The following is a 55,352-nucleotide window of genomic DNA, read 5'->3' as shown; positions in this document are numbered from 1 at the left end:
CGTCGAAGAGGCGCCCCGAGCCCGTGTCGGTGCCCCAGGTGCGGACCGTGTTGGCGCCCATCGAGGCGATGTCGGGGAAGTGGGTGGCCGCCTCGGCGACCGGGGCGCCGTAGGTGACCCCCTCGACCGTGAAGGGCCGCCCGTCGACCTCGAGGTGCCACGAGCCGGCACCACCGGCGAGCCGGACGCTCGGGGTGGCGGACGACGACCCGGTCCGGGACCCACGCACCGTCAGCTCGGACAGCGAGTACCCCGTGCCCGTGGCCGAGACCGTCGCGAGCACCCGGACGTGCCTCCCCGTCCCCGCCACGTCGTACGTGTCCGTGCCGCCGTCACCCCGGGTCGTCGACGCCAGCGTGCGCCAGGTCTTGCCGTTCGACGAGATCTGGACCTCGTAGGCCGTCGCCGGGGCGTCACCCCACTGCAGCGAGACCTGCGACACGTCGACCTGCGGCCCGATGCTGACCTGCAACCACTGCGAGCCCGCCCGCGCGCTCCTCCAGCCCGTCCGTCCGTCACCGTCCACCGCGGCCGCTGCCGGGGTGGACCGCGAAGCGACCGACGAGGCCCCCGCACTGCGTCCCTGCGAGAGAACGGCGTCCGAGGCCCGCGCCGCGACGGGGGCCTGGGCCGTCACGAGGGCCGCGACCAGGGCGACCGTCATCATCGTGGCGATCGCCAGACGGCCCGCGCTCGCGCGCCTGACACCGTGCATGACCGCCCCCTCCGTCGCCGTCGGGCCCACGGTACGGAACGGACCCGAACCGGGTCAACGCCTCGAAAGGGGGGAGGCGCGGGTCAGCCGCGTCGCTTGGCGCTGTTGTCGAGACTGGGCTCGTCGGTGAGGACGAGGCCGGACGAGCTGTTCGACGAGGCCGTCAGCTCGGTGAGCCAGTCACGGTTGATCGACGGCACCCGGCCGCCGGAGTACTTGAAGTAGAGCGGGATGCCGGCGTCCAGCCAGATGCTGCTGCGACCGTCACCGACCTTCTGCGTGTCGCGCCACGAGAAGAAGAACGACTCGCGGCGACGCAGCTTGGTGGCGATGACGATCTGGAGGTGTTCGAGCACGCGGTCCTCGAACTCGACCTCGATGCCCGAGGTTCCGTAGATGAGCGATCCCATTGGGGTCCTGTTTCGTGAGTGTGTCCGGCGTCGGAAACCAAGCCGACACAGGTCAATGTAGCAAGCGATGCGGTGTTCCCCGTCAGGCGCAGCCCACCCGGGCGTTGTGGGCGGACGCGCAGGCTGCCCCGCCATACTCGGGGCTGCCGATCCGTTGCGCCCCCGAGCGCCCGACCGACCACCTGGGACCCATGACCTCGACATCCCTCGTCCTCCGCGCCTCCTCGTCCTCGAGCCAGGGCGTCGTCGCCGACCTCGACGGCCTCGTCGGGTTCGCCGCCCGCGTCATCGACGCCCTCGGCGAGTGGGGCGTCGCCCTGCTGACCTTCGTCGAGACCGTGTTCCCGCCGATCCCCAGCGAGGTCATCCTGCCGCTGGCCGGGTTCCTGGCCGGCGCCGGGTCGATGAACATCGTGCTGTTGATCGCGCTGAGCACCCTCGGCGCCTACCTGGGCGCCCTGGTCCTCTACGGGTTCGGGGCCGGTCTCGGCCTCGACCGCAGCATCCGGTGGCTGGCCAAGCTGCCGCTGGTCGACCGCCACGACTTCGAGAAGGCGGCCGGCTGGTTCGAGCGCCACGGGCGGTCCGCGGTGTTCTTCGGCCGGTTCATCCCGGGCGTGCGCAGCCTCATCTCGCTTCCCGCCGGTGCCGAGCGCATGCCCCTGCTGGTCTTCTCGGTCTTCACGATCGTGGGCAGCGGCCTCTGGAACGGGCTGTTGATCGGGATGGGCGCCGCCCTCGGCACCCAGTACGAGCTCATCGACCGGTACGCGAAGTACCTGGACTACGTCGTGTACGCCGCCATCGCGGGCGTCGTGGTGTTCCTCGTCGTCCGGTCGGTGCGCCGCCGTCGAGCCGGCGTCGACGACGCGTCGCGTGACGCCGTCGATCAGGACGTTCGCGGCTGACGTTCCGTCGCCGTCCAGGCGGCGGGCCGGGACGATCCGTACCGTGGTGGGCAGACCGACGTCGCGCCCCGCGTGCGGCACCGAGCACACGATCCGACAGGACACCACCATGGGATTCCTCGACCGCCTCCTCGGCCGCGAGCCGCAGCAGGGCCAGCCGCAGCAGCCCTCCGCTCCGCAGGGTTACCAGTACGGGCAGCAGAGCTACGAGCAGCGCGCCGCCCCGCAGCAGGGGTACGGCCAGCAGCCGCCGGTCCCGGCCTCGTCGGCCGGCACCGGCCCGGCGCGCAGCGACGACGAGATCGCCGTCGAGCGGTACCGCTACCTGCTGAAGACCGCCCCGCCCGAGACCATCGAGCAGGTGCACGCCGAGGCGTTCGCGAAGCTCAGCCCCGAACAACGCCGTCTCGTCTTCGACCAGCTGACGGCCGAGTCGAGCCCCGGCGAGGCACCGCGCGGCGACGACGCCGGCTCGCTCGCCCAGGCCGCCACCCGGTCCGAGCTGCGTCGACCCGGGACCCTCGAGCGCACCCTCGGCGGCGGCCCGGACGGACGGCAGCAGGTCGGGCCGAACGGCCAGCCCCTCCGTCAGGGCCCCGGCATGGGTTCGATCATCGGCGGGTCGATCCTGGGCACGGTGGCCGGTTACGTCATCGGGTCGACCCTGATGAGCGCGTTCCTGCCCGACGCCGGGGCGACGGCGGACGGCGGCGCGGGTGACGACGCCGGCGGCGACCAGGGCTCCGAGGGCGAGGGCGGTGCGGACGGCGGTGCCGACGCCGGCACCGAGACGGCCAGCGACGGCGGCGGCGACTTCGGTGCCGACGGGGCCGGCGACTCCGGCGGGGGTTTCGGGGACTTCGGGGGAGGCGACTTCGGGGGAGGGGACTTCGGCGGAGGCTTCGACATCTGACACCTGGGCATCACCCCCGGGACGGACCTCCGGTCGCGGACTAGCGTCGGGGGTCCGTCCACGATCCGCCGAGAGGCCCGAGGGAGCACCATGACCAGCACGAGAACCGCCGTCGTCACCGGAGGGTCCGCGGGACTCGGCCGGGCCACCGTCCGAGAGCTCGCCGCGCGCGGATGGGACGTCGCGATCCTCGCTCGGGGACAGGACGGCCTCGACGGGGCCGTCCGGGACGTCGAGGCCGCCGGTCGCCGCGCGCTGGGCATCTCGACCGACGTGGCCGATCGCGCCCAGGTCGAGTCGGCCGCCGATCGCGTCGAGGCCGAGCTCGGGCCGATCGACCTCTGGGTCAACGACGCCATGGTCGGTGTGTTCGGCGAGTTCCTCGAGACGGACCCCGACGACTTCGAGCGGGCCACGGCCGTCAACTACTTCGGCTTCGTCAACGGCACTCGTGCGGCCCTGTCGCGCATGGTGCCCCGCGACCGCGGGCAGGTCATCCAGGTGGGATCGGCGCTCGCCCACCGAGGCATCCCGCTCCAGGCCTCGTACTGCGGCGCGAAGCACGCCGTCCAGGGCTTCACCGAGTCGGTGACGACCGAGTTGATCCACAACAAGAGCTCGGTGCGGATCAGCACGGTCGACATGCCGGCCCTCAACACCATCCAGTTCAACTGGGTGCGCTCGACCCTGCCCGAGCACCCCCAGCCCGTGCCGCCCATCTTCGAACCCGAGGTCGGGGCCCGGGCGATCGCCGACGTCGCCGACAAGCCGCGTCGCCGGACCTGGCTCGGCGAGCCCACCGTCATGACGGTGCTCGGCAACCGGTTCGTCGCGAACTTCCTCGACGTCTACCTCGCCAAGAGCGGGTACTCCGGCCAGCAGGCTCCCGACAAGAGCGAGCCCATGCTGCCCGACAACCTCTACGAGCCCACGGCCGGTGACCACGGGGCTCGCGGCATCTTCAGCGACCGCGCGCGCACCACGAGTCCGCAGGTCTGGTACACCCGCAACCGCGCCCTGACCGTGGGGGCCGTGGTGGGGGCGTCCGCGGCCGCCACCGCCGCCGTGGTGGGTCGGGTGACCCGCGGGCGTCGGGCATGAGCGCCGCGCCCGAGGTGGACGCGGTCGTCGTCGGTGCGGGGCCCAACGGTCTCGCGGCGGCCGTGGTGCTCGCTCGGGCCGGTCTCCGCGTCGAGGTCGTCGAACGGGCCGACACGATCGGTGGGGGAGCGCGCACCCAGGAGGCGACCCTGCCGGGCTTCCGCCACGACATCTGTTCGGCCGTGCACCCCATGGCCCTCGCATCGGGGTTCTTCCAGCGGTTCCAACTCGACCGCCGGATCGAGCTGACGGTCCCCGACATCTCGTACGCCCACCCGCTCGACGGCGGACGTGCCGGCATCGCCTACCGGGACCTCGACCGGACGGCGGACGGGCTCGGTGTCGACGGGGCCGCCTGGGCGCGCCTCCTGCGGGGTCTGGTCGAGACCGAGCCCCGCATGGCGAAGTTCACGATGCGCGAGCTCGTCCGGGTGCCGGACGACCCGGTGACCCTCGCACGCTTCGGTCTGGCCGCCCTGTCACAGAGCGGCCCCTGGTGGAACGCCGGGTTCTCGGGTGACGAGGCCCCGGCCATGCTCGCCGGGGTGATGGCCCACGCGATCCGCCCGATGCCGAGCCTGTCGACCTCGGCTGCCGGACTCGTCCTGGCCGTCCACGCGCACGCCCGGGGCTGGCCGGTGCCGACCGGTGGCAGCCAGTCGATCGTCGACGCCATGGCCGACGACGTCCTGGCCCACGGAGGCACCATCACGACGGGCGTGGACGTCACGTCGATCGACGAGCTGCCAAGGGCGAAGGCCACGATCTTCGACACGAGCGCCCGTGCCCTGGCCGACATCGCGGGCAGTCGTCTGCCCGACCGGTACGAGCGCGCCCTGCGGCGCTTCCGGTACGGGAACGCGGCGGCCAAGGTCGACTTCGCGCTGTCAGGGCCGGTGCCCTGGGCGAACGACGAGGCCCGGCGCAGCCCCACGCTGCACCTCGGGGGGACGCGGGCCGAGATCGCCTCGGGCGAGCACGACGTCGCCTCGGGTCGACACGCCCGCACGCCGTACGTCCTGGTGGCCCAGGCGGGCGTGGTCGACGGCACGCGCGCCCCCGACGGTCAGCAGGCCCTGTGGGCGTACACGCACGTGCCGCGCGGGTCCACGGTCGACCAGACCGAGACCGTCATCGCCGGCATCGAGCGCTTCGCGCCGGGGTTCCGTGACACGATCCTGGCCACGAACAGCCGCACGGCGGTCGACCTCGAAGCGCACGACCCCAACTACATCGGCGGCGACATCGCCGCCGGGGCCCCGAGCGTCTGGCAGCTGGCCGCACGGCCGACGCTGTCGACCGAACCGTGGCGCACGCCGACGCCGGGCCTCTACCTGTGTTCGTCCTCGACCCCGCCGGGCCCCTCGGTGCACGGGCTGGGTGGCGCCTACGCCGCGCGCAGCGCCCTGAAGCACGAGTTCGGCATCGACCGGCTGCCGTACCTCGGCGTCGACTCCTGATCGCGTCGACTCCCGACGGGGGAGGCGCCCGACGCCCGATCTGATCCACGGCGGCAGGGGCGCGTCAACGGGGTGCGCGGCGCGCGGGGACCGTGCCAGGATCGACGGATGAGCACCACGCACCGCTTCATCGAGGCCTCACCCCACGACGTCTTCGACGTGCTGAGCGACGGGTGGCTCTTCACGAGCTGGGTCGTCGGGTCGGCGCGCATCCGCGAGGTCGAATTGACCTGGCCGAGCGTCGAGGCCAGGGTCCACCACTCGTTCGGGGTCTGGCCGTTGGTCATCGACGACGTGACGACCATCCTCGAGTGGGACCCTCCGGTCCGGGCCGTGTTCCACGCCAGGGGCTGGCCGATGGGCGAGGCCCGGGTCGAGATCGACGTGCGCAACCGCATGGGCGGCTGCTTCGTCACGATGACCGAGTACGCCGTCGCGGGCCCCGGTCGGCTGGTGCCGAAGGCCCTGATGGACCCGCCGCTGCACTGGCGCAACAGAGAAGCGCTGCAGCGACTGGCCTGGTTGGCCGAGGGTCGCATGACGGATCGCGTCTCGCCCAGCTGAGCCGCGGCCGCGGGTGGACCGACCCGCACCTGCCGACCGTCGTCCGGTCGAGGAGGCGCGGGTCCGGTCTCAGCGCTCGGCCAGCGAGTCGCGTACCTTGCGGCGCAACACCTTGCCGATGAGCGACCGGGGGAGGTCGTCGACGACGACGATGCGCCGCGGCACCTTGTACGGCGTGAGGTGCTTGCGCGCGAACGAGCGCAGGGCCGCGACGTCGACGTGGGCGCCCGGCTTCACGACGATCGCGGCGGCCACCTGTTCGCCGCCGGGGGTGGGCAGACCCACGACCGCTGCTTCGGCGACGCCCTCGAACCGGGTCAGGACCTCTTCGACCTCGGACGGCGAGACGTTGAAGCCGCCGGTGATGATGAGCTCCTTGATGCGGTCGACGATGCGGACGAACCCGTCGTCGTCGATGGTGACGATGTCGCCGGTGCGGAACCAGTCGCCGTCGACGAAGACCTCGCCCGATTCTTTCGGCTTGCGGTAGTACCCGCTGAAGACCTGCGGGCCACGGACGATCAGCTCGCCGCGTTCACCGGCCGCCACGTCGACCGTGGGGTTCTCGGGGTCGACGACGCGCACCTCGGTGCCCGGCAGGGGCAGACCGACCGTGCCGGCGCGGCGTGTCGGACCGACGGGGTTGGCCATGAGGACGGGCGAGCACTCGGAGAGCCCGTAGCCCTCGACCAACCAGCCGCCGGACTCGGCCTCCCACGGCTCGACGACGTCGGCCGAGAGCGGCATGGCCCCCGAGATCGCGACGTCGACGCCCTTCAGCGAGACGCCGGCGTCGTCGGCGGCCTTCTGCAGACGGGCGTAGATCGGGGGGACCGCGGGCAGGAAGGTCGGCGGGTGCTTCTTCATGACCTTGAGCACCAGCGCCGGGTCGAAGGCCGGGAAGAGCACGAGTCGGGCGCCCATGCTCATCGCGAAGGTGAGGCAGAGCGTCAGGCCGTACGCGTGGAACATCGGCAGCACCGCGTAGACGACGCAGGTGCCGCGCTCGATCGTGGGCACCCAGGCCTGGGCCTGCGCGGCGTTCGACAGGAGGTTGTGGTGCGTCAGCTGGGCACCCTTGGGCGCGCCCGTGGTGCCGCTCGTGTACTGGATGACCGCCAGGTCGTCGGTGGTCGGTCGCGGGTGCCTCGCCTTGATGCGCGACGAGCCGACGACCTTCTCCCACGGCGTGGTGCCCGTCACGGTCGTCGTGAGGCGCTCACGGGACTGGCGGGCCTTCTTGATCGGCAGGGCCAGGGCCGCCCGCGTGGTGAACGGCATCGCCCGGGTGACGTCGACCGAGACGAGGTGATCGACGGCCACGTCGTCGGGGAATGCCTGGATGGTCTCGACCACCTTGTTCCAGGCGATGGCCACCTTGGCGCCGTGGTCCTCGAACTGGTGACGCAGCTCGCGCGGCGTGTAGAGCGGGTTGTGCTCGACGACGATCGCGCCGAGGCGCAGCACCGCGTAGAACGCGACGACGTGCTGCGGACCGTTCGGCAACACGATCGCGACGGTGTCGCCGTGGCCGACCCCGAGCTTGCGCAGCCCCTCGGCCGCCCGCGCGATCTGGTCGACGAGCTCGGAATAGGTGGTCGTCGCCCCGAAGAACTCGAGCGCCACCGCCCTGGGGTACCGCGCCGCGGAGGCCTCGACCAGGTCGAGCAGCGAGCCGTCGACCGGTTCGAGGTCGTGCGGCACGCCGGGTGCGTAGGAGTCGAGCCAGGGACGAGCGCTGTCGGTGGTCACCGGGCCACTCTATCGACCGCCGGGCGTACCCCGTGGGCTCGGTGCCGGCTGGCAACCTGACCGCGGACGAGGAGGCGCGGCGCAGCATGGTCCTCGACATCACGAAGAGAGGAACGACACATCGTGAGCAAGGTCTGGTTCATCACCGGTGCATCCAAGGGCTTCGGCCGCGAATGGGCCGAGGCGGCCCTCGAACGCGGCGACAGGGTCGCGGGCACCGCACGGAAGATCGACGACGTCACGCCCCTCGTGGACGCGTACGGCGACTCCTTCCTGCCCCTCCAGCTCGACGTCAACGACCGTGCGGCCGACGTCGCCGCGGTGCAGAAGGCCGCCGAGCACTTCGGACGGCTGGACGTCGTCGTGAACAACGCCGGCTTCGGCCACTTCGGCATGATCGAGGAGATCACCGAGGACGAGGCCCGTGCCCAGCTCGAGACGAACCTCTTCGGCGCCCTCTGGGTGTCACAGGCGGCGCTCCCGATCATGCGCGAGCAGGGCTCGGGTCACATCGTCCAGGTGTCGAGCATCGGCGGCATCAGCGCCTTCCCGACGGTCGGCATCTACCACGCCTCGAAATGGGGGCTCGAGGGCTTCAGCCAGTCGCTGGCCCAGGAGATCGCGGGCTTCGGCATCAAGGTGACCCTCGTCGAGCCCGGCGGCTACTCGACCGACTGGTCGGGCCCCTCCGCCTCGCGCAGCGACGAACTCGAGGCCTACGCCGACGTCCGTGAGGCCGCGTCGAAGCGTCCCTCGGCCGCCGACCCCGGCGACCCCACGGCCACCCGTTCCGCGATCCTCACGGTCGTCGACGCCGACGAGCCGCCGCTGCGCGTCTTCTTCGGCAAGGCGCCGCTCGAGATCGCCACGAAGGACTACGAGTCGCGTCTGGCGACCTGGAACGAGTGGCAGCCCGTCTCGATCGAGGCCCACGGGAACTGAGACCCACCCCGAGTCGCACGCCGCGCCTCCTGCCCCTCCCCGGGACGCAGGAGGCGCGGCGTGCGTCCGCTGCGAGCGTCCAGCCACCGCGGCGCATGATCGAGGCATGCCCGCACTGACCGAACCCCTCCGCGCCCGCCTGCAGTACACCTTCAACGGGCAGTACACGGGCACGCCCGAGTGGGTCACCGACCTCGAGAAGGGCGACGACGAGGGGTTCTTCCTGCCGGGCTCGGCGGTGTGGGCCGTGCACGGCGCCATGTCGACCATCCCCGCCGGCGTGCGGGCATTGCTCGTCCAGGCGCAGCACCCGGGGGCGCTCGCCGGCGTCCACGACCACTCGCGTTTCCGCGAGGACCCGCTCGGCCGTCTCGCCGGCACCATCCGCTGGATCTACACCGTCTCGTACGGCAGCCGCGAGGCCGCCACCCACGCGTCGAACTGGGTGTCACGCCTGCACACGAAGGTCGTCGGCACGTACGACGACCGGAACGGCGTGACCCACGACTACGCCGCCAACGACCCGGAGCTGCTCAGCTGGGTGCACATGGCCTTCGCCGACTCGTTCCTCGCCGCCTACCTCGAGTGGGGCCGGGAGCCGATCCCCGGGGGGCCCGACGCCTACGTCCGCGAGTGGGCGACGGCCGGCGAGCTGATGGGCGTGCCTAACCCGCCGCGCAGCGTCGCCGAGATGCAGTCACAGCTCATGGACTTCGACCGCCGGGGCGTGCTCGAGCGCACCGCGCGCACCGACGACGTCGTCAAATTCATCAAGCGACCGCCGCTCTTCCCCGCTCTCAAGGTCGGTTATCCCGTGCTCTTCAACGGCGCGGTGGGCACGCTGCAGCCGCGCTTCCGCGAGTTGCTCGGGCTGCGCTCGCCGCACGTCGGCCCGATCGGCATCCCGACCCGGGCGCCGGCGCAGGCCATGCTCGCGGGCGTCGGGGGAGTCCTCGGCAAGCGACCCGTCGCCGAGGAGCACGCCCTCGCCCGGCTCGACCGCATCGGGTGGACGGCCGCCTGACGGACGACCCGGGGCAGCGGGACCGTGGCCCCACGGCCCCCTGACCGGGGAGGGCGGGCGCGGGCACGCGCTGACAGGATGAGCCGGTGACCGACAGCAGCCCCCTCGCGGACGCGACCGACGAGGGCGAGGGGACCCGCGCCTCCGGGGTCCGCCGGAACCCCACGGGCCGGTGGCTGCTCGAGTTGCTCGCGATCGTCCTGGTGGGGCTGTTGCTGTCCTGGGGCGTGCGGACCTTCCTCGTGCGCAGCTTCTCCATCCCGTCGGGATCGATGGAACGGACGCTGATGATCGGCGACCGGATCATCGTCAACGAGCTGGCACCCGGACTCCTGCCGTTGCACCGCGGCGACATCGTCGTCTTCGAGGACCCGGGCGGGTGGCTCGGCTACGGCGACGACGCCGGTCAGGACCTCGTCAAGCGCGTCATCGGCCTGCCGGGCGACCACGTCAGCTGCTGCGACGCGGACGGCCACGTGCTCGTCAACGGCCTGGCCCTCGACGAGCCGTACCTCACGCTCGCCGACGGCGGACCCCGCGCCTCGGCGACCGACTTCGACGTGACCGTGCCCGAGGGGGCGCTCTGGGTGCTCGGCGACAACCGCGACCGGTCGGCGGACTCGCGTGCACACCAGACCGGGCCCTACGCGGGCTTCGTGCCCGTCGACGACGTGATCGGGCGGGCGTTCGTGGTCAGCTGGCCGATCGACCGGTGGCAAGGTCTCTGACCACGCCGACCGGACCCGCCGACGGGGCACCGTCGGCAGGACCCGCGGGGAGGGTCAGCCCGCGGCGATGAGCCGGTCGCGCACCTCGCGCCGCAGCACCTTGCCGATCAGCGACTTGGGCAACTCGTCGAGCCGGACGACCCGCCGCGGCACCTTGTAGGCCGCCAGCTGGCCGCGTGAGGCGTCGCGGATGGCCTCGGCGTCGAACTCGGCACCCGGCTCGAGCACGACGGCCGCCACCACGTCCTCGCCGCCGCCCGTCCGGGGCAGGCCGACCACGGCCACCTCGGCCACGCCGGGGGCGTTGCGGACCGCCTCCTCGACCTCGGAGGGGGCGACGTTGAAGCCACCCGTGACGATGAGCTCCTTGATGCGGTCGACGATCGTGACGTACCCGTCGGTGCTCATCGTGACGATGTCGCCGGTACGGAACCAGCCGCCCTCGAGGAAGGCCTCGGCGGTCTCGTCGGGTCGGTTCCAGTAGCCGCGGAACACCTGGGGGCCCCGCAGCAGCAGTTCTCCGGCGGCCCCGGCGACGACCGGGCGGCTCGGATCGGGGTCGTCGCGGTCGACGACCAGGGCCTCGGTCGACGGGAACGGCACGCCCACGGTGCCGACGCGACGGGTCGGGCCGATCGGGTTGCCGAGGGCGACGGGCGAGGTCTCGGTCAGTCCGAACCCCTCGACCAGCATGCCGCCCGTGACGCCCTCCCAGGCCTGGACGACGGCGCTCGGCAGGTTCATCGCGCCCGAGATCGCGAATCGTGCCGACGACAGGTCGACGCCGCGCTCGCGGGCCGCGTCGGCGAGGCGCTGGTAGATCGGCGGCACGGCCGGCAGGAAGGTCGGCGGGTGCTTCTTCGCGGCCTTCAGCACGAGGTCGACGTCGAACTTGGGGAAGAGGACGAGGCGCGCCCCGATGCTCATCGCGAACGTCAGGCAGAGCGTGAGGCCGTAGGCGTGGAAGAAGGGCAGCACGCCGTAGACCGTCTCGTCGCCGTCGACGAGGCCCGGCACCCAGGCGCGACCCTGCGCAGCGTTGCTGCGGAGGTTGCGGTGGGTGAGGATCGCGCCCTTGGGTGAGCCCGTGGTGCCACTGGTGTACTGCAGCAGGGCGATGTCGTCGACGTCGGGTCGGGGGTGCTTCTTGCGCAGCGGACGGTTCGCGAGCAGCCCCTGCCAGGTGACGTCGCCCTCGGCTCCGTCGGTGAGGGCCGCGCGGCTCTTCTTCGCGGCGGGCACCGGCAGCTTGAGGGCGAGGCGCGTGCCGAGGGGCATGCCCTTCGTCACGTCGACCGAGACCACGGTCGAGAAGCCGATGTCGGCGGGCAGGGAGCGCAGTCGGTCGACCAACTTGTCCCAGGCGATGGCGATCGTGGCGCCGTGGTCCTCGAAGAGGTGGCGCAGCTCACGGTCGGTGTAGAGCGGGTTGTGCTCGACCACGACCGCGCCCAGGCGCAGCACCGCGTAGAACGCCACCACGTGCTGCGGGCTGTTCGGCAGGATCAGGGCGACCCGGTCGCCGCGACCCACGCCGAGCCTCCTGAGGCCCTCGGCCGCGCGGGCGACCTGGTCGCCCAGGTCGCGGTAGCTCGTCTCGCGGCCGAAGAACTCGAGGGCCGGCTTCTGCCGGTACGTCGACACGGCGTCGTCGATGAGGTCGACGAGGCTGCCCGTCACGGGCTCGATGTCGGCGGGGACGTCGGGGGCGTAGCTGTGCAGCCACGGGCGATCGATCGGGGCGGTCATGCCACCACCTTGGCAGGGCCGGGTGATGAACCCCCGGGAGGCGCAGGTCGGGTCGCCGAGGACGTTCACCGGGTGGGCGGACGGCTCAGCGGGCGTCGCGACCGGTGAGGGCGAGCAGGCGGATGCGCAGCGGCGCGTCGTCGTCTACCGGGACGGGGGACGCGAAGAGGCCCGAGGCCTCGAGAGCGTCCTTCTGCGGCGCGAACACGCCCCAGACGGCCTCGACGAGCGCGTCGTCCAGCTCTTCGTCGGTCCCCACGGCACGGGCGAGGTCCCAGGTGTGGATCGTCACGTCGGCGACCTGCTCGGCGAGGTACTCGTGGACGGGCACGACGTCGGCGCTCAACCGCACCTCGGCGTGGGGGTCGGCCGCGCTCCAGGCGGCGGTGGCGGCACCGGACCACCGGTGCCAGGCCTCGACGAGGTCGTCGCCGAGCGGCTCGATGGAGTTCTCCGCCTCGGAGGGGTCGCCGCCCTCGAGCAGCAGCGGCACCCACTGCTGCTCGCGCGTGACGTGACGCACGAGGTCGCGCACCTTCCACTCGGTGTCCGGCGTCGGGGCGTCCCAGTCGGCCACGGCCTCGACGCGACGGGCGAACTCGTCGTGGGCGGTCTTCTGCAGGGTGATCCAGTCGACGGTCATCGGGAGTCCTCTCGGGGCGGGGCGGTGGCTCTCGGCGTCAACCGCGTGGGACGGCACGGTGTTCCCGAGGGCACTGCCCCGATGGTAGGACCGTCGGCTAGGGTCGTCGGCATGACCCTCGGCCTCTCGATGCTGGCGCCCCTCGCGGCGTTCGTCGAGGCCGTGCTCTCGTCCGGCGGAGCGCCGCTGTCCGCGGTCGTGCTCGTCGGCCTGCTCGGTGCGGCCACCGCGGTGGTCGCGCTCGGCGTGGCCCGGGTCGTGCTCACGCTCTGTGGGCTGGCCGGGGCGGTGCCCGAGGTGACGCTCCGTGAAGAAGCCGGCACGCGCCTCCTCGTCTGGCGACGCGACCCCGACGCCCGCGGGCACGTGCGGTCCCGGGCTCCCGGGCGGGCCGTCCCGGCCGCCTGAGCGCACCCGCGCCCGCGTCGACCCGACGCCCCTCGGCGGCCAGAAGACACCCACCGTCTCTCTGACCGAGGAGTCCGCATGGACCTGTCCACCTTCCCCCCGATCGCCGTCGTCCTCGGCGGTCTGCAGTCGCTCGTCACCACCCTCGGCGTGCTCGTCGAACCGGTGGCCGGGTCGTCCGCCGCCGCCCTCGGCGTCGTGCTGCTCACCCTGCTCGTCCGGCTCGTGCTCGTGCCCGTGGGCGTCTCGCAGGTGCGCGCCGAGGTCGCCCGCCGCCGCCTGGCCCCCGCGATCGCCGACCTGAACCACCGGATCACCGACCCCGCGGCCCGCAGCAAGGCGCTGATGGGGCTGTACGCCTCCGAGAAGGCGTCCCCGCTGGCCGGCTGCCTGCCGACCCTCGCGCAGGCACCCGTGCTCACGGCGGTCTACTCGCTGTTCGCGCACTCCGAGATCGCCGGGCACGCCAACGCCCTGCTGACGCACACCCTCGGCGGGGCCGCCCTCGGCGCCAACCTGTTCGCCTCTCTCGCGGTGGGGCTCCCGGCGGTCTGGCCGTACCTGGTGCTGCTCGCGCTGCTCGCCGTCGTGGTCGAGACGAGCCGGCGCGCCACGCTGCGCTTCACCGGCACGGTCACCGTCCCGACGGCCGGGCCGGGGCAGGAGGCGCTCCCGGGCATGGCGGGCCTGGTGCGCTGGCTGCCGTTCGTCAGCGTGTTGTTCGCGGCGTTCGCCCCGCTCGCGGCCGCTCTCTACCTCGTGACGAGCGCGGCCTGGACGCTGGGGGAGCGCGCCGTGCTGCGGCGCGTCCTCGCGGGATGACGCGGAAGGGCCCGCCCTCGCCGAGCGAGAGCGGGCCCTTCGTGGTGCCGGTGCCTACGCGGCGAGCGTGAACTGGATCTCGAGCGTGACGGTGACGTCGTTGCCCAGCGTGAAGCCGCCGGCCTCGAGGGCCGCGTTCCAGGTGACGCCGAACTCGGTGCGGTCGATCTTGGTGGTCGCCGAGAAGCCGAGCTTGGTCTGGCCGTAGCCGTCGACGACGAGGCCGCCGAACTCGCTCTTCAGGGTGACGGGCTTGGTGACGCCGCGGAGGGTGAGGTCGCCGTGCACGAGGAACGCGTCGTCGCCCTTCTCCTCGATGCTGGTCGACACGAAGGTCATCTTGGGGTGCTCTTCGGCGAGGAAGAAGTCACCGGTCTGCAGGTGGCCGTCGCGGTCCTTCTGGTTGGTGTTGACCGAGGCCACGTCGATCGAGGCGGTGACCTTCGAGGCGGTGTGGTCCTCGGCCGTGACCAGCGAGGCGTCGAAGGACTCGAACGAGCCCTTGACCTTGCTGATGGCCAGGTGGCGGACGCTGAACGAGACCTCGCTGTGGGTGGGGTCGAGGTTCCAGGTGCCGGCGGGGATCTTCTCTGCGGTGATGGTCATGGTGTTCTCCTGAATCTGTGAGGTCAAGGTCGATGACGTGTCATCGAAGCTGGTACGAGTATATGCAAGCGCATCCAGCGGGACAACATTCCCGGGGTGTCCGGACGATGTCGAGGGGATGTCCTGCGGACCGGCCCGGGTCGGGCCGGACGGGCGTCAGGCCGGGCGGCGCTCGGGGGAGACCGTCTTGCCGGGGTCCTTCTCGGCGAGGTCGCCGAGCGCCTCGTCGATGCGGGCCATGACGTCGGCGGGCACCGTGACGCCCGCCGCCTTGACGTTGTCGGCCACCTGCTCGGGGCGCGAGGCCCCGATGATCGCGGAGGCGACGTTGTCGTTCTGCAGCACCCACGCGATGGCCAGCTGGGCCATCGAGAGGCCGAGGTCGGCGGCGATCGGCTCGAGCTTCGCGACGCCGGTGAGCACCTCGTCGGTGAGGAAGCGCTTGATCGTGTCCGCGCCTCCCTTGTCGTCCGTCGCGCGGCTGCCCGCGGGCAGCTCGGCTCCGGGCTTGTACTTGCCGGTCAGGACGCCCTGGGCGACGGGCGACCAGACGATCTGGCCGAGGCCGTGCTGCTTGCTCGCCGGCACGACGTCGGACTCGATGACGCGCCAGAGCATCGAGTACTGGGGCTGGTTCGAGATCAGCTGCACGCCGTGCTTCACGGCGAGCTCGTGGCCCGCCCGGATCTGCTCGGCGGTCCACTCGCTGACGCCGATGTAGAGCGCCTTGCCGGCGCGGACCACGTCGGCGAACGCCTGCATGGTCTCTTCGAGCGGGGTCTCGTGGTCGTAGCGGTGGGCCTGGTAGAGGTCGACGTAGTCCGTGCCGAGGCGGCGGAGCGACCCGTCGATCGACTCGAGCACGTGCTTGCGGCTGAGGCCGACGTCGTTGTGTCCGCGGGGGCCGGTGGGCCAGTAGACCTTCGTGAAGATCTCGAGTCCCTCGCGACGCTCACCCTTGAGGGCGTCGCCGAGGACCTGCTCTGCCGCGGTGTTCGCGTAGGCGTCGGCGGTGTCGAAGGTCGAGATGCCGGCGTCGAGGGCCGCACGGACGCACTGCGTCGCCACGTCGTTCTCGACCTGGGACGCGTGCGTCAGCCAGTTGCCGTAGGTGATCTCCGAGATCTTGAGTCCGCTGTCGCCGAGGTGTCTGAATTCCATGACCCCACGCTACGCGTCGCAGGGGACGCGGCGAAGGCCCGTGCGGTCGACTGAGGAGGCGTACAGTGACGATTCATCAGATCATGTCCCCCGGCTGGGGGACACGATCCGTCGGACGTCGCGGTCCCCTGCGGGACCGGACGTCCGAGGCTCCCGCTGCCCCGACCCGACTGGATCACCACCGTGACCTCCGCACCCGCCTTCGCGGCGCCCGGCCCCGTCCTGACGCCGACGCTGCCCGCGACGCCGACACCGTTCGTGCCGAACCGGGGCGGCCCGCCCTCCGTCCCGGGGGAGGACGTCTCGGCCGCCCTGCCGTGGGCGGACTGGTCGAGCCTGCAGTGGGCCGGCACGGCGCTGCTGGCCGTGCTCGTCGCGCTGGTCCTGACCGTCACCATCGGTCGCATCGTGCGCAGGCTCTACCTCGTCCGCGAGCTGGAGGAGCTCGGCCACGGCGACCTCGACGGCCCGGTGCTGCCCCCGGCGCACGCGTTCACGGCCCTGGTTCCCGCGCACGGGCCGGCCGGCCTGGCCGTGACGCTCGACCTGCTGGCCCGGCAGCGGCACCCCGACGTGCGCGTCCTCGTGGTCGTCGACGTGGACGACGCCCTGACCCTCGACGTCGCCGCCTCCGCCGTCCGGCGTCATCCGGAACGGGTCCGGATCGTCAGGACCGGCCCGCTCGCCGGGCGGACGCCCGTGGCCGCCTCCTCCCTCGCGGACGAACTCGCCCCCGACGGTGACGGCATCGTCGGCGTCTTCTCCGCGGGCGACCGGCCGCACCCCCGCCTCTTCGCCCTGGTCGACTCGGTCCTGACCCGCACGGACGCCGACGCGGTCCAGCACGCCAGCCGCCCGGCGCTCGCGGCGACCCCCTGGTGGACGCCCCGGTCGACCGTCGACCGCTGGTGGTGGTCCCGGTCGGTGGTCCGCTCCCACGGTCGCGCCGGCTTCGTGCCGCTGTCGGACAGCACGCTCTTCGTGCGTCACGCGTGGCTCGCCTGGGCGGGGGGCTGGGACGCCTCCCGCGTCGAGGCGGGCCTGGCCCTCGGCGTGCGCATGACGGCGGCCGGTGCCCGGATCGTCATCGCGACCTCGGCCGAGGCGACCACGGTCGAGCGGTCGCCGGGTGGGCTCCGCGACCTGGCCCGTGCCCGGGCGACGTGGGTCCGCGGCTGCCTGCAGGTTCTGGGGCAGGGCGACTGGCGTCGGCTCCGGCCGGGCGCGCGGCGCCGCGCCCTCGGCGTCCTCACCGAGCCGCTGGTCGACGCCGCCGTGACGGTCCTCACGGCCACGACGGTCGCCTCGACGGTCCTGGTCGGTGCACCCGTCCTCGTCGTCGCGCTCGCGGCGCTCCCGGTGCTGCCCTGGATGCTCTCGCAGCTCCTCGACGTCGGGGCCACGACGGAGGCGGCTGCGGAACAGGGGCGGCGCGCGACGAGCCGGGAGCGCCTCCTGGTCGTCGTCGGTTCGGTGCCGGACCGGCTGGTCACCCTCTGCGCGGTCGTCACGGCGGTCGCGGCGGAACTCGCGATCGTCCGCCCGCGGGTCGTCGGCCCCTCGACGAGCGCCCCGGTCCTCGCCGGGCGACCCGTCGGGCTCGACGAATCCGCCGTCGGATGACCGGCAGATGTCGCCTGTCTGGCAGTTGGCCCAGATCTGCGTACCCCGACCAAACCGATCCGGCGACGTCCCCCGAACCGGTGTCATGCCCGAACCAGAGTCCCCCGTCCAGGGGGCACGTCCCGACCGTGCCGCCACGACGAACCCGACGCCACCCCTGCGCCTCGTCGCACGGGTGAAGGAACTCGCGACGTTCGGCGCCGTGGGCGGGATCGCCTTCGTCGTCGACGTCGGCGTGTACAACCTGCTGCGCGCCACCCTGCTCGACGACAAGCCCATCGGGGCCAAGGTCGTCTCGGTGATCGTCGCGACGGCCGTCGCCTGGCTCGGCAACCGGTACCTGACCTTCCGGGAAGGACGCAACCAGGCCGTCGTCCGCGAGGCCGTCACCTTCGGCCTCGTCAACGTGGGCGGCCTGTTGATCGCCTCGGCCTGCCTGTTCGTCTCGCACTACCTGCTGGGCTTCACGAGCCAGCTCGCCGACAACGTCGCGGCCAACGGGGTCGGTCTCGTCCTCGGGACCGCCTTCCGCTACCTGGCTTACCGCCACCTCGTCTTCCGCGGCTCGCCCGCGGTCACCACCACGGCCGACACCCCCGATCCGTCGGCCGCGCTCGCCACCGTCATCGGCCCCCGGCCGACCGACGACCCCATCCCGCAGACCACCTCGCAGGCCCACCTGCACCCGACCCCCTGACTGGAGAGTGATCCTGTGTCGACTGACCCGACCCAGATCCCGACATCACATCTCGCAGCGGGCGAACCCGCCCCGTTGCTCACCCCGCAAGCCCCCGCCGACCCGTCGCAGTTCGTCCCGAACCGTGGCTCGACCGGTGCCGCCGACTCGATGATCGGCTTCCAGCTGCCCGACTGGTCGCCCCTCGAGTGGATCGGCTACTCGTCGCTGATCGTCGTGACGATCCTGCTGACCGCGGTCGCCGTGTCGACCCTCTGGTGGATGCTGCACGCCTGGCGGTCGAAGGACAACCTCGACGACAGCCAGTTCAGCGAGAACCCCCTCGACGCCGCCCACTCGTTCACCCTGCTCGTGCCCGGCCGGCACGAGGAGGAGGTCATGGGCCAGACCCTCGACCGCCTCGCCCAGCAGGACCACCCCGACTTCGAGATCATCGCGATCGTCGGCCACGACGACCCCGGCACCGAGCGGGTCGCCCGTGAGGCGGCCGCCCGTCACCCCGAGCTGATCCGCGTGGTGGTCGACTCGAGCGTGCCGAAGAACAAGCCCAAGGCGCTGAACCTGGCCCTTCAGTCGTCGCGTGGCGAGATCGTCGGCGTGTTCGACGCCGAGGACGAGGTGCACCCCCGCCTCCTGACGCTCGTCGACTCCCGGTTCACCGAGACCGACGCCGACGTGGTGCAGGGCGGCGTCCAGCTGATGAACTTCCAGAGCAGCTGGTGGAGCCTGCGGAACGTGCTCGAGTACTACTTCTGGTTCCGGTCGCGCCTGCACTTCCACGCCAAGGAGAAGTTCATCCCGCTCGGCGGCAACACCGTCTTCGTGCGCAAGGACTGGCTCGACTGGTCCGAGGGCTGGGACGCCGAGTGCCTCGCCGAGGACTGCGAGCTCGGCGTCCGCCTCTCGAGCGCCGGGGCCAAGGTCGTCGTGGCCTACAGCCCCGAGGTCGTCACCCGCGAGGAGACCCCCGGCACCTTCGTGTCGCTGCTCAAGCAGCGCACCCGCTGGAACCAGGGCTTCATGCAGGTCTACGGCAAGGGCGAGTGGAAGAAGCTACCCCGCCTGCGCCAGCGCCTCATGGCCCGCTACCTGCTGACCATGCCGTTCATCCAGGCCGCCACCGGTCTGCTCATCCCCGTCTCGATCGTCCTGATCCTGACCACGAAGGTGCCGACCGCCATCGCACTCGTGTCGTTCGTGCCCCTGGCGCCGACGCTCGTGCTGTTGGCCGTCGAGTTCACCGGCCTGCGCGAGTTCGGGCGGGTCTACGGCCAGAAGGTCCGGGCCCGCGACTACTTCCGCCTCGTCTGGGGACTGCTGCCGTACCAGATCTTCCTCGCGCTCGCCGCGGTCCGGGCGGTCTTCCGCCAGCTGCGCGGCCTCAACGCCTGGGAGAAGACCGAGCACACCGGCGCGCACCGCGACGAGGTCGCGACCGAACCGCAGGAGGCGCCCCGCGCCTCCTCGACGGAGCCCGCCCTGGCCATGACCGGAGGTGACCGATGACCAGCACGCTGAACCGCCCCCGCGCGGCCGACACCACGGTGTCGAACGGACCGGGAACACGCGTGGTCCCCACGAAGGACCCGCGGGGCGCCCGGCCCGCGTCGTGGTTGCGTCGACACGGCGCGAGCCTCGCCTGGCTGCTGCCCGTCCTCGCGATCGCCGCGGTCGTCATGGCCTTCAACATGGACGGCTCGCCGCAACGCATCGACGACGAGGGCACCTACGCCGCCCAGGCCTGGGCCATCCAGAACCTCGGCGAGATCACCCACTACACCTACTGGTACGACCACCCGCCGGTCGGTTGGCTGCAGATCTCGGCCTACACGGCCCTGACCGGCGCCTTCTCGCGGTACGACGTCGCCGTGCTCGCCGCTCGCGAGGCGATGCTGTTCTTCACGGTCGTCTCGGTGGCCCTCGTCTGGCTGCTCGGCCGCAAGCTCGGCCTCAGCCGTCCCGCGGCCGCCGTGGCCGGTCTCGTGTTCGCCGTGTCGCCGCTGGCCCTGCAGTTCCACCGCACGGTCTACCTCGACAACGTCGCCACCCCGTGGCTGCTGGCCGCGTTCGTCTTCGCCCTGAGCAAGCGCTACCAGCTCGCCGGCTTCGCGGCGGCGTCCCTCTCGTTCGGCATCGCGGTGCTCTCGAAGGAGACGTACCTGCTGGCGCTGCCCTTCCTGGCCTGGATCATGTGGCGCGGGGCCGACAAGTCGACCCGTCGGTACACGTTGTCGATCGCGGGCAGCCTGCTCGTGCTCGTCGGCCTCGGCTACGTCGCGCTCGCCGCGGTGAAGGGCGAGCTGCTGCCCGGTGCCGGCAGGGTGAGCCTGCTCGAGGGCATCCAGTTCCAGCTCGCGACCCGTGAGGCGAGCGGCTCGGTGTTCGACACCGGCAGCCTCTTCTTCGCGACCGTGTCGCAGTGGTGGCAGCTCGACCAGGTGCTCATCGTGCTCGGTACGCTGGCCTCGGTCGTCGCGGTCTTCGTCAAGAGGCTGCGCCCGCTCGGTGTGATGATGGTGTTCCTGATCGCCTTCATGTTCCGTCCCGGCGGCTACCTGCCGGTGCCCTACGTGATCATGCTGCTGCCGTTCGCGGCGCTCCTCGTCGCGGCCGTCACCGACCACGCGGTCCGGGCGTTCCGTGCCCGTCGGGCCGGCGCGCTCTCGACCGCGGCGTCCCGCACCGGTTCGGTGGCCTGGCTCGCCCTGACCCTCGCGGCCGTCGTGGCGATCGTCCCGCTCTGGGCCGTGCAGTTGCGCGGCTTCCTGGACAGCGACCTCGACGCGCCCATGCGCAACGCCGAGAGCTGGGTCGAGACGAACGTGCCGAAGGACAGCCGCCTGCTGGTCGACGACGCGGTCTGGGTCGACCTGGTCAAGGCCGGCTTCGCCCGCGACAACGTGATCTGGTTCTACAAGATCGACACCGACGGTGCCGTCCAGGCGCAGTCGCCGAACGGCTGGCGCGACTCGGACTACCTCTTCGAGACCGAGTCGGTCCGCACCTCGGGGCCGACCTCGCCCGAGATCCGCGAGGCCCTCGCGAACTCGACCGTGATCGCCTCGTTCGGCGACGGCGACCAGCAGGTCAACGTCCGGCAGATCGACAGCCAGGGGGCCGCGCAGGCGCAGACCGAGGCGGACGACGCCGCGTCGGCCCGTTCGCAGGCCGGTGCCGAACTCGCCCAGAACCCGAACCTGCAGATCTCGTCGACCCTGTCGACGGCGCTCTCGGACGGTCGCCTCGACCCGCGCGCGATCATCGTGCTCGGTCAGCTCGCCGCCCTCGGGCCGATCTCGGTCGCCGACCCCGCGGCCCTGCCGGGTGAACAGGACGCCCTGTTCCGGCAGTTCGACGTCACCCCGCAGGGTGGTCAGTCGGTCGACGAGGTACAGACCACGCTCGAGGGCCTGGGCAGCGTCTACGTCCCCGAGTCGGTCGTCCCCTCGGGTGACGGACTGCGCGTGACCTTCTCGGCCGTCGCACCGACGGGCGTCCTCTCGAACTGATCGCCACGCCGGCGTCCGTCCTCCCACGGGCGCCGGCACCTCCTCACCGCGTCCCACCCGTCCCGGGTGGGACACCCGACCGGAAAGGACCAGCCATCGTGGCTTCCCTCTCACGCACCACCACCGCACCCGCCGCCGTCACCGGCGTCCCGTCCCGACGCCGCCGCCTCGCGACGGTGCTCGCCCTCACCGCCGCCACCGGGGTCGCCCTCGCCGGCGCCCTCGTGGGCACGTCGCCCGCGCACGCCGCCGACGGGGACGGCTGGGTCCGCGTCGGCCACCTCTCGCCCGACACGAAGGCCGTCGACGTCACGCTGACCTCGCTCAAGGGCGGGCAGGTCGTCATGGACCTCGACGACGTCACCTACGGCCAGGTCAGCCCCTACCAGGCGCTGGCCGCGGGCACCTACGTGGTCTCGATGACGGCCGCGGACGCACCCACCAGTGCCAAGCCGGTCATCACGTCGAACATCACGGTCGACAGCGGCCAGCCGATCACCGCCGTCGCCTACGGCCCGAACGACGACCTGAAGACCCAGGTCTTCACGGACGACCTGACGGCCCCGGCCGACGGCCAGGCCAAGGTCCGCCTCGTGCAGGCCGCGAACGTCAGCAAGACCGTGACGGTCGCGACGAGCACGGGCACCACCATCGCCGAGGACGCGCCCTTCGGCAGCGCCAGCGGCTACGCGCAGGTCGCGGCCGGCCCCTGGACCCTCGACCTGACCGGCAAGAAGGTGACCGGCACGAGCGACGTCGACCTCGCGGCGGGCAGCATCAACACGCTGTTCGTGCTCGACAACTCGACCGGCGGTCTGACCGTCGTCCCGGTCGTCGACAGCGCGGCCACGGCGCAGGCGCCCGTCGGTGGCGTCCAGACCGGTGGCGGCTACCTCGCCGAGCACCCGCAGAAGAGCGAGACCAAGGGCCTCTGGGCCACCGTGCTCGGCTGGTTCGGGGCCTGACGCCCGGCACCACCCGACAGGACGAGGAGGCGCGGTGAGCGACCCGTCGCACCGCGCCTCCCCGGCCCCGATCGCGTCCAGAGCGTCGACCGGGTCGACCGACCGCAGCACCGAGCAGGAGAAGAGAACGACATGACGAAGAAGACGAAGGCGCTGCTCGCAGCGGCCGTCGTGGTGGCCCTCGCCATCACCGCCGGCATCGCCTCCCTCGTCGTCGGAGGGGCCGGCGGCCCGTCGACGGACCAGGCAGGCGCGGACGCGACCGGCACCCCCGGGACGGGTACGGCCACTCCTCAGGCCCGAACGGCCGCCGAGATCGGCAAGGACTTCCTCGACGGGTACGTCGACGACGACGGCCGCGTCGTGCGTCGCGACCAGGGCGACGACACCGTCAGCGAAGGGCAGGCCTACGGGATGCTCGTCGCCGTCGGAGTGGGTGACGAGGACCGTTTCGACGCGATCTGGGACTGGACGAAGAGCAACCTGGTGCGCCCGGACGGCCTGCTGGCCTGGCAGTGGAAGGACGGCGAGGTCGTCGACGACATGCCGGCCAGCGACGCCGACGTCGACGCGGCGCGGGCCCTCGTGCTCGCCGGCTCGACCTTCGACCGCTCCGACCTCACGACCGAGGGCGTCGACCTCGGCACCGACGTGCTCGACGAGATGACGGTCTCGACCGACGTCGGCCGCATCCTGCTGCCCGGACCGTGGGCGATGGGCTCCGGCCCGTGGTCGTACAACCCCTCGTACGCGTCGCCCGCGACCTTCGCGCAGCTCGGCGAGGCCAGCGGCGACCCCCGATGGGCCGAGCTCGAGACCGGCTCGCGAGCCGTGACCACGAACATCCTCGCCTCGACGGCCCTCCCGAGCGACTGGGCCCAGGTGCAGCAGGACGGCACGACGGTCCCGCTGCCGAGCGCCGACGGGTCGTCGGGCACCGTGCAGTACAGCTACGACGCCGGTCGGCTCGCCCTGCGCTACGCCGAGTCGTGCCAGCCCGAGGACGTGGAGCTCTCGGCGTCGATGGCCTCCGTGCTGCAGCGCTACGACGAGCTGCCCATGCAGCTCGACCTCGGCGGGCAGTCGGTCGGTTCGGACCAGAGCCCCCTCGCCTACGCCGCCCGTGCCGCCGCCGAGGCCAGCGACGGCCAGCATGACCGGGCGACGGCCGACCTGCGGACCGCCGACTCGCTGTCACAGTCGACGCCGACCTACTACGGCAGCGCCTGGGCGGCGCTCGCCGCCCTGCAACTCGAGGGTTCGAGCCTCGGCGCCTGCACCCCCCTGGTGGTGAACGGATGAGCCTCTCGACGTTCGTCGCCGGTCACCGCGCGGCGGTCCTCGCCGCGGTCGCCGCCGTCGTCCTCGTGGCCGGTGGCGTGACGGTGGCCGCCGTCGCCGCCCGGACCGACGCGGACGCACCCGGCTCCGTCGCCACGGCCCCCGCCACCACCGGTGCGACGCCGGATGCGGCGAGCGGAGCGGCCGGTGCCTTCCAGGACCCGGCGGCCCCGTCGTACACCTCGCCCCCGGCCGACGCGACGCCGGTCCGCCTGCAGATCCCCTCGATCGGGGTCGACTCCGGCCTCGAAGACCTCGGCCTCGGCGCCCAGGGCGAGCTCGACCCTCCGAAGGAGTGGCTGTCGGCCGGGTGGTACCAGGACGGCGTCGTCCCCGGCGCGGTCGGACCGGCCGTGATCGCCGGACACGTCGACTCGGGTGACGCCCCCGCGGTGTTCGTCGACCTCGCGAAGCTCGTGCCCGGCGACGAGGTGCAGGTGACGCTGTCGACCGGCTCGGTCGAGACCTTCCGCGTCACGGGCAGCGAGCGCACCCCGAAGGCGACGTTCCCGACGAGCGACGTCTACGGGGCCAGTCCGACCCCCGGCCTCCGGCTGATCACCTGCGACGGCACCTTCGACCGGTCGACCGGGCACTACGTCGACAACCTCATCGTGTTCGCCGACCTCGTGGCCTGACGCCCGACCGACGCCTCCGACACCCGACACCCGACACCTCCGACACCCGACACCTCCGACTCCCACCCGACGGGAAAGGACCCCACCATGAACGACGCCCTCGTCATCATCCCGACCTTCAACGAGCGCGAGAACCTCGACTGGATCGTGGGGCGCACCCTCGCCTCCGGCGCCGCGGTCGACGTCCTCGTCGTCGACGACGGCTCGCCCGACGGCACCGGAGAGCTGGCCGACGCCTACGCCGACCGCGATCCCCGCGTGCACGTGATGCACCGCACCGAGAAGGCCGGCCTCGGCGCCGCCTACCTCGCCGGCTTCGCCTGGGGGCTGGAGCGAGGCTACGACGCCCTCGTCGAGATGGACGCCGACGGCTCGCACCACCCCGAGTACCTGCCCGGCATGCTCGAGCTGCTCCGCGAGAACGACCTCGTGCTCGGCTCACGGTGGGTGCCCGGCGGCGCCGTCGAGAACTGGCCCCTCCGCCGGGAGCTGCTCAGCCGTGGCGGCAGCTGGTACACGCGGGGAGCCCTGGGCATCCGCGTGGCCGACACGACCGGTGGGTTCCGGGTGTTCCGCTCGTCCGCGCTGCGCCGGATCGACCTCGACCGGGTCGAGTCGCGGGGGTACTGCTTCCAGGTCGACCTGCTCTGGCGCGCGCTGCAGGCGGGCCTGCGGGTCGTCGAGACTCCGATCACGTTCACCGAGCGCATCCACGGCGCCTCGAAGATGAGCGGTTCGATCGTCCGGGAGTCGCTGACCAAGGTGACCCTGTGGGGTCTGCGTCGACGGTCCCGCGCCGTCGTCGAGTTGGTCGTGCGACACCGTCGCCTGCCGAGCGTCCGCGCGACCTCGCACCGGGTCGGGCCCGTGCGTGGCGGCGTGTCGACGCGCTAGCAGGGAGGCGGCACGCGCGCGCCCGGGGTGGTCAGCCCCGGGCGCGCGTCATCTGTCCTGGCCCCGGTCGGGCCCGCGTCGGCCGAGTGCGCGTCGGCCGTGCCCGCGTCAGCGGACGATCGCGACCGAGTGCGCCGGGAGCAGAAGGCTCGACCCCGCGGCGATCGACGCGTCGCTGGCGAACAGGACGGTCTCGGCGCTCACCGCGACCCGCGCCTCCTGGTCGGCGAGGTTGATCGCCATCTTCAGGTCACCGCGCGTCAGCACGAGCCAGCGGGCGTCGCCGTCGTACTCGACGCCCGTCTCGCCGAAGCGGGGGTCGGTCAGGGCGGGCTCGCTGCGGCGCAGCGCCCCCAGACGGCGGTACGCGTCGAGCAGCACCGCGTGGCGGCCGGTCTCGAGCTCGGACCAGTCGAGCTTGCTGTCCTCGAACGTCGAGGGCGCCTGCGGGTCGGGCACGGACGACTCGTCCCAGCCCATCTTCGCGAACTCCTCGATGCGGCCCTTCGCCGTCGCCTCGCCGAGGTCGTGCTCGGGGTGCGAGGTGAAGAACTGCCACGGGGTCGAGGCGCCCCACTCCTCGCCCATGAAGAGCATCGGCGTGTACGGACCGGCCAGGGTCAGCGCCGCGGCGATGATCAGCTGCCCGTCGTCGAGCGTCGCGGCCAGGCGGTCGCCGATCGCCCGGTTGCCGATCTGGTCGTGGTTCTGGTTGGCCACGACCAGGCGCCAGGTCGGCATGTGCTCGGTGTCGACCGGGTACCCGTGCGTCGCCTCGCGGAACGACGACCAGGTGCCGTCGTGGAAGAAGCCCTTGGTCAGCACCTTGGCCAGGGCGCCGAGCGGCTCGAAGTCGGCGTAGTAGCCGGTCGTCTCGCCGGTGAGCGCGACGTGCACGGCGTGGTGGAAGTCGTCGCTCCACTGCGCGTCGAGGCCGTAGCCCTGGCGGTGGTCGGGGCCGAAGCCGCCGCCGTCGCGCGGGGTGACGAGGCGCGGGTCGTTCAGGTCGCTCTCGGCGATCAGCGAGAGCGGCCGGCGCAGGTGGCTGCTGAGGGCGGCGGTCCGCTCGGCGAGCTCTTGCAGCAGGTGGACCTCGCTGTCGTCCTTGAGGGCGTGCACGGCGTCGAGGCGCAGGCCGTCGACGTGGTAGTCGTCGAGCCACATCGCCGTGTTGTCGAGGATGAACTCGCGCACCTCGTGGGCGCCGTCGTCGTCGAGGTTGACGTTGTCGCCCCAGGTGTTCGCGTGCTTGCTCGACAGGTACGGCCCGAACAGCGGCAGGTAGTTGCCCGACGGGCCGAGGTGGTTGTACACGACGTCCTGCACGACGCCGAGACCCGCCGCGTGCGCGGCGTCCACGAAGCGCTGGTACGCCTCGGGACCGCCGTAGTTGTCGGTCACCGTGAACCAGTCCACGCCGTCGTAGCCCCAGTTCCAGCGGCCGTTGACGCCGTTCACCGGCAGCAGTTCGACCAGGTCGACGCCGAGGTCGACCAGGTGGGGCAGCTTCTCGATCGCCGAGTCGAGCGTGCCCCCGGGCGTGAAGGTGCCGACGTGCAGCTCGTAGACGACCGATCCCGCCAGCTGGCGGCCGGTCCACGCGTCGTCGGTCCACGCGAAGGCGCCCGGGTCGTAGGTCTCGCTCAGGCCGTGCACGCCGTCGGGCTGGCGACGCGAGCGGGGGTCGGGCAGCGGCGTCTCGCCCTCGGGGGAGTCGCCGCCGTCGAGCACGAAGCCGTAGCGGTGCCCCGGGCCCGGGTCGAGGTCGGCGGGGGCGCGCCACCAGCCGGTGTCGGGCTCGGCGGACAGCGGCAGCAGCTCGCCGTCGAGGTGCAGGTGGACGGTGGTCGCTTTCGGGGCCCAGACGTCGTAGACGCTCATCGGTCTCCTCGGGTTCGGAAGGGGCGGGGGAGGGGGCCGAGAAGGCACGACATGCCGCTCACGTCGAGAGGTGAGCGGCATGTCGTGACGTCTCGCCCGGGGGCGACGGTAGTCGGGCGCGACGGGGCGCGACCCGACGGGGTCAGTCCTCTGCGGGGATCAGCAGGGCGACGGGGTACGTGTCGAGCACGTCGGCCAGTCGGAGGCGACCGCCCTCGTGCCGACGGCCGGTGAGCACGTCGCGGTACGCGCCTCCTGCGGTCAGGACCACGGTGTCGTCCCAGCCGCCGGCCTGCTCGAGGGCCACGGGGAGGCGGGTCGCGATCGCGAGCGCACCACCGCGGTCCACGGCGACGGCCGACGCGGCCTGCTCGCCGAAGACCGGCAACGCGGCGTAGCGCGTGAACAGGTCGGGTCGGTCGCGGCGCAGCGTCAGGGCGTGGTGCGTCACCACGAGCTTGGCGGCACCCGTGTCGTCGATCGCCGGCGTCGCGCCGCCGCGGACCTCGTCCAGGAGGCGCCGGCGGAGGGCGAAGTCGACCTCGCGTCGGTTGTCGGGGTCGACGAGCGAGAAGTCCCACAGCTCGCCGCCCTGGTAGACGTCGGGGCTGCCGGGGCCGGTCAGCTGCATCAGCGCGACGCCGAGGGAGTTGCTGTAACCGGGTGCACGCAGCACGTCGACGATGCGCTCGACCTCGTGACGCACCTCGTCGTCGTCGAACGCGGAGTCGACGGCGGCGTGCATCCGTCCTTCGAAGGCCTCGGCCTCGTCGGTGCGGTCGGTCCACGTGGTCGACGTGCTCGCCTCGCGGGACGCCTTCTCGGCGTAGGCGTGCAGGCGCTCGCGCGACGCGGGCCACGAGCCGACGATCGTCTGCCAGAGGATGTTCTCGAACGGGCCGTCGCCGACCGGGGCCAGCTCGCGCAGGCGTTCGAGGGTCGCCGCCCACTCGGTGGCGACCTCGGCCAGCACCGAGACGCGGGCGCGGACGTCGGCGCTGCGCTTGGTGTCGTGCGTGGAGAGGGTCGTCATGCCGAAGGGACGCTCGGCGAGGCGGACCTGCTGACGCGCGTGGAACTCGTCCGGCGTGACGGAGAACTCGCTCGGATCGGCGCCCACCTCGGTCAGCGTGGCCAGGCGGCTGTAGCGGTAGAAGGCGGTGTCCTCCACGCCCTTGGCCATGACCATGCCGCTCGTCTGCTGGAAGCGCACGGAGGCGGGGTGCGACTCGTCGCGCAGCACGGCGACGACGCGTCCGACGGCGTCGGCCAGGTCGGGGCGGTGGGTCGTGGCGACCTCGGCGGCCTCGGTCAGCCACCCGGCACCCTGCGGCAGGTAGCTGCGGTACACCGGGAAGGCGGCGGCGAGCTCGGCCAGCGCGTCGACCACGGACGGGTCGACGGTGTCGCCCTCGGCGATCAGCCGGGCGAGGCGGTTGATCTCGCTGCCGAGGATGCCGTCGGTGATGCCGCGCTTCGTGCCGAGGATCATCTCGTGCCAGTCGACGGGCTCGTCGCCGGTGGTCTCGTCCGCCCCGGCGGCGTGCTCGTCGGCGTCCACGCCGCGGGCCCGGCGCAGGCGCGCGTCGAGGGCGTCGAGGGCGGGTGCGCCGTTCGGGTCGACGAAGAGGCGGTCGAGGTCGGCGAGGGCGTCGTAGCCCGTCGTGCCGGCCGTCGCCCAGTCCTCGGGGAGGCGCTCGTCCCCCTCGAGGATCTTCTCGACGAGCACGTGGGCGTCACCCGTCAGGGCCGCGAGCAGGTCGAGGTAGCCCTTCGGGTCGGCCAGTCCGTCCGGGTGGTCGACGCGGAGGCCGTCGACCAGGCCTTCCGAGAACCAGCGGCCGATCTCGGCGTGGGACTCGGCGAAAACTCCCTCGTCCTCGACGCGGATGCCCGCGAGGGTGTTGACCGCGAAGAAGCGGCGGTAGTTCAGGTCGGTGTCGGCGCGCTTCCAGTGCACGAGCTCGTAGTGCTGCCGCGAGTGCACGGTGGCGGCGTCGTCGCCGGGCGAGCTCGTGCCCGGGGCGATCGGGTACACGTTGTCGTAGTACTGCAGCTCGTCGCCGTCGACCGTGAGGCCCTCGATCGAGCCGTCCGCCGCGGCGGGCTCGCCGAGCACCGGCAGCAGCACCTTGTCGCCGCCGGCGGCCCAGTCGACGTCGAACGCGTCGGCGTAACGGGACGCGCGGCCGTGGGTCAGGAGGTCCCACCACCAGACGCTCGCCTTCGGGGTGGCGACGCCGACGTGGTTCGGCACGATGTCGACCAGGACGCCGAGTCCTGCCGCGTGGGCGCGGGTCGACAGCTCGTCGAGCCCCTCGGCGCCGCCCCGCTCGGGGTCGACCTGGCTGTGGTCGACGACGTCGTACCCGTGGTCGCTGCCCGGTTCGGCGGCGAGGATCGGGGACAGGTAGACCCAGTCGGCACCGAGGTCGCGAAGGTAGGGCACCAGCTCGGCTGCCGCGTCGAGATCGAAGGAGGCGCGCACCTGCAGGCGGTACGTCGAGCGCGGGTGCATGGTCGGTTCGTGTCGGGTCACAGTTCTTCCTCGGCCGTGGCACGCAGGACGACGAGCGAGCGACCCGCCACGGGGAGTCGATCGCCGGCCCGCAGCGCCGCGGGGGCCTGCGGGGTCGAGGGCGGTTGGGTGGTGGTGGCGGCGCGGGTGGCCGTCGGGGTGCGGGGGGCGGCGCTGGCGGGCGGCGGAGGCGCCGTCACGGTGCTGTCGACGACGACCTCCCAGCCCTGGGCGTACTCGTCGGGCGGGAGGACGAAGGTGACCGTCTCGGCGCTGGCGTTGAAGTACAGGACGAAGTTGACGTCGGTGATGCGACCGCCTCGGGCGTCACGGCCACGGATGCCGTTGCCGTTGAGGAACATGCCGATCGCCTTGGCGTAGGACTCGTTCCACTCGCCCTCTTGCATGGCGTCGCCCTCGGTCGTCAACCAGACGATGTCGGGCAGGGGCTCGCCCTCGCCACGGGTGACGGGACGGCCGTTGAAGTACCGCTGGCGGCGGAAGGTCGGGTGGTCGTGGCGGAGCTTGATGACCTCGGCGACGAACTCGATCAGCTCGCGGTCGGCGTTGGGCCAGTCGATCCAGCTGATCTGGTTGTCCTGTGCGTACGTGTTGTTGTTGCCGCCCTGCGTGCGACCGAGCTCGTCGCCGTGCAGCAGCATCGGCACGCCCTGGCTGAGCAGCAAGGTGGCGAGGAAGCTGCGCTGACGCTGCTCGCGCAGGGCGCGGATCTCTCCGTCGTCGGTCTCGCCCTCGACCCCGGAGTTCCACGAACGGTTGTGGCTCTCGCCGTCGTTGCCGTTCTCGCCGTTGGCGTCGTTGCGCTTGTCGTTGTAGCTGACGAGGTCGCGCATCGTGAAGCCGTCGTGAGCGGTGACGAAGTTGATGCTCGCGACCGGGCGTCGCCCGTCGCGTTCGTACAGGTCGGCGGAGCCGGTGATCCGGCTGGCGAACTCGCCGAGCGTCGAGGGCTCGCCGCGCCAGAAGTCGCGGACGGTGTCGCGGTACTTGCCGTTCCACTCGGTCCACTGGGGCGGGAAGTTGCCGACCTGGTAGCCACCGGGGCCGACGTCCCAGGGCTCGGCGATCAGCTTGACCTGCGAGACGATCGGGTCCTGCTGCACGAGCTCGAAGAAGGTCGAGAGACGGTCGACCTCGTAGAACTCGCGGGCGAGCGACGCGGCGAGGTCGAAGCGGAAGCCGTCGACGTGCATCTCGGTGACCCAGTAGCGCAGGCTGTCCATGATGAGCTGCAGCGAGTGCGGGTGACGGACGTTCAGGCTGTTGCCGGTGCCCGTGTAGTCCATGTAGTGCTGCTGGTCGCCGTCCATCAGCCGGTAGTAGGCGGCGTTGTCGATGCCCTTGAACGAGAGGGTCGGACCCAGGTGGTTGCCCTCGGCCGTGTGGTTGTACACGACGTCGATGATTACCTCGATGCCGGCGTCGTGCAGCACCCGCACCATCGTCTTGAACTCCTGCACCTGCTGGCCGATGTCGCCGGTGGCCGAGTAGGCGGCGTGCGGGGCGAAGAACCCGATGGTGTTGTAGCCCCAGTAGTTGCTGAGGCCCTTCTCGAGCAGGGTGTTGTCCTGCACGAACTGGTGCACGGGCATCAGCTCGAGGGTCGTGATGCCGAGCTTCTTCAGGTGGTCGATGATCGCCGGGTTCGCGACGCCGGCGTACGTGCCGCGTTCTTCCTCGGGGATGTCGGGGTGCGTCTCGGTGAGGCCCTTGACGTGCGCCTCGTAGATGACGGTCTCGTCGTAGCTGTACTTGGGGGCGCGGTCGCCCTGCCAGTCGAAGAACGGGTTGATGACGACGCCCAGCATCATGTGCGGGCCGCTGTCCTTGTCGTTGCGCGAGTCGGGGTCGCCGAACGTGTAGGCGAACAGCGCCTCGTCCCAGTCGATCTCGCCGCAGGTGGCCTTGGCGTAGGGGTCGAGGAGGAGCTTGTTCGGGTTGGCACGCGAGCCGTTCGCGGGGTCGTACTCGCCGTGCACGCGGTAGCCGTAGCGCTGACCGGGTTGCACGGTGGGCAGGTAGGCGTGCCAGACGTAGGCGTCGACCTCGGTGAACTCGACCCTCGTCTCGGTGCCGTCGTCGTCGAACAGGCACAACTCGACCTTGCTGGCGGCTTCGCTGAAGATCGCGAAGTTGGTGCCGCTGCCGTCGTAGGTCGCGCCGAGGGGGTAGGGGTTGCCGGGCCAGGTGTGCATCGAACCTCCGATTGGGACTCGCTCAGCCTAGGGGCGAACGGGCGCCCCGTCCGCGCGAGGACGGGGCGCCCGCCGGGCCGCACGGGCCGGGCGGGCGCCCCGTCGGGGCGGTGCTCGCTCTGTGGTGCTCCTCCTGCTGGGTCGGCTACTTCGTCACGGCGGCGAGGGCGTCGACGATCCCCTCACCGAACCAGCCGTTGTCGGCCGGCGTGCCGGTGCAGGTGGTCGTGCCGGTCGGGCACGGGGTGTCGGTCGCCTGTCGCTCGAGCAACCCGACGAGGGCCGTGCCGCCGAGACGCGGGTGGGTCGACTTCAGCAGGGCCAGCACGCCGGCGACGTGCGGCGAGGCCATCGAGGTGCCCGACTTGGTCCCGTAGCCCCCGCCGGTCACGGTCGAGAGGATGGCCGAACCGGGGGCCGCGACGTCGACGACGCCCTCGCCGTAGTTCGAGAAGCCCGACTTCGCCCCGGCCGAGGTGGTCGACGACACGGTGACCACGCCGTCGAGCTCGGTCGGGATGTCGAGGCAGCGTGAGTCGATCGGGCGGGTCGTCGGCGTGGTGTCGTTCGGGCTGTCCGTGTCGACCGTCTTGTTCGCGAGGTCGATCGACGAGTTGCCGGCCGCCGCGACGTTGACGATGCCCTTCTTCTGGGTGAACTGCACGGCGCGGTCGACGGCGGTCAGCACGGCCGCCTGGTCGACGTCCGAGCCGCACCAGAACTGCCACGGGTCGACGTAGTAGCTGTTGTTCGTGATGTCGGCACCGGTCGCAGCGGCCTGCATGAAGCCGCAGATCGCGGCCTCGGGGTAGATGAAGCCGTCGTCGCTGACGACCTTGACGGCCGACATCGTCACGCCCGGGGCGACGCCCACGATGCCGACGCCGTTGCGGGCCGCGGCGATCGTGCCGGCCACGTGGGTGCCGTGGTCGCTCGTCGTGGGCTGCCAGGCGGCGTAGCTCGAGTCGGGCGTCCCGGTCAGGCAGCTCGCCGAGGCGGCCACGTCGATGTTCGGCTGCAGGTCGGGGTGGTCGCCCTCGATGCCCGAGTCGAGGACGGCCACGAGCACGTCGCGGCTGCCGTCGGTGACCTGGTGCGCCTGGTCGGCCCCGATGGCCGTGAGGTCCCACTGCTGGGCCTCGAGGGGGTCGGCGACGACGGTCGTGGCCTCTTCGAGCCGCTGCTCGGGCGAGGTCGCGGCCTTCGGCTTGCCGGGGTGTCCGGGACCACCGGGCTTGCCTGGACCGCCCGGGTGGCCGGGCCTGACGGGCTTGCCCGGGCCCGGGGCGGTCGTGCCGACGCCGTAGGTCGGGTCGGTCTCGGCGACCGCGGCGGTGCGGGTGGCACCGGCCGACGAGACGGCCTTGTCGCTCCGCACCGAGGGGGCGAAGTTCGCGTTGCTCGACTGCGCGACGACCACGCCGAGCTCGGCGTACGCGGCGATGACGCTGCCGCCGGCCGCGGCGACCGCCCGCTCGACCTGCTTGGTCGCGCCGGGGTTGGCCTTGCCCGCGTTGACGACGTAGTTCATCACCGGCCCCTCGACGACCGGCAGCGTCGGAGCGGGACCCGGCTTGCCTGGTGCGGCGGGTGCACCGGGCGCGGCCGTGGGAGGCGCGGCGACGGCGGCGCCGGAGCCCACGGCGACGAGTCCCAGGGTCAGGGACGCCGCGAGGCAGACGGTCGTGACGCGGCGGCGGGTGCCGCGGGCGCGGGGGTCGGTGAAGGTCATGGTTCTCCTCGTCGGGTCGCGCGTGCCGGATGGGACGCGCGGAGCGGATGGCTCGTCGCGGGCCGTGCCCGATGATCCGACGAGCCGCCGTGCTCCTCAGAGGAAGTCTGAAGAATCCGGGGCCACGGCGCAGTGGGCACTTGAGGGGACGCCGCGTGACCCCCATGCGGGGTACACCGCTGTCGGGGGCGCCGGGTAGCGTCGAGCCATGTCCTCCGATGCCGTGCGCAGAGCTGCCACCCTTCGTCCCCGCCGTCCGTTCCCGGCCCTCTCGATCGTGTCGAAGGTCGCGTCGTGAAGATCGTCGTCATCGGGTCCACCGGCCACGTGGGCGGATTCCTCGTCCCGCGACTCGTCGAGGCCGGCCACGAGGTGGTCGCCGTCAGCCGGGGGGAGTCCGAGCCCTACCGGTCGCACGCGGCGTGGTCACGCGTGACGCGCCTCCTGCTCGACCGCGAGGCGGGCGACGCCGACGGCACGTTCGCGGGCGAGATCGCCGGGCTCGGGGCCGACGTCGTGATCGACATGATCTGCTTCACGGTCGCGTCGGCGCGGCAGATGGTCGACGCCTTGCAGGGCACGGGCACCGTGCTGGTGCACTGCGGCACGGTCTGGGTGCACGGTCCGTCGCGTGAGGTGCCGATCACCGAAGAGGACGAGCGCACCCCGTTCGGCGAGTACGGCACGCAGAAGGCCGCCATCGAAGAGTTGCTGCTCCGCGAGTCACGGCGCCCGGGCGGAGTGCAGAGCATCGTGCTGCACCCCGGGCACATCACCGGCCCGGGTTGGCCGATGATCAACGCGGTCGGCAACCTCGACCTCTCCGTCTGGGAGGCCCTCGCCGCCGGGCGCGAGATCGCGATGCCGGGCCTCGGGCTCGAGACCGTCCACCACGTCCACGCCGACGACGTCGCGCAGGCGTTCCAGCTCGCGGCCGAGCGGCACTCGCAGGTGGTCGGTGAGGCCTTCCACGTCGTCAGCGAGCGGGCGATCACGCTGCGCGGTCTCGCCGAGGCGATCGCTCGGCACCACGGGCAGGAGGCGCGGCTGCGGTTCGTCTCGTGGGCCGAGTTCCGAGACCAGACGTCCGACGAGAACGCGGACGCGTCCTGGCAGCACGCGTCGCGCAGCCACTCGATGAGCATCGCCAAGGCGCGCCGTCTGCTGGGCTACTCGCCGCGCTACACCTCGGTCCAGGCCGTCGTCGAGGGCCTCGAGTGGCTCGAGGCCGACGGGCAGCTGACGTTGGGCTGAACCGGGTGGTGATGGTCGGCCGCCGGGGCGGACGGGGCCGATCCGATCGCCGACACCCGGGTGATCCGCCGGGGCTCCCCGGGCGGATCATCACGACGGCCGTGGTCAGCCGCGGCGGAGCAGGTGGGCGGTGACGGCGGCCTGCCACGAGTGGCCGTAGCGGGTGGTGCCGGCCGCGGTGCGGACGACGAACGCGCCGGCGCGGTAGGCCAGTCGCCCGTGGCTGACGAGCTGCTCGCCGAAGCGCTCGGCGATCGACCACGTGTCCGACGACTCGAAGCTGATCGCCACGGGGAACCGCGAGCGGGGCAGGTGCACCTCGACGGGCGCGGCGTGGGGATGCGTCGGGAGGTGCCCGAGGAGCATCGGGGGAGTCAGGGGGGAGGCGGTGGGGACCATGGGGTTCCGTTCGTCGGTCGGCGGCGTGGCCAGGGCAGAGGAAACCCCCTCGCGCAGGGGAGCGCGAGGGGGGCCACCGGGATGACCGGTCCTCGACGGAAGGTGAGGGCCGGCGCGTCGCCACGGAGACGACCCGGGGGCCTGCCGACCCGGAGGCCGGCAGGCGGGGGTGTTGCTTATTCGGTGGCGACGGTGATCTTCGCGACGCCGACGAGCATCTCGTCCTGGACGGCGTCGGTCTTGAAGGTCTGGTTCAGCAGGGCGGCGGCGTCGGGGCTGACGTGGACCGTGGTGCCCTCGAGGACGGCGTTGGAGCCTTCCATCTGGATGGGCTTGAGCGTGCCACCGTAGAGGTTGAAGAGGTAGGCGTCTTCGGCGGCGACGGTGCCGTTGGCGGTGACGGTGCCGTAGAGCTTGCTCTCGCCCGGGTCGATGCGGAAGTCGGTGAGTTCGACGACGGTGCCGTCGGCCGAGGTCAGGCTGAGGCCGGAGCCGTCGTGGTCGATCTCGCCCTGGACGTAGGGGCGCACGTCGCTGTCGGGGCCGTAGTAGTCGACGTTGCCGCCCGTGATCGGGAACGCGAACGTGCCGTCGGTGAAGGTCGCGGTGCCGACGACGCCCGGGGTCAGGCCGAGCGAGGTGATCGCGTCGACGAAGGACGCGTCCACGGCGACCTGGGTGTCGACGCCGTTGCTGAGGTCGGCGATCGACGCGGCGGGCGTCGACGCGGCGCTGGGCTCGGAGGACGACGAGCTCGACGAGGAGGACGTGTCGGTCGAGGTGCCGGAGTCCATCGAGCACGCGGCGAGGGAGAAGAGCAGGGCGCCCGAGGCGACGAGGCCGAGGGTGGTCTTGGTGATGTTCTTGCGAGTGAAAGCGTTCATGGTGAAGCTCCTTGTCAGTTGGTCCCGGTGGGGATGTACTGGGTTCGCCACCGGGCCCGAAAAGGATTGGAACGCATCTACTTCGTTACCCCGCCGTGACCTCCACCCTTCCCGTGCTGCCTCACCCGGCGAGGAACTCGTCGGTGTCGTCGGCGATCCGAGTCGACTGCGTGTGGTGCAGGTAGTGGTCTCCGTCGAGCGCGACGACCTGGCCGCGGTCGACGCTCGCCGCTTGGGCCTCGTGCAGCTCGAGCCACCCGTCGTCGTCGGCGCCGTTCTGCACCACGAAGAGAAGGACCGGCAGGTCCGCCGGGAACGTCCGTCCGCTGACCGACGCGAAGTTGATCGCTGCGTGGTCCATCTCGTCGAGCAGGGTCGGAGCGGTCGAGTTCTTCGTGGTGAGGAAGCGCATCTGTTCTTTCGTGCCCTCGTCGTACGGCAGTCCGGCGTAGGCGTCGCCGGCGAGTGCGTTCGCCACGCGGATCAGACCCAGGCCGCGAAGCGTGGTCAGTCCGTCGGTCGGTACGGGGTCCTCCGCGCCGGGCTGGTCGGGGACGCTGCTGTCGATCCCGATGAAGGCCGTGACTTCGTCCCCGACGAGCCTGATGTACTCGAGGGCGTAGACGCCCGAGATCGAGTGCCCCATGAGCGCGTAGCGGTCGATGCCCAGTCGGCGCAGCGCCTCGTGCACCTCGCCTGCGATGTTCTCCGCCGTGCGGGGGGAGTCGGTCTGGTCGCTCAGCCCGGTGCCGAACGGCTCCACGGCGACGACGCGATGGGTGTCGTCGAGCTCGGAGATCAGCGGCTGGAAGTCCAGGCCGGGTGCCGCCGTCCCGAGGCCCGGGAGCAGGACGATCGTGTCCGCCCCGGACCCGCTGACGACGACGTTCATCTCCCTCCCGTCGACGGGTACGAGCTCGCCGTACGAGGTGATGGCGGCTTGCTCCGACCCCGTGGCGACGACGTCGACGATCGACGTGGTCGCCAGCGTCAGGACGGGCAGGGCCACCAGGGCACCGACGGTCCAGAGGGTCACCTTCAGGGATCTACGCACGGGGTCTTCTCTCCGGGCGTCCGGGTCGGGTCCGGACGCTCCTCCGGAAGCACACCAGAGGGTGACGTCCTCGAGAAGTGCCGAGGCGTCACCACATCGTGTGACGGATGTCATCACCGGTCGTTCCCGCCCTCGCGGGTCGTCGCCCTCCGTTATTTTCGTGGGGTGATGAACTCTCGTGGCTCCCGTTCCCCCGACGGTCGCGGACGGACGGGCCTCGACCTCACCGGCCGCGACCTCGCCCGCAACCCCGACGTCGTGGTCCGCGACGTCGAGGTGACCTCGGACGGCTGGCACGTGCTCCGCCGTACCACCTTCGACGTGCGCGGTCGCGACGGGCGGTGGTCGACCCAGCAGCGCGAGACGTACGACCGCGGCAACGGGGCGACGATCCTCCTGTTCGACCCGCGGCGGGCGACGGTGCTCCTGACCCGGCAGTTCCGGTTCCCCGCCTACGTGAACGACCATCCCGACGGGATGCTGGTCGAGACCGCCGCGGGACTCCTCGACGAGGACGATCCCGAGACCGCGATCCGCCGAGAGACGCGCGAAGAACTCGGGGTCGAGGTGGGCGGGTTGATCCACGTGTTCGACGCCTACATGAGCCCGGGGTCGGTGACCGAGCGCGTGCACTTCTACGCCGCCACGTACTCGGTGGCCGACCGCACCGGTGACGGGGGTGGCGTCGAGGAGGAAGGAGAGGACATCGAGGTCCTCGAGCTGCCGTTCCGGGACGCCCTCGAGATGATCGCCGACGGGCGCATCGTGGACGGCAAGACGATCATGCTGTTGCAGTGGGCCGCCCTGAACCCGGGCCGCCTCGACCTCCCGTCCTGACCCGCGATGGTCAGGCGTCGGCCTCGGCGCCCGTCGTCGAGCTGAGCACGGGCGCGAGCACGATGATGCCGGCGCCGAGGAGGCTCACGGCCGAACCGACGAAGTCCCACGTCGTGGGCTTGAACCCGTCGACCACGATGCCCCAGGCGAGCGAGCCCGCGACGAACACGCCGCCGTAGGCCGCCAGCACCCGCCCGAAGTCCGCGTCGGGTTGGAACGCGGCGACGAAGCCGTAGGCACCCAGCGAGACGATGCCGAGCAGGGCGAAGAGCCAGCCCCGGTTCTCCCGGACGGCCTGCCAGATCAGCCAGGCGCCACCGATCTCGGCGACGGCCGCGAGGGCGAAGAGCAGGAGGATCCGGGCGACGGTCATGCTGCATCTTGACAGGCGGACCGGGGCGGCACGGTGGACCGACCGAGCGCGCCTCCTCGGGGCCGCGCGGCGTAGCGTCGTCCCGGTGGATGCTCCGGCCCTCGGCGCATCCCTCGATCGAGGGAGCGCGTTGGACGCAGGGCGGACGACGGATCCGCCAGGCATGTCACCATGGGGCGTACGCCGACCCGACCGAGCCGACGCACGCACGCACGAGAAGGGCACGATCATGGCCGACGCCGGGTTCAGCAAAGAAGAGAAGGCCGCCATGAAGCAGCGCGCCGCCGAACTGCGGGCCGAGGCGAAGCGTCAGAAGCTGGCCGACAAGTCTGCCGCCGAGGCGCAGGACGCCGCGGACGCCATCGCGGCCATGACCGACGTCGAGCGGCCCATCGCCCAGATGGTGCACGAGGTCGTCGCCGAGCACGCCCCGAACCTCGCCCCCAAGACCTGGTACGGCTTCCCCGCCTACGCCCGGGAGGACGGCAAGGCCGTCGTGTTCTTCCAGCCCGGCGTCAAGTTCGGCACGCGCTACTCGACCCTCGGGTTCCAGGACGGTGCGCAGCTCGACGACGGCACGCTCTGGGCCACCTCGTACGCGGTGACCGGCGCCGACGACGCGACCCGCGCCTCCGTCGCCGCCCTCGTCCGGAAGGCCGCCGGACTCTGACGCGTCAGTACGCGTCGGCCGACAGGGCGATCAGCAGGTAGGCGACCGGCCCGGCGAAGGCGAGGAGCACCGCCAGGGTGACGGCGGTGATCGGCAACCCCATCAGGCGCTGTCGGAGGGCGAGTGAGACCACGCCGACGACGACCGTCACGACCGCGAGGACCAAGCACAGCACCGACGCCACCGTCGCGACGCCGAAGGCGTGGATGCCGTACGCCGCCGCCTCGCCGCGGTAGGAGTGGATCATCGGCTGGAGGACGACGAAGGGGACGACCCCGGTGACGACCACGAGCACCACCGAGGTGATCGGCAGGACGAGCCGGGCGGGGTGGCGTGGCCGAGGGCGGGCCGGGCCCGGCGGCGGAGCCGGAGGCGCGGGCGGTGCGACGGGAGGCCAACTCATGCCGCCACCCTAGGCGGACCGTTCGGTCGACGCCGTCGCGGACGCGTCCCTCGGCCCGGCGCTATGATCGTCCCCACAACACACGGGAGTCCGGTGAGCCGGGCTGAGAGGAAGCGAACCACGCTTCGACCGTCGAACCTGATCTGGGTCATGCCAGCGCAGGGAGGAGAAGAACAGATGGCCACGTCCACGCCCGAAAACCGTTCCACGGCGGCTCGCGACAGGTCGACCGGCTTCACGCCGAAGGCTCGCACCACCCCCACCCGGCGCTGGCGCGTCGTCGACATCGTGGTGGCCAGCGTCATCGGCGTGGCCGCCGGCGTCGTCTTCTGGGCCTGGGGCCTGGCCTACACGCCCATCGACAGCGTCCTGAGCTTCTCGGGCGGCTTCGAGGGCATCCTCAACGGCGGCTGGCTCTTCGCCGGCGTCCTGGGCGGCATCGTCATCCGCAAGCCCGGGGCCGCCGTCTACACCGAGGTCGTCGCGGCGGTCGTCTCGATGCTGATCGGGACCCAGTGGGGCTTCTCGGTGCTCATCTGGGGCATCGTCCAGGGCCTGGGCGCCGAGATCGTGCTCGCGGTCTTCCTCTACAAGTCGTGGCGGATCGGCACGGTTCTGCTCGCGGGTGCCGTCGCCGGCCTCGCCGTCGGCCTGATGGACACGAGCTTCGCCTCGGCCGCCGCCTACGCCGCCGGTTCGAAGACGATCTACGTCGTGACCTCGGTCGTCTCGGGCACCGTCATCGCCGGCCTGCTCTCGTGGCTCGCGGCCCGCGGCCTCGCCCGCACGGGCGCGCTCTCGCGGTTCGCCTCGGGACGCTCGGCGGACGCCCGGATCTAGGCGCGCCTCCTCGTGGTCCTTCCCGTGAGCGGAACGAGCGGCGGACGGCCGGCGGTGGACGCGGGTGCCCGCGTCACCGCCCGGGGCTGGGGGTGGCGGCACGCCGGTCGTCGCCTGCCCGCCGTCTCGCAGCTCGACCTCGACGTCGCCCCCGGTGAGCGCGTGCTGCTGCTCGGCGCGTCCGGCGCCGGCAAGTCGACGCTGCTCGCAGGCCTCGCCGGGGTGCTGGGCGGAGACGACGAGGGCGACGAGGCCGGCGACCTGCTGGTGGACGGCCGCGCCCCCGCCGAGCAGCGCGGCCGGGTCGGCCTCGTCCTGCAGGACCCCGACTCGCAGGTCGTCCTCGCCCGCGTGGGCGACGACGTCGCGTTCGGCTGCGAGAACCTCGGCGTGCCCCGCGACGAGATCTGGCGCCGCGTCGGGCATGCCCTCGACGCCGTCGGGCTCGACCTCCCGCCGTCCGCGTCCACGTCCGAGCTGAGCGGTGGCCAGAAGCAGAGACTGGCGCTCGCCGGGGCCCTCGCCATGCGTCCTGGCCTGCTGCTCCTCGACGAGCCGACGGCCAACCTCGACCCCGAGGGCGTCGTCGAGGTGCGCGACGCCGTGGCCCGCGTCGTCGCCGACACCCGGGCGACGCTGGTCGTCGTCGAGCACCGCGTGTCGGTCTGGCTGCCCGTCGTCGACCGCGTCGTCGTGCTCGACTCCGGTGGGGGAGTCCTGGCCGACGGTCGCCCCGACGACGTGCTGCGTGCCGAACGCGACCGCCTCGTCGCCGCCGGGGTCTGGGTGCCCGGCGCCGCGCCTCCTGCGCCCGTCCGGTCGCGCACGACCGGTGACCGGTTGGTGACGGCGTCGGGTCTCGACGTGGGGCACAAGGGGCCCAAGGGCCGCGCGGTGGCCACGGGCATCGACCTCACGGTCGTCGAGGGGCGGGCGCTCGCGGTGACCGGCACGAACGGCTCGGGCAAGTCCACGCTCGCCCTCACCGTCGCGGGGCTGCTCGCCCCCGTCGCCGGAGTCCTCGAGGCCACGCCGTCGTTCGCCGACGGCGCCGGTCCGTCTCCGATCCGATGGAAGCCCCGACAGCTGCTCACCCGCGTCGGCACCGTCTTCCAGGACCCGGAGCACCAGTTCCTGACGGCGACCGTCCGTCGTGAGCTGGCGGTGGGTCCGGAGGCGCTGGGCGCGTCCCCGAGGGAGGTCGCGTCGCGCGTCGACCACCTCCTCGACCGCCTGCGGCTCGACCACCTGGCCGGTGCGAACCCGTTCACGCTCTCGGGCGGCGAGAAGCGCCGGCTCTCGGTCGCGACCGTGCTCGCCTCGCGCCCGTCGGTGCTCGTGCTCGACGAACCGACCTTCGGGCAGGACGCCCGCACCTGGCACGAGCTCGTGGTCCTGCTGGCCGACCTGCTCGACGAGGGCCGCGCAGTCGTCGCCGTGACCCACGACGCGGAGTTCGTGGCGGCCCTCGCCGACGACGTGCTCGACCTGAGCGCCCACGCCCGCCGCGCCGACCCCGTCGAGGCGCGTCGATGAGCGTGCTCACCCCGGTCGTGGCGACCGGCGTGGTCGGGCGCGTCAACCCGGTCGCGAAGCTGCTCGCCGCCGTCGTCCTCGCGCTCGCCCTCCTGCTGTCGATCGACTGGGTCTCGGCCGGCACCGCTCTGCTGCTCGAGGGGCTGTTGCTGCCCTTCGCCGGTCTGTCGGCCCGGCAGCTGCTCGCCCGTACGGCGCCGCTCTGGATCGCCGCCCCGACGTCGGTCGTCGCCATCGCCCTCTACGGACGCGACGGCGGGGCGTCGGTGGTCGAGTGGGGGTTCCTCTCGGTGACCGAGGGGTCGCTGGCCCTCGCCGGCGCGATCGGCCTGCGCATCCTCGCCGTCGGCGTGCCGGGCATCGTGCTGTTCGCGACGACCGACCCGACCGACCTGGCCGACGGTCTCGGGCAGGTGTTGCGGCTGCCGGCGCGTTTCGTGCTGGGGGGACTCGCCGGGTTGCGTCTGGTCGGGCTGTTCATGGACGACTGGCGCCAGCTCGCGTTGGCCCGACGGGCCCGGGGCGTCGCGGACTCGGGCGGCCCGATCGGTGCGCTGAGGCGGTTCGGACAGCAGGCGTTCGCGTTGCTCGTGCTGTCGGTCCGACGCGGCAGCAAGCTCGCCACCGCCATGGAGGCCAAGGGCTTCGGCAGCGACGCCCCGCGCACCTGGGCGCGTCCGTCGTCGTTCGGCCTGCGGGACGTCGTCCTCGTCGCCATCGGCGTCGTCATCGCCGCCACCTCGGTGACCGCGGCCGTCCTGGCCGGCACGTGGGAGTTCGTCCTTGCCTGAGCACGTCGTCGTCGACGAGGCCGTCGACGTCCTGCTCCGCCGAGCCGAGGAGGCGCGGGTCGGTTCGCGTCGCGTGGTCCTGTTGATCGACGGCCGCTCGGGTTCGGGCAAGACCACGCTCGGTCGTGCGGTGGCCGCCGCGTGGCCCGACGACCGGCTGGGCCCTGCACGGCTCGTGCACCTCGACGACGTCTACCCGGGCTGGTACGGGCTCGAGGCGGCCTCCCGGGCGCTCGAGACGTCCATCCTGTCGCCGGTCGCTCCGGGATGGCAGCGGTGGGACTGGGAGCACGACCGCGCGGGGGCGTGGGAGGTGCTCGACCCGGCCGTCTCGCTGATCGTCGAAGGGGCCGGGGCGGTGACCCGCGCCTCCTCGTCGCTCGCCGACGTCCGCGTCTGGCTGGAGCTCGACGCGGACACCCGTCGGCGACGGGCCCTCGACCGCGACGGTGCCGCCTTCGAACCGTGGTGGGACGTCTGGGCCGCTCAGGAGGATCGGCACCTCGCGCGCTCGTCGCCCCGGGAGCTCGCCGACGTGGTCGTCTCGGCCGGGTGGTCGCCGACCTCAGAGCACGCCCCGGGCTTTGAGCAGGTCGCCCAGGACGGGTGACACGGCGAGTGCGAACGCGGTCGTGAGGTGGACGCGATCCTCTTTCACGGGGACGTCGCCGACGAACGCCGGACAGAGGTCGCTGACGCAGGTCAGCACACGCAGGTCGACCAGCACGCCGCCGATCGACTCGAGCACGTCCTGATCGGCGGCCGCGCGGTCGATCCAGGTCCGGGACGTCCGGGAGATGCAGTCGACGGGGCTGCCCCCGCGCCGGAAGCACGACGCGATGTCGGCGTCGTCCGGCGGCGGAGTGAGGACGACGACGGACCCCGCGGCCTCGGCCAGGCGCCGGGCGTAGGCGCCGAAGCCCTCGGACCACCGATCGGGCGTGATCGTGCCGCCCCCGTCCTCGGAGAGCGTCTGGTACGAGTTGGTCACGAGGACGACGTCGGGGTGCGTCTCGTCGATCAGGGCGAGGGTCTGGTCGTTGTGCGCCCGGCAGGACTCGAGGATGCCCGTGACGTCGTTCTGGACGCGGATGTCGACGAACGGGCAGGCGAACTTGGCCCGGTTGACGAGGGTGAACCCGCTCTCGGCCGACTCGGCCAGGGGGACGAGCGCGTCGAGGTGGTGCATCGCCGTCGAGTCCCCGACGAGCACCACGGTGGTGCTCGCCGAGGGAGAGGACCACGAGCAGTCGTCCGGGGTGAGGCCCTGGGCCTCGGCGTCCCCGCAGGCGAGGTGCGGGCTGCCGGTCCGCGTCCCGTCGAGGACCGACTCGATGCTCGGGTCGAGCTCGGGCCACGAGGTCGCCGACAGCGCCCTGCCCACCTCGCCGGACCACTCGTCGACCGACGGGACGTCGAGGCCGTCGGAACCGTCCGGCCCGCCGGGCTCGGCGGGCCCGCCGGGCTCGCCGGTCGTCCCCCCTGCGGCACCGACGGGGCCCCCGTCGGTCGACGCGGAGGGCAGGACGGGTGGAGCGGCGGCGGGGCGGACGGCGTCCACGGCGAGGACGGTGGCCGTGAGGGCGGCCACCGCGAGCAGCGCTGCCCCTCCGCGCCGGTAGGTCGATCGATGGTCTCGTCTCCACCGTCGCCAGGCGTGCGCGGGTGGTCCCGGCTCGAGCAGGGGCGAGGTGATGAACGGTCGTTCGACCAAGTGGTAGGTCAGGGCGGACAGGACGAGGGTGGACACGAGGACGGCCGGCCAGAGCCGGGCCGGTTCGTCGCCGAGCACCGACGTGCCGACGACCAGGGCGACGAAGTGCCAGAGGTAGATCGAGTACGAGAGGTCTCCCACGATCATCACGGGCCGGCCGGCGAGGGGCCCGAGCCACGGTGTGCCGGCGCACCCCGTGCCCGAGGCGAGGACGAGCAGCGTGGCCGCCACGGGCAGCAGGGCGCCGGGGGCCGGGAACGGGACGGTGCTCGTCGTGACCCAGGCCGAGGCCACGACGCCGACGAGGCCGACCCACGCCAGGGCCGGACGGAGGACGGCGGGGAGCCGGGTCATCGTGGGGGCCGCCGTCGCGAGGAGCGCTCCGAGCGCGAGCTCCCATGCGCGGGTCAGGCTCGAGAAGTAGGCGACGGTCGGCGACGTCGTGGACTGGTGCCAGGCCCACGCCAGCGATCCGAGCACGAGCACCAGCAGCAGGACCCCCAGGGCGACCCTCGGGACGGTCGGCCCCTTCCGTCGCCGGGCGACGGCGACCGCGGCGACGACCACGACGGGCCAGACCAGGTAGAACTGCTCCTCGACGGCGAGGGACCAGTAGTGCTGGAAGGGCGACTCGGGGCCCTGGGCGGCGAAGTAGTCGGTCCCGGTGGCGGCGAAGTGCCAGTTCGCGAGGGACGCGACGGACCAGAGCGCGTCGATCGCCGCCGACGCCCCGCGGGACGAGCCGACGACGAGCCAGGTGGCCGCCGTGCCCAGGACGAGCACCAGGACGCTCGCCGGCACGATGCGGCGGATGCGTCGTCGCCAGAAGGCCGCGATCGAGATCCGTCCGTGACGATCGGCCTCGCGCAGCAGGAGCCCCGTGATCAAGAACCCCGACACGACGAAGAACACGTCGACCCCGACGAATCCGCCGGCGGGCCGCCCCGTGACGTGCTCGAGGACCACCATCGTCACGGCGAGGGCCCGGAGGGCCTGGATGTCGAGACGGTGGGCGGGGGCGGGACGGCGAGAGGCGATGTTCTGGTCGATGGTGTGCACCCGATCTTCTGACGACATGTGGTGAGGCATATATTACCCACGCTCGTGTACCCTGCCGTCATGACCGATCCACTCGACGAGACGCCGATCCGATCGCGTCGCGGTTTCCTGCTCGTCGGTGCGGCGGGCATCGCGGCGGCCGGTGCCGCGGCCGTCGCCCCCGGCGCCCATGTCGCTCGCGCCGACGACGGGCCGCCCTCCGACGGGCCGCCCGCCGACGGTTCCGGGGCGGTGCCGGTTGCGGAGGTCGGGACGTCGGACGACCGCACGGGGGTCGACGTCCGTGACCACGGTGCCGTCGGCGACGGTCTGACGGACGACACCGCCGCCTTCGCCGCGGCCGTCGAGGCGGCCAGGGTGGTCCGGGGGCGTGTGCTCGTCCCGGCGGGCACGTACGTCGTCGACTCCGTCACGGTGCCCCTGTTGGTCTCGATCCAGGGCGCGGGGGCCGACGTCAGTCGGTACGGGGCTTCCACCGACGGTGGCGTCACCATCCGGCACCTCGCCCGTTCGACGAGGCCGATGCTCGTCGTCGACGGGAACGGTGTCACGCTCGAGGGGCTGACCCTGCAGGGCAACGGCTCGGCGGCACCCCTCGTCCAGGTCGTGAACGGGTTCGAGTCGCGCTTCGACAGGGTGCAGTTGGCCGGCGTGGCCGGAACGGCCCTCCTCGTCGAGCGCGTCAACAACAACCTCTGGTCGGATCTCTTCGTCAACAACTGCGGGTCGGCCGACGCGGCCGCGGTCGTCGTGCGGTCACCGGCGTCGGGTGGGTCGAACACGAACACGTTCACCTGCGTGAACCTGCACATCGAGGGCAGTGCGAACGTCGCCCTCGATCTCGCCTGGGGTTCGACCGCCGAGTACTTCGTCGAGTTCGTGAGGCTGATCGCCCCGCACATCGAGACGTTGCAGCGGGCTGGATCGGGCGGTGACGCGACCGTGCGCATCGGCAACGTCCGGCAGATCGAGTTCGTCGCCCCGACGATCTACGGTGGCCCGGGTCCCCTGATCGAGCACGACGAGAGGCGACGTCGTGGCGTCGACATCGACGGCGGCATCCGACTGCTCGGCGGTGCCCTGCTCGGCGCGGACCCTGCCCAGGTCGGAGCGTCGACCGTGCTGGTGCGGCTGACCAAGGGCGACGACTTCGCCCTGGTGGGCACCCGTCTCGGTCGCTTCACGCAGGCAGGGGTCGAGTTGGGGGAGGGGTACGGCTCGCGGTTCGCCGTCGATCCGACGACACGGATCGCCACGACCGGCTCGGCCGTCGACGTCGTCGACCGACGAGAGGTCGAGGCTCGGCCGCTCTGGGCCTGGGGTGGCGACCTCGCGGTGGGACGTCGGTTGCTGGGTGCCCTCGGTGGCCCCTCGCCCGTGGCGTCGGCCATGGGGCGGAACGGCGACGGCGCACCGGCTCCCACCCTGTCGGGGTCCGATCTGAGGGGAACGCTCGGCTTCGGTTCGGGTCGGGCCCGTCGTCCCGGCACGCAGGTGCGGGTCCGCTATTCGAAGCCCTTCGCCACGGCGCCGGTGGTCTCGATCTGTCCGGCGTCGAACACGGCTGCGTCGGCCCAGTTCTTCGTCGTCTCGCGACCCGACGCCTTCGACGTCGAGATGGTCGGTGACCTCGAGGAGGGCCTCCCGGCCGACGCCTACCGGTTCACGTACCAGATCATCGGCTGACGGCGGCCTCCGTCAGGCCCAGCCGAGTTCGTGCAGTTGGTGGTCGTCGATCCCGTAGAAGTGGGCGATCTCGTGGACGAGCGTGACGTGGATCTCGTCGGCGAGCTGGTCGAGGTCGTCCACGGCGGCGAGGTGCGGTTCTCGGTAGAGGATGACCCGGTCGGGTAGTTCGCCGAAGCCGTACTGTCCACGCTCGGTCAGGGCGACGCCGTCGTAGAGGCCGAGCAGGTCGAGCGTGCCGTCCTCAGGGCGGTCTTCCGTGACGAACACGACGTTGTCGAGCCCGTCGACCATGTCGTCGGGCAGCAGATCGAGTTGGTCGACCACCATCGCGTCGAACGCCTCCGCGCTCACCTCCGCCGGGTCGATGCCTGCTGCCGGTCGTTCGTCGGCATCCAGCGCGTCGTCGCCGTTCTCGGGGGAGTCGTCCACCCTCTCACTCTCGCACGCCCACACGGCCTGTCGCTGGACGCTGCCCCTCGCCCACGACGAGCGCAGCGATGCGGCAACCCGCCAGGCCGTGACCGCGACGAGCGCAGCGAAGTCCTGACCCTCGACGTCTCGGATGCGCTCGCGCATCAGAGACCGAAAGGCCCCAGAACCCAAAAAATCCCCTGCCCATAGGAGGGCAGGGGATTTCATTTGGGACGTCTCGGATGCGCTCGCGCATCAGAGACCAAAAGGCCCCAGAACCCAAAAAATCCCCTGCCCATAGGAGGGCAGGGGATTTCATTTTGGGTGAGTAACGGGGCTTGAACCCGCGGCCTCCTAGACCACAACCAGGCGCTCTACCAGCTGAGCTATACCCACCATGTGTCGTTTCCGACGATGCTGTCGACTGCCGAGGCGATCGCAACGAGAAGACTCTACTACAGCCGGGGGGCCCATTCGTCCACGACGGCCTTCGAGATCGCCTGGACGTCCTCGGTGGTGGGACCCGGGTCGGCGACGAATCCGGCGCGGCGGTAGTACTCGAGTTCGCGGATGGATTCGAGGATGTCGGCGAGGGCCCGGTGTCCGCCGTGTTTCTGCGGAGCGTTGAAGTACACGCGGGGGAACCAGCGGCGGGCCAGCTCCTTGATCGAGGACACGTCGACGCTGCGGTAGTGCAGGTGGCCGTCGACGCGCGGCATGTACTTGGCGAGGAACGCGCGGTCCGTGCCGATGGTGTTGCCGGCGAGGGGTGCGTGCTGCTCGGTGGGCACGTACTTCAGGATGTACTCGAGCACCTCGAACTCGGCCTCGGCGAGGCTGACGCCGTCCGGGATCTCGTCGATGAGGCCGGACGAGCGGTGCATCTCGGTGACGAAGTCGCCCATGTTGTCGAGGGCGGTCTGGTCCGGCTTGATGACGATGGCGAAGCCGGGGTGCACGGGCTTCAGGTCGAAGTCGGTCACGACCACGGCCACCTCGACCAGTTCGTCGACCGAGAGGTCGAGCCCGGTCATCTCGCAGTCGATCCAGACCAGTCGGTCGTTGCTCGTAGCCATTCCGCGAGTCTAGTCCGGTGCCCTTCCGGCACCGCGCCTCCTGGACGGGGCCAGGGCAGGAGGCGCGGTGCGGTCCGGTCAGATCGCCTCGCCGGCTCCGATGGCCTCGGCTTCGACGCGAGCCGGTTCGGGGCCGTCGTCGACCCGGCGCAGGGCCCCGCGGGCGGCGACCACGACGACGAACGCCACGGCGACGCTCGCGGAGGCGAACACGTAGGCGGCACTCGGGTCGATGGTGTCGGCGAGCAGGGTCGCGACGGGTGGGGCCACGGCGCCGCCGAGGAAGCGCACGCCCGAGTAGGCGCTGGACGCGACCGAGCGGGGCAGGTCGGTCGCCTCCATGACGGACTCGGTCAGCACCGTGTTGAGCACGCCGAGCACCAGGCCGCCGACCACCACGCAGACCACGAGGGCGGCCGGCGTCCTGACGACGACCGCGGCGGCGGCGAGGTCGAGCGCGAGCAGGGGGAGTGCGATGCGCAGCACGGTCGTCCGACGCAGGCGTGCGGTCAGCAGCGGGGCGACCCAGACCGAGGTGATCGCGAGGCCGACGCCCCAGCCGAAGAAGGTGAACCCGATGCCGAGAGCCCCGAAGCCCAACGGGTACGGCGTGTACGCGAGCAGGACGAAGAATCCGATGTTATAGAACAGGGCGGTCGCCGCGAGGGCGCCGAGGGCCGGGCGGCCCAGGGCGCGGAACGGGGCGGACAGCGTCGTGGGCGTGGGTTTCTCCATGGCGCCGCCCTTGAGGAACAGCACGATCGCGATGAAGGCGATCGCCATCAGGGTGGTGACGCCGAAGAACGGGCCGCGCCAGCTGACCGAGCCGAGCAGGCCGCCGATCAGGGGGCCGATGGCGATGCCAAGTCCGAGGGCCGCCTCGTAGAGGATGATCGCCGAGGCCGTGCCGCCGGATGCCGCGCCCACGATCGTCGCGAGGGCGGTCGAGATGAACAGGGCGTTGCCGAGCCCCCAGCCGGCACGGAAGCCGATGATCGACCAGACGTCGCCACTGGTGGCGGCGAGCAGGGCGAAGAGCACGATCAGGGCGAGCCCGATCAGCAGGGTGCGCTTGGCGCCGAGTCGACTCGACACCCAGCTGGTGAAGAACATCGCCACGCCCGTGACGGCGAGGTAGCTCGTGAAGAGCAGTTCGGTCTGGGTCGGGCTGGCCTTCAGCGACTCGGCGATGGCGGGGAGGATCGGGTCGACGAGCCCGATGCCCATGAAGGCGACGACGCAGGCGAAGGCGATGGCCCACACGGCGGTCGGCTGCTTCAGGATGCTCGGCCCGGCTCCGTGCGCGGTGCCGGAAGAGGACGAGGAGCTCGAGGCGGAGGCGCTCACGCGAACACCGCCTCGGCGTCGGAGTGGACGTCGGCGTGGCCGGCGGCGCGATGGCCGACCCGTGACGCCAGGAGGCGGGTGGCGTGCTCGAGCACGGCCCACTCGTCGTCGTCCAGGTCGGCGAAGAGGCCGCCGAGCGAGTCGGCGAGTTGCCCCCGCCACTCGACGAGCGCCGCCGTGCCCTTGTCGGTGATGGCGATGAGCCACGCTCGGGAGTCGTCGGTGTCGGCGATGCGCTTGACGAGCTCGTCCTCGGCGAGGCCTCGGAGGAGCTTGGTCATGGTGGGCTGCGACACGCGACTGGCCCGGGCGAGGTCTCCGACGCGGAGCTCGCCGTCGGTCGTCAGGATCGAGAGCGTGCGCCACACGGCGGGTGAGGTGGTGCGGCCGGTCTCCTGCGCGGCGATGCGCGTCAGGCGATGGGTCGACGTCAGGAGGGATTCCAAGATGTCTGTCGGCTGGGGAGTCATCCCTCAAGTGTATAGCCAAGCTATATAGCTTGGCTATGCGGTTTCGCCGAACGAAGCTGGGCGCCGACTCCGTGCCTCCTGGTAGACCTGTGGACATGACAGACAGCAAGCCCACCGTGGCCGAGGGTTCCGAGTACGTCGTCTTCTTCGACGGCGGTCCGAGCGACGGCTCCACCGACACCCGCATCAGCACCGACGGCTCGTACGACGAGCAGATCACCGACTTCGTGTTGATCGACGGCATGGAGACCGGCATCGTCTACACCGCCACCGAGGCCAAGATGGTCGGCGAACAACTGCAGGTCCACTACTCGCTCGACGCGAAGGACAGCGACCCCGTCGTCGACCCGGAAGACCGCAACGACGACCGCGACAACTGACGTCGGCGGCCCCGGCCGCACCGACTCACCAGACCGCAGGAGGCGCGGGGGAAGTTTCCCCCGCGCCTCCTCGTTGTCCCCGGCATGATGCTCGAGCTCTACACGTCGGCCTTCTGCGGTCCCTGCCACGCGGCCAGGGCGGTCGTCGCCGAGGCGAAAGGCCTCGTGCCCTCGCTCGTCGTCGACGAGGCCGACGTCGCCGCCCGGCCCGCCGACGCCGAACGGCGCGAGGTCCGGAGCACGCCCACCATCGTGGTCACGCGGGACGACGGCGAGGTGGTCTTCCGCTCACCGGGCGTGCCGACGTTGGACCGCCTGCTCGGGGCCCTGGCCCTCGCGATCTGATCGCGGGACCCCTGTCATGGAAGGCCCATAGGATCTCCGCGGCGTCGCCATCGACTGATGCGAGGCCGCTGATGGCGTGGCGACCGATCGTGGTCCCATGCCTGACACCGACATCCTGCGTCTCGACATCGTGGTGCCCGTCTTCGACGAGGCCGCCACCCTCGAGGCCAGCATCACGAGCCTCCATGACCATTTGACCCGCCACGTCACCGAGACCTGGCGCATCACCGTGGCCGACAACGCCAGCACCGACGGCACGCCGGCCCTCGCCGACGACCTCGCCCGACGCCTGCGGTGCGTGACCGCCGTCCACCTCGCCGAGAAGGGCCGAGGCCGTGCCCTCAAGCAGGTCTGGGCGGCCTCGCCCGCCGACGTGCTGGTCTACCTCGACGAAGACCTCTCCACCGACCTCTCTGCGCTCGGCCCGCTCGTCGCACCGTTGCTCTCCGGCCACTCCGACCTCGCGATCGGCACCCGGCTGAGCCGGTCGTCGCGGGTCGTGCGCGGCGGCACGCGGGAATTCGTCTCGCGCAGCTACAACTTCCTGCTGCGTCGCACGATGGGGGTCGGGTTCAGCGACGCCCAGTGCGGCTTCAAGGCGATCCGGCGCGAGGCCGCCGAGCGACTGCTGCCCCTCGTCGAGGACACCGGGTGGTTCTTCGACACCGAACTGCTGATCCTCGCCGAGCGCTCGGGCCTGCGCATCCACGAGGTGCCGGTCGACTGGGTCGACGACCCCGACAGCTCGGTCGACATCGTCTCCACGGCCGCCGCCGACCTCAAGGGGATGCTGCGCGTGGGCACGGGCATCGCCCGGGGCGCGATCCCGGTCCAAGCGGTGTACGACGCGATCGGGAGGCGTCCGTTCGAGCCGCCCGCGCCTCCGACGTTCTTCTCGCAGGTCGTGCGGTTCGGCGTCGTCGGGGTCGCCTCGACCGCCGCGTACGCGCTGCTCTACCTCGGCGCGCAGCAGGTGATGCCGGCCCAGGCGGCGAATTTCGTGTCGTTGCTCGTCACGGCCGTGGTCAACACGGCCGCCAACCGGCGGTTCACGTTCGGGGTACGGGGGGCGTCGGGCGTGGCGCGACACCAACTGCAAGGGCTGATGGTCTTCGTACTCGCCTGGGCGCTGACCTCGGGGTCGCTCGTCGTGCTGCACGCCGCGGCTCCCGCGGCCGACGCGCAGGCCGAGCTGCTGGTCTTGACGGCCGCGAACCTCGTCGCGACCGTCCTGCGCTTCGTGCTCTTGCGCGTCTGGGTGTTCCGGTCGGAGGCGACGCACGTGACGCCGGGACCGGCCGACGAGCGGGTCGGTGTCGCCGACCCCGTGTCCGACCTCGCCACCCGCGTCGCCGCCGTGGCCGGCGACGACGACGTCACGGTGGTCGGTCGATGAGCGCCGGGACCACGCCGGTGCCGCTGACCGATCGACGCTCGCCGTCCGGGTCGGCCGGCCCGCGCCTCCGTCCGCTCGCTCGTCGCCTGGTGCGCGGGCGTGAGGACGCGGCACGGTGGGAGCGACCGGCGTTCCTCGCGCTGCTGGTCGCCACGGGGGCTCTCTACCTGGTGAACCTGTCGGCGAACGGCTGGGCGAACTCGTTCTACTCGGCCGCGGTGCAGGCCGGTTCGCAGAACTGGGAGGCGTTCCTCTACGGCTCGTCCGACGCCGCGAACTCGATCACGGTCGACAAGCCGCCCGCGAGCCTGTGGGTCATGGCGTTGTCGGTCCGGGTGTTCGGACTGTCGTCGTTCAGCATCCTGCTGCCCGAGGCACTGATGGGCGTCGCGACCGTCGGACTCGTCTGGGCCACGGTGCGGCGGCACTTCTCGGGCGTCGCCGCGTTCGTCGCCGGTGGAGTCCTCGCGCTGACCCCGGTCGCCGCGTTGATGTTCCGCTTCAACAACCCCGACGCGCTGCTCGCGCTGCTGCTGACCCTCGCCACGTACCTGACGCTGCGCGGCGTCGAGACGGGCCGCGTCCGTTGGGTCGTCTGGGCGGGCGTGGCGATCGGCTTCGGCTTCCTGACCAAACAACTGCAGGCGTTCGTCATCCTGCCCGTACTGGCCGGGGTGTACCTCGTCGCGGCGCCCGTCTTGCTGCGCAAGCGGCTGCTGCACCTGCTGGCCGCGCTCGGTGCGGTCGTGGTGTCGGCCGGCTGGTGGGTCGCCCTCGTCGAGCTGGTGCCCGCGGGCATGCGGCCGTACGTCGGCGGCTCGCAGACCAACTCGTTCCTCGAGTTGACCTTCGGCTACAACGGCCTCGGACGGCTCACGGGTGACGAGACCGGCAGCGTGACGGGCGGGGGCGGCGGCACCGGTGCCGCCACGACAGGCCTGTGGGGCGAGACCGGCATCACCCGGCTCTTCACGGGCGAGTTCGGGGGCCAGATCACCTGGTTGCTTCCCGCCGCCCTCGTGATCGGCGTCTCGGCACTCGTGCTGCTCGGCTGGCGACACCGGACCTCGGCCCGTCGGGCGACCCTGCTGCTGTTCGGGGGCTGGACGGTGCTGACCGCCCTCGTCTTCAGCTTCATGTCGGGCATCTTCCACGCGTACTACACGGTGGCGCTCGCCCCGGCCATCGCGGTCACCCTCGGGGCTGCGGCCGACGTGTTGTGGCGACGACGGGCCCGGTCGTGGGTGCGGATCGTGCTGGCGGCGTCGGCTCTGCTCACGGGCGTCTGGGCCTGGGTGCTGCTCGGACGGGCGGAGTCCTGGCAGCCGTGGCTCCGGTACGTCGTCGTCGCGCTCGCCGTCGTGGGCGCCGTGCTCGTGCTGCTGCCGCGACGGGGCCGGGCGCTCACGGCGGCGACCCTCGCCGTGCTGCTCACGGGCGGCCTGCTGGCTCCGGCGGCCTACTCGGTCGAGACCGTGTCGACGGCCCACACCGGTTCGATCGTCACGGCCGGGCCGACCGTGTCGGGTGGCACGGGCGGGTTCGGCGGTGGTGGCGCGGGCGGCGCCGGCGGCTTCGGCGGTCGCGGCGGGGCCGTTGGTGGCGGGCCCGGTGGCGCGGCTGGCGGAACGCCCCCGCAGCTGCCGGGCGGCACCGGCGGGGGAGCGGGCACCGGCACCGGCACCGGCGCGGGAACCGCAGGAGGCGCGGGTACGGCCACGCGCGGACTCCCCGGTGGCGGGGGCGGAGCCGGCTCGCTGCTCGGCTCGGGCTCGGTCAGCGACGAGCTCGCTGCCGTGGTCGGCGCGGACGCGGACCGGTACACCTGGGTCGCCGCGGCCGTCGGGTCGAACAGCGCGGCGGGCTACCAGCTCGCGACGGGCGACCCGGTCATGGCGGTCGGCGGATTCAACGGCAGCGACCCGTCACCGACCCTGGCGCAGTTCGAGCAGTACGTCGCCGACGGGCAGATCCACTGGTTCGTCGGAGGTACCGTCGGGCAGTCGAACGGCGGCAGCTCGTCCTCGAGCGAGATCGCGGCCTGGGTCGAGGCGAACTTCTCCTCGACCGAGGTCGACGGGGTCACGCTGTACGACCTGACCAGCTGACCGACCGGACGTCGCCACCGGTCCGCCTGGCCGCCCCGCACCTCCGGGGCGCGCGAGACACCGCGTTTCGTGCACCGCACCGCGACTAGTCGGGGCGCGGTGCACGAAACCCGGTGCGGAGCCTGGCTGGACCGCTACCGGGACGGAGGAGCGGGCACGGTATCGTGGTCGGGTTCGCCCCCGTAGCTCAGCGGATAGAGCAGGAGCCTTCTAATCTCTTGGTCGCAGGTTCGATTCCTGCCGGGGGCACCACGCCACCCATGATCTACGCGGTGCTTCTCATCTCTTGGTCGCAGGTTCACGGTGCTGATGACGCTGGCTGCCGGGGGCACCACGCCACCCATGATCTACGCGGTGCTTCTCATCTCTTGGTCGCAGGTTCACGGTGCTGATGAC

The 55,352-nt window shown here is 72.0% G+C and carries 51 protein-coding genes, 2 tRNA genes and 1 riboswitch (1 of these 54 cut by a window edge); of the genes, 31 read left to right on the top strand and 22 right to left on the bottom strand.

The window, feature by feature from the left end:
* Positions 1-715, bottom strand: partial view of a discoidin domain-containing protein gene (locus HQQ78_RS09140; RefSeq protein ID WP_216844321.1) — the 5' portion only. Its footprint begins 986 nt before the window's first position; 715 of the gene's 1,701 nt are visible here — the first part of the coding sequence; its start codon is at positions 713-715; the stop codon falls past the left edge of the window.
* 83 nt (positions 716-798) lie between these two features.
* Positions 799-1,125 (bottom strand): hypothetical protein, encoded by a 327-nt coding sequence (locus tag HQQ78_RS09135; protein WP_056048554.1) that lies wholly within the window; start codon positions 1,123-1,125, stop codon positions 799-801.
* Positions 1,126-1,316: 191 nt separating this feature from the next.
* Here HQQ78_RS09135 and HQQ78_RS09130 point away from each other — a divergent pair, with 191 nt between their 5' ends.
* The 5 genes from HQQ78_RS09130 to HQQ78_RS09110 all read left to right on the top strand — a co-directional run bounded on the left by HQQ78_RS09130 (position 1,317) and on the right by HQQ78_RS09110 (position 6,071).
* A complete protein-coding gene (locus HQQ78_RS09130; protein WP_173152654.1) occupies positions 1,317-2,033 on the top strand; it encodes a DedA family protein in 717 nt (238 codons plus the stop codon).
* 109 nt (positions 2,034-2,142) lie between these two features.
* Complete coding sequence (locus HQQ78_RS09125) at positions 2,143-2,946, top strand: hypothetical protein (RefSeq protein WP_173152651.1); 804 nt, start codon at positions 2,143-2,145, stop codon at positions 2,944-2,946.
* Between the two features lie 90 nt (positions 2,947-3,036).
* Positions 3,037-4,047 (top strand): SDR family oxidoreductase, encoded by a 1,011-nt coding sequence (locus HQQ78_RS09120; protein ID WP_043594173.1) that lies wholly within the window; start codon positions 3,037-3,039, stop codon positions 4,045-4,047.
* Entirely contained in the window at positions 4,044-5,507 is a 1,464-nt protein-coding gene (locus HQQ78_RS09115; protein WP_173152648.1) for an NAD(P)/FAD-dependent oxidoreductase, read from the top strand. Before HQQ78_RS09120 ends, HQQ78_RS09115 begins: the two co-directional genes overlap by 4 nt.
* A 108-nt stretch (positions 5,508-5,615) precedes the next feature.
* A complete protein-coding gene (locus tag HQQ78_RS09110) occupies positions 5,616-6,071 on the top strand; it encodes an SRPBCC family protein (protein WP_056048541.1) in 456 nt (151 codons plus the stop codon).
* Positions 6,072-6,140: 69 nt separating this feature from the next.
* Here HQQ78_RS09110 and HQQ78_RS09105 read toward each other — a convergent pair whose 3' ends face one another.
* Complete coding sequence (locus tag HQQ78_RS09105; protein WP_173152645.1) at positions 6,141-7,823, bottom strand: long-chain-fatty-acid--CoA ligase; 1,683 nt, start codon at positions 7,821-7,823, stop codon at positions 6,141-6,143.
* 123 nt (positions 7,824-7,946) lie between these two features.
* On the opposite strand from HQQ78_RS09105, the gene HQQ78_RS09100 reads away from it, so the two are divergent.
* From HQQ78_RS09100 to lepB, 3 genes are all read left to right on the top strand, one after another.
* Entirely contained in the window at positions 7,947-8,765 is an 819-nt protein-coding gene (locus HQQ78_RS09100) for an SDR family oxidoreductase (RefSeq protein ID WP_371740481.1), read from the top strand.
* A 106-nt stretch (positions 8,766-8,871) separates the two neighbouring features.
* Positions 8,872-9,789, top strand: a complete 918-nt coding sequence (locus HQQ78_RS09095; RefSeq protein WP_173152642.1) for an oxygenase MpaB family protein — start codon at positions 8,872-8,874, stop codon at positions 9,787-9,789.
* 86 nt (positions 9,790-9,875) lie between these two features.
* The gene (gene lepB, locus HQQ78_RS09090; protein WP_307784997.1) at positions 9,876-10,517 is read left to right on the top strand and encodes a signal peptidase I; all 642 of its coding nucleotides are present in this window, start codon (positions 9,876-9,878) and stop codon (positions 10,515-10,517) included.
* 54 nt (positions 10,518-10,571) lie between these two features.
* Here the strand turns inward: lepB and HQQ78_RS09085 are convergent, their stop codons facing one another.
* Together HQQ78_RS09085 and HQQ78_RS09080 are read right to left on the bottom strand one after the other, a co-directional pair.
* Entirely contained in the window at positions 10,572-12,266 is a 1,695-nt protein-coding gene (locus HQQ78_RS09085) for a long-chain-fatty-acid--CoA ligase (RefSeq protein ID WP_173152639.1), read from the bottom strand.
* A gap of 85 nt (positions 12,267-12,351) precedes the next feature.
* Complete coding sequence (locus tag HQQ78_RS09080) at positions 12,352-12,909, bottom strand: TIGR03086 family metal-binding protein (protein WP_056048524.1); 558 nt, start codon at positions 12,907-12,909, stop codon at positions 12,352-12,354.
* Between the two features lie 111 nt (positions 12,910-13,020).
* Between HQQ78_RS09080 and HQQ78_RS09075 the strand changes: the two genes are divergently transcribed.
* Both HQQ78_RS09075 and yidC read left to right on the top strand, forming a co-directional pair.
* The gene (locus HQQ78_RS09075) at positions 13,021-13,317 is read left to right on the top strand and encodes a DUF6412 domain-containing protein (protein WP_052505164.1); all 297 of its coding nucleotides are present in this window, start codon (positions 13,021-13,023) and stop codon (positions 13,315-13,317) included.
* A 78-nt stretch (positions 13,318-13,395) separates the two neighbouring features.
* The gene (gene yidC, locus HQQ78_RS09070; protein ID WP_173152636.1) at positions 13,396-14,139 is read left to right on the top strand and encodes a membrane protein insertase YidC; all 744 of its coding nucleotides are present in this window, start codon (positions 13,396-13,398) and stop codon (positions 14,137-14,139) included.
* 54 nt (positions 14,140-14,193) lie between these two features.
* Here yidC and HQQ78_RS09065 read toward each other — a convergent pair whose 3' ends face one another.
* Positions 14,194-14,745 carry a YceI family protein gene (locus HQQ78_RS09065; protein WP_054144994.1) on the bottom strand — a complete coding sequence of 184 codons (552 nt, stop codon included), beginning with the start codon at positions 14,743-14,745 and terminating at the stop codon, positions 14,194-14,196.
* A 156-nt stretch (positions 14,746-14,901) separates the two neighbouring features.
* Positions 14,902-15,906, bottom strand: coding sequence for an aldo/keto reductase family protein (locus HQQ78_RS09060; protein ID WP_056048517.1), 1,005 nt, complete (start codon positions 15,904-15,906; stop codon positions 14,902-14,904).
* Positions 15,907-16,089: 183 nt separating this feature from the next.
* Here HQQ78_RS09060 and HQQ78_RS09055 point away from each other — a divergent pair, with 183 nt between their 5' ends.
* The 8 genes from HQQ78_RS09055 (at position 16,090) to HQQ78_RS09020 (ending at position 25,573) form a co-directional block, all read left to right on the top strand.
* A complete protein-coding gene (locus HQQ78_RS09055) occupies positions 16,090-17,529 on the top strand; it encodes a glycosyltransferase (protein WP_173152633.1) in 1,440 nt (479 codons plus the stop codon).
* 85 nt (positions 17,530-17,614) lie between these two features.
* Positions 17,615-18,226: a GtrA family protein gene (locus tag HQQ78_RS09050; protein WP_173152630.1), complete on the top strand. Its 612-nt coding sequence runs from the start codon at positions 17,615-17,617 to the stop codon at positions 18,224-18,226.
* 15 nt (positions 18,227-18,241) lie between these two features.
* Positions 18,242-19,732 (top strand): glycosyltransferase, encoded by a 1,491-nt coding sequence (locus HQQ78_RS09045; protein WP_233568480.1) that lies wholly within the window; start codon positions 18,242-18,244, stop codon positions 19,730-19,732.
* The gene (locus HQQ78_RS09040; RefSeq protein ID WP_158612916.1) at positions 19,729-21,735 is read left to right on the top strand and encodes a glycosyltransferase family 39 protein; all 2,007 of its coding nucleotides are present in this window, start codon (positions 19,729-19,731) and stop codon (positions 21,733-21,735) included. The genes HQQ78_RS09045 and HQQ78_RS09040 overlap by 4 nt, the downstream gene beginning before the upstream one ends.
* A gap of 98 nt (positions 21,736-21,833) precedes the next feature.
* Positions 21,834-22,700 (top strand): DUF4397 domain-containing protein, encoded by an 867-nt coding sequence (locus tag HQQ78_RS09035; protein ID WP_056048509.1) that lies wholly within the window; start codon positions 21,834-21,836, stop codon positions 22,698-22,700.
* 132 nt (positions 22,701-22,832) lie between these two features.
* Complete coding sequence (locus HQQ78_RS09030; protein ID WP_173152627.1) at positions 22,833-24,002, top strand: glycosyl hydrolase family 8; 1,170 nt, start codon at positions 22,833-22,835, stop codon at positions 24,000-24,002.
* On the top strand, positions 23,999-24,679 hold the full coding sequence (locus HQQ78_RS09025; RefSeq protein ID WP_173152623.1) for a class F sortase: 681 nt from the start codon (positions 23,999-24,001) through the stop codon (positions 24,677-24,679). Before HQQ78_RS09030 ends, HQQ78_RS09025 begins: the two co-directional genes overlap by 4 nt.
* Before the next feature lie 87 nt (positions 24,680-24,766).
* A complete protein-coding gene (locus HQQ78_RS09020) occupies positions 24,767-25,573 on the top strand; it encodes a polyprenol monophosphomannose synthase (protein ID WP_056048503.1) in 807 nt (268 codons plus the stop codon).
* Positions 25,574-25,681: 108 nt separating this feature from the next.
* Here the strand turns inward: HQQ78_RS09020 and treZ are convergent, their stop codons facing one another.
* From treZ to HQQ78_RS09000, 4 genes are all read right to left on the bottom strand, one after another.
* Entirely contained in the window at positions 25,682-27,454 is a 1,773-nt protein-coding gene (gene treZ / locus HQQ78_RS09015; protein WP_173152619.1) for a malto-oligosyltrehalose trehalohydrolase, read from the bottom strand.
* Between the two features lie 142 nt (positions 27,455-27,596).
* The gene (gene treY / locus HQQ78_RS09010) at positions 27,597-29,972 is read right to left on the bottom strand and encodes a malto-oligosyltrehalose synthase (RefSeq protein WP_173154737.1); all 2,376 of its coding nucleotides are present in this window, start codon (positions 29,970-29,972) and stop codon (positions 27,597-27,599) included.
* Positions 29,973-29,989: 17 nt separating this feature from the next.
* On the bottom strand, positions 29,990-32,188 hold the full coding sequence (gene glgX, locus HQQ78_RS09005; protein ID WP_082460561.1) for a glycogen debranching protein GlgX: 2,199 nt from the start codon (positions 32,186-32,188) through the stop codon (positions 29,990-29,992).
* Positions 32,189-32,333: 145 nt separating this feature from the next.
* Positions 32,334-33,920 (bottom strand): S8 family serine peptidase, encoded by a 1,587-nt coding sequence (locus HQQ78_RS09000; protein WP_173152616.1) that lies wholly within the window; start codon positions 33,918-33,920, stop codon positions 32,334-32,336.
* 294 nt (positions 33,921-34,214) lie between these two features.
* On the opposite strand from HQQ78_RS09000, the gene HQQ78_RS08995 reads away from it, so the two are divergent.
* Positions 34,215-35,174 (top strand): NAD-dependent epimerase/dehydratase family protein, encoded by a 960-nt coding sequence (locus tag HQQ78_RS08995; RefSeq protein ID WP_173152613.1) that lies wholly within the window; start codon positions 34,215-34,217, stop codon positions 35,172-35,174.
* A gap of 105 nt (positions 35,175-35,279) precedes the next feature.
* Here the strand turns inward: HQQ78_RS08995 and HQQ78_RS08990 are convergent, their stop codons facing one another.
* The 3 genes from HQQ78_RS08990 to HQQ78_RS08980 form a co-directional block, all read right to left on the bottom strand.
* Positions 35,280-35,573: a hypothetical protein gene (locus HQQ78_RS08990; RefSeq protein ID WP_056048488.1), complete on the bottom strand. Its 294-nt coding sequence runs from the start codon at positions 35,571-35,573 to the stop codon at positions 35,280-35,282.
* Between the two features lie 176 nt (positions 35,574-35,749).
* Positions 35,750-36,457 (bottom strand): hypothetical protein, encoded by a 708-nt coding sequence (locus tag HQQ78_RS08985; RefSeq protein WP_173152610.1) that lies wholly within the window; start codon positions 36,455-36,457, stop codon positions 35,750-35,752.
* Between the two features lie 121 nt (positions 36,458-36,578).
* Positions 36,579-37,511, bottom strand: a complete 933-nt coding sequence (locus HQQ78_RS08980; protein WP_173152607.1) for an alpha/beta fold hydrolase — start codon at positions 37,509-37,511, stop codon at positions 36,579-36,581.
* Between the two features lie 168 nt (positions 37,512-37,679).
* On the opposite strand from HQQ78_RS08980, the gene HQQ78_RS08975 reads away from it, so the two are divergent.
* Positions 37,680-38,348: an NUDIX domain-containing protein gene (locus HQQ78_RS08975; RefSeq protein ID WP_173152604.1), complete on the top strand. Its 669-nt coding sequence runs from the start codon at positions 37,680-37,682 to the stop codon at positions 38,346-38,348.
* Between the two features lie 10 nt (positions 38,349-38,358).
* Here HQQ78_RS08975 and HQQ78_RS08970 read toward each other — a convergent pair whose 3' ends face one another.
* Positions 38,359-38,721 carry a YnfA family protein gene (locus HQQ78_RS08970; protein WP_173152601.1) on the bottom strand — a complete coding sequence of 121 codons (363 nt, stop codon included), beginning with the start codon at positions 38,719-38,721 and terminating at the stop codon, positions 38,359-38,361.
* Between the two features lie 229 nt (positions 38,722-38,950).
* On the opposite strand from HQQ78_RS08970, the gene HQQ78_RS08965 reads away from it, so the two are divergent.
* Positions 38,951-39,391 carry a hypothetical protein gene (locus tag HQQ78_RS08965; protein ID WP_173152598.1) on the top strand — a complete coding sequence of 147 codons (441 nt, stop codon included), beginning with the start codon at positions 38,951-38,953 and terminating at the stop codon, positions 39,389-39,391.
* Positions 39,392-39,395: 4 nt separating this feature from the next.
* Here HQQ78_RS08965 and HQQ78_RS08960 read toward each other — a convergent pair whose 3' ends face one another.
* Entirely contained in the window at positions 39,396-39,794 is a 399-nt protein-coding gene (locus tag HQQ78_RS08960; protein WP_173152595.1) for a hypothetical protein, read from the bottom strand.
* 73 nt (positions 39,795-39,867) lie between these two features.
* Positions 39,868-39,976: riboswitch (TPP riboswitch) on the top strand.
* Here HQQ78_RS08960 and HQQ78_RS08955 point away from each other — a divergent pair.
* The 4 genes from HQQ78_RS08955 (at position 39,972) to HQQ78_RS08940 (ending at position 43,571) form a co-directional block, all read left to right on the top strand.
* Complete coding sequence (locus HQQ78_RS08955; RefSeq protein ID WP_173152593.1) at positions 39,972-40,634, top strand: ECF transporter S component; 663 nt, start codon at positions 39,972-39,974, stop codon at positions 40,632-40,634. (Overlaps the previous riboswitch by 5 nt.)
* 24 nt (positions 40,635-40,658) lie before the next feature.
* Positions 40,659-42,170, top strand: coding sequence for an ATP-binding cassette domain-containing protein (locus tag HQQ78_RS08950; protein WP_307785106.1), 1,512 nt, complete (start codon positions 40,659-40,661; stop codon positions 42,168-42,170).
* Positions 42,167-42,961, top strand: a complete 795-nt coding sequence (locus tag HQQ78_RS08945) for an energy-coupling factor transporter transmembrane protein EcfT (protein ID WP_173152591.1) — start codon at positions 42,167-42,169, stop codon at positions 42,959-42,961. Before HQQ78_RS08950 ends, HQQ78_RS08945 begins: the two co-directional genes overlap by 4 nt.
* The gene (locus HQQ78_RS08940; RefSeq protein WP_254065152.1) at positions 42,954-43,571 is read left to right on the top strand and encodes an ATP-binding protein; all 618 of its coding nucleotides are present in this window, start codon (positions 42,954-42,956) and stop codon (positions 43,569-43,571) included. Before HQQ78_RS08945 ends, HQQ78_RS08940 begins: the two co-directional genes overlap by 8 nt.
* Here HQQ78_RS08940 and HQQ78_RS08935 read toward each other — a convergent pair.
* The gene (locus HQQ78_RS08935) at positions 43,527-45,752 is read right to left on the bottom strand and encodes an acyltransferase family protein (RefSeq protein WP_173152589.1); all 2,226 of its coding nucleotides are present in this window, start codon (positions 45,750-45,752) and stop codon (positions 43,527-43,529) included. The genes HQQ78_RS08940 and HQQ78_RS08935 overlap by 45 nt on opposite strands.
* Positions 45,753-45,794: 42 nt before the next feature.
* On the opposite strand from HQQ78_RS08935, the gene HQQ78_RS08930 reads away from it, so the two are divergent.
* Positions 45,795-47,420: a glycosyl hydrolase family 28-related protein gene (locus HQQ78_RS08930; protein ID WP_173152587.1), complete on the top strand. Its 1,626-nt coding sequence runs from the start codon at positions 45,795-45,797 to the stop codon at positions 47,418-47,420.
* 12 nt (positions 47,421-47,432) lie between these two features.
* Here the strand turns inward: HQQ78_RS08930 and HQQ78_RS08925 are convergent, their stop codons facing one another.
* The 5 genes from HQQ78_RS08925 to HQQ78_RS08905 all read right to left on the bottom strand — a co-directional run bounded on the left by HQQ78_RS08925 (position 47,433) and on the right by HQQ78_RS08905 (position 50,727).
* Positions 47,433-47,750: a metallopeptidase family protein gene (locus HQQ78_RS08925; RefSeq protein WP_173154727.1), complete on the bottom strand. Its 318-nt coding sequence runs from the start codon at positions 47,748-47,750 to the stop codon at positions 47,433-47,435.
* A gap of 407 nt (positions 47,751-48,157) precedes the next feature.
* Positions 48,158-48,230 (bottom strand) — tRNA-His (locus tag HQQ78_RS08920).
* 59 nt (positions 48,231-48,289) lie between these two features.
* Positions 48,290-48,910 carry an oligoribonuclease gene (orn, locus tag HQQ78_RS08915; RefSeq protein ID WP_173152585.1) on the bottom strand — a complete coding sequence of 207 codons (621 nt, stop codon included), beginning with the start codon at positions 48,908-48,910 and terminating at the stop codon, positions 48,290-48,292.
* 78 nt (positions 48,911-48,988) lie between these two features.
* On the bottom strand, positions 48,989-50,257 hold the full coding sequence (locus tag HQQ78_RS08910) for an MFS transporter (RefSeq protein WP_173152583.1): 1,269 nt from the start codon (positions 50,255-50,257) through the stop codon (positions 48,989-48,991).
* Positions 50,254-50,727 (bottom strand): MarR family winged helix-turn-helix transcriptional regulator, encoded by a 474-nt coding sequence (locus tag HQQ78_RS08905; RefSeq protein ID WP_056048448.1) that lies wholly within the window; start codon positions 50,725-50,727, stop codon positions 50,254-50,256. The genes HQQ78_RS08910 and HQQ78_RS08905 overlap by 4 nt, the downstream gene beginning before the upstream one ends.
* A 95-nt stretch (positions 50,728-50,822) precedes the next feature.
* On the opposite strand from HQQ78_RS08905, the gene HQQ78_RS08900 reads away from it, so the two are divergent.
* From HQQ78_RS08900 to HQQ78_RS08880, 5 genes are all read left to right on the top strand, one after another.
* Positions 50,823-51,107, top strand: a complete 285-nt coding sequence (locus HQQ78_RS08900) for an oligoribonuclease (protein ID WP_148053715.1) — start codon at positions 50,823-50,825, stop codon at positions 51,105-51,107.
* Between the two features lie 84 nt (positions 51,108-51,191).
* Complete coding sequence (locus tag HQQ78_RS08895; protein WP_173152580.1) at positions 51,192-51,452, top strand: thioredoxin family protein; 261 nt, start codon at positions 51,192-51,194, stop codon at positions 51,450-51,452.
* Between the two features lie 97 nt (positions 51,453-51,549).
* Positions 51,550-52,848, top strand: a complete 1,299-nt coding sequence (locus HQQ78_RS08890; RefSeq protein ID WP_173152577.1) for a bifunctional glycosyltransferase family 2/GtrA family protein — start codon at positions 51,550-51,552, stop codon at positions 52,846-52,848.
* Positions 52,845-54,956, top strand: coding sequence for a glycosyltransferase family 39 protein (locus HQQ78_RS08885; protein ID WP_173152574.1), 2,112 nt, complete (start codon positions 52,845-52,847; stop codon positions 54,954-54,956). The genes HQQ78_RS08890 and HQQ78_RS08885 overlap by 4 nt, the downstream gene beginning before the upstream one ends.
* Before the next feature lie 176 nt (positions 54,957-55,132).
* Positions 55,133-55,208 (top strand) — tRNA-Arg (locus HQQ78_RS08880).
* The last annotated feature ends 144 nt before the right edge of the window (positions 55,209-55,352 follow it).

Origin of the sequence: Frigoribacterium sp. VKM Ac-2859 (assembly GCF_013204925.1) — a bacterium.
Classification (GTDB): Bacteria; Actinomycetota; Actinomycetes; order Actinomycetales; family Microbacteriaceae; genus Frigoribacterium.
The sequence above is the reverse complement of the archived record's forward strand: the minus strand, read 5'-3'. Positions and strand labels throughout refer to the sequence as shown.

Coding starts and splice junctions, on each gene's coding strand:
- HQQ78_RS09135 (WP_056048554.1), bottom strand. CDS start 1,125: ATGGGATCGCTCATCTACGGAACCTCGGGCATCGAGGTCGAGTTCGAG.
- HQQ78_RS08965 (WP_173152598.1), top strand. CDS start 38,951: ATGGCCGACGCCGGGTTCAGCAAAGAAGAGAAGGCCGCCATGAAGCAG.
- HQQ78_RS09110 (WP_056048541.1), top strand. CDS start 5,616: ATGAGCACCACGCACCGCTTCATCGAGGCCTCACCCCACGACGTCTTC.
- HQQ78_RS09025 (WP_173152623.1), top strand. CDS start 23,999: ATGAGCCTCTCGACGTTCGTCGCCGGTCACCGCGCGGCGGTCCTCGCC.
- HQQ78_RS09125 (WP_173152651.1), top strand. CDS start 2,143: ATGGGATTCCTCGACCGCCTCCTCGGCCGCGAGCCGCAGCAGGGCCAG.
- HQQ78_RS08905 (WP_056048448.1), bottom strand. CDS start 50,727: ATGACTCCCCAGCCGACAGACATCTTGGAATCCCTCCTGACGTCGACC.
- HQQ78_RS09080 (WP_056048524.1), bottom strand. CDS start 12,909: ATGACCGTCGACTGGATCACCCTGCAGAAGACCGCCCACGACGAGTTC.
- HQQ78_RS09095 (WP_173152642.1), top strand. CDS start 8,872: ATGCCCGCACTGACCGAACCCCTCCGCGCCCGCCTGCAGTACACCTTC.
- glgX (WP_082460561.1), bottom strand. CDS start 32,188: ATGCACACCTGGCCCGGCAACCCCTACCCCCTCGGCGCGACCTACGAC.
- HQQ78_RS08960 (WP_173152595.1), bottom strand. CDS start 39,794: ATGAGTTGGCCTCCCGTCGCACCGCCCGCGCCTCCGGCTCCGCCGCCG.
- HQQ78_RS09075 (WP_052505164.1), top strand. CDS start 13,021: ATGACCCTCGGCCTCTCGATGCTGGCGCCCCTCGCGGCGTTCGTCGAG.
- HQQ78_RS09020 (WP_056048503.1), top strand. CDS start 24,767: ATGAACGACGCCCTCGTCATCATCCCGACCTTCAACGAGCGCGAGAAC.
- treZ (WP_173152619.1), bottom strand. CDS start 27,454: ATGAGCGTCTACGACGTCTGGGCCCCGAAAGCGACCACCGTCCACCTG.
- HQQ78_RS08990 (WP_056048488.1), bottom strand. CDS start 35,573: ATGGTCCCCACCGCCTCCCCCCTGACTCCCCCGATGCTCCTCGGGCAC.
- HQQ78_RS09040 (WP_158612916.1), top strand. CDS start 19,729: ATGACCAGCACGCTGAACCGCCCCCGCGCGGCCGACACCACGGTGTCG.
- yidC (WP_173152636.1), top strand. CDS start 13,396: ATGGACCTGTCCACCTTCCCCCCGATCGCCGTCGTCCTCGGCGGTCTG.
- HQQ78_RS08945 (WP_173152591.1), top strand. CDS start 42,167: ATGAGCGTGCTCACCCCGGTCGTGGCGACCGGCGTGGTCGGGCGCGTC.
- HQQ78_RS08975 (WP_173152604.1), top strand. CDS start 37,680: ATGAACTCTCGTGGCTCCCGTTCCCCCGACGGTCGCGGACGGACGGGC.
- HQQ78_RS08930 (WP_173152587.1), top strand. CDS start 45,795: ATGACCGATCCACTCGACGAGACGCCGATCCGATCGCGTCGCGGTTTC.
- HQQ78_RS09060 (WP_056048517.1), bottom strand. CDS start 15,906: ATGGAATTCAGACACCTCGGCGACAGCGGACTCAAGATCTCGGAGATC.
- HQQ78_RS09030 (WP_173152627.1), top strand. CDS start 22,833: ATGACGAAGAAGACGAAGGCGCTGCTCGCAGCGGCCGTCGTGGTGGCC.
- HQQ78_RS09115 (WP_173152648.1), top strand. CDS start 4,044: ATGAGCGCCGCGCCCGAGGTGGACGCGGTCGTCGTCGGTGCGGGGCCC.
- orn (WP_173152585.1), bottom strand. CDS start 48,910: ATGGCTACGAGCAACGACCGACTGGTCTGGATCGACTGCGAGATGACC.
- HQQ78_RS08900 (WP_148053715.1), top strand. CDS start 50,823: ATGACAGACAGCAAGCCCACCGTGGCCGAGGGTTCCGAGTACGTCGTC.
- HQQ78_RS09065 (WP_054144994.1), bottom strand. CDS start 14,745: ATGACCATCACCGCAGAGAAGATCCCCGCCGGCACCTGGAACCTCGAC.
- HQQ78_RS08970 (WP_173152601.1), bottom strand. CDS start 38,721: ATGACCGTCGCCCGGATCCTCCTGCTCTTCGCCCTCGCGGCCGTCGCC.
- HQQ78_RS08890 (WP_173152577.1), top strand. CDS start 51,550: ATGCCTGACACCGACATCCTGCGTCTCGACATCGTGGTGCCCGTCTTC.
- HQQ78_RS08925 (WP_173154727.1), bottom strand. CDS start 47,750: ATGGTGGTCGACCAACTCGATCTGCTGCCCGACGACATGGTCGACGGG.
- HQQ78_RS09085 (WP_173152639.1), bottom strand. CDS start 12,266: ATGACCGCCCCGATCGATCGCCCGTGGCTGCACAGCTACGCCCCCGAC.
- HQQ78_RS08955 (WP_173152593.1), top strand. CDS start 39,972: ATGGCCACGTCCACGCCCGAAAACCGTTCCACGGCGGCTCGCGACAGG.
- HQQ78_RS08935 (WP_173152589.1), bottom strand. CDS start 45,752: ATGTCGTCAGAAGATCGGGTGCACACCATCGACCAGAACATCGCCTCT.
- HQQ78_RS08985 (WP_173152610.1), bottom strand. CDS start 36,457: ATGAACGCTTTCACTCGCAAGAACATCACCAAGACCACCCTCGGCCTC.
- HQQ78_RS09050 (WP_173152630.1), top strand. CDS start 17,615: ATGCCCGAACCAGAGTCCCCCGTCCAGGGGGCACGTCCCGACCGTGCC.
- HQQ78_RS09120 (WP_043594173.1), top strand. CDS start 3,037: ATGACCAGCACGAGAACCGCCGTCGTCACCGGAGGGTCCGCGGGACTC.
- HQQ78_RS09130 (WP_173152654.1), top strand. CDS start 1,317: ATGACCTCGACATCCCTCGTCCTCCGCGCCTCCTCGTCCTCGAGCCAG.
- HQQ78_RS09000 (WP_173152616.1), bottom strand. CDS start 33,920: ATGACCTTCACCGACCCCCGCGCCCGCGGCACCCGCCGCCGCGTCACG.
- HQQ78_RS08885 (WP_173152574.1), top strand. CDS start 52,845: ATGAGCGCCGGGACCACGCCGGTGCCGCTGACCGATCGACGCTCGCCG.
- HQQ78_RS08895 (WP_173152580.1), top strand. CDS start 51,192: ATGATGCTCGAGCTCTACACGTCGGCCTTCTGCGGTCCCTGCCACGCG.
- treY (WP_173154737.1), bottom strand. CDS start 29,972: ATGCACCCGCGCTCGACGTACCGCCTGCAGGTGCGCGCCTCCTTCGAT.